General features: G+C 70.3%; 38 protein-coding genes (1 of these 38 running past the window's edge). 18 read left to right on the forward strand and 20 right to left on the reverse strand.

Annotation, left to right across the window (positions count from 1 at the left end; translation table 11 throughout):
* From QZ749_RS09500 to QZ749_RS09555, 12 genes are all read right to left on the reverse strand, one after another.
* Nucleotides 1–675, reverse strand: partial view of a serine/threonine-protein kinase gene (locus QZ749_RS09500; RefSeq protein WP_296945823.1) — the beginning only. It extends 1,512 nt beyond the left edge of the window; the window shows 675 of its 2,187 coding nt (coding positions 1–675); the start codon lies at nucleotides 673–675; the stop codon falls past the left edge of the window.
* 127 nt (nucleotides 676–802) lie between these two features.
* Complete coding sequence (locus tag QZ749_RS09505; RefSeq protein WP_296945825.1) at nucleotides 803–1,006, reverse strand: hypothetical protein; 204 nt, start codon at nucleotides 1,004–1,006, stop codon at nucleotides 803–805.
* 56 nt (nucleotides 1,007–1,062) lie between these two features.
* Entirely contained in the window at nucleotides 1,063–2,928 is a 1,866-nt protein-coding gene (locus tag QZ749_RS09510) for an AI-2E family transporter (protein ID WP_296945828.1), read from the reverse strand.
* Between the two features lie 250 nt (nucleotides 2,929–3,178).
* On the reverse strand, nucleotides 3,179–3,916 hold the full coding sequence (locus tag QZ749_RS09515; RefSeq protein WP_296945831.1) for an ABC transporter ATP-binding protein: 738 nt from the start codon (nucleotides 3,914–3,916) through the stop codon (nucleotides 3,179–3,181).
* Nucleotides 3,913–4,755: an ABC transporter permease gene (locus QZ749_RS09520; protein WP_296945832.1), complete on the reverse strand. Its 843-nt coding sequence runs from the start codon at nucleotides 4,753–4,755 to the stop codon at nucleotides 3,913–3,915. Before QZ749_RS09520 ends, QZ749_RS09515 begins: the two co-directional genes overlap by 4 nt.
* A gap of 1 nt (nucleotide 4,756) precedes the next feature.
* Nucleotides 4,757–5,737 (reverse strand): aliphatic sulfonate ABC transporter substrate-binding protein, encoded by a 981-nt coding sequence (locus QZ749_RS09525; protein ID WP_296945834.1) that lies wholly within the window; start codon nucleotides 5,735–5,737, stop codon nucleotides 4,757–4,759.
* Between the two features lie 27 nt (nucleotides 5,738–5,764).
* A complete protein-coding gene (locus tag QZ749_RS09530; protein WP_296945835.1) occupies nucleotides 5,765–7,147 on the reverse strand; it encodes an LLM class flavin-dependent oxidoreductase in 1,383 nt (460 codons plus the stop codon).
* A gap of 9 nt (nucleotides 7,148–7,156) precedes the next feature.
* Nucleotides 7,157–7,996, reverse strand: a complete 840-nt coding sequence (locus tag QZ749_RS09535) for a MetQ/NlpA family ABC transporter substrate-binding protein (RefSeq protein WP_296945838.1) — start codon at nucleotides 7,994–7,996, stop codon at nucleotides 7,157–7,159.
* A 26-nt stretch (nucleotides 7,997–8,022) separates the two neighbouring features.
* Nucleotides 8,023–8,685, reverse strand: a complete 663-nt coding sequence (locus tag QZ749_RS09540) for a methionine ABC transporter permease (RefSeq protein WP_296945841.1) — start codon at nucleotides 8,683–8,685, stop codon at nucleotides 8,023–8,025.
* Nucleotides 8,678–9,490: a methionine ABC transporter ATP-binding protein gene (locus QZ749_RS09545; protein ID WP_296945845.1), complete on the reverse strand. Its 813-nt coding sequence runs from the start codon at nucleotides 9,488–9,490 to the stop codon at nucleotides 8,678–8,680. Before QZ749_RS09545 ends, QZ749_RS09540 begins: the two co-directional genes overlap by 8 nt.
* Nucleotides 9,491–9,498: 8 nt before the next feature.
* Nucleotides 9,499–10,728 carry an acyl-CoA dehydrogenase family protein gene (locus tag QZ749_RS09550; RefSeq protein WP_296945849.1) on the reverse strand — a complete coding sequence of 410 codons (1,230 nt, stop codon included), beginning with the start codon at nucleotides 10,726–10,728 and terminating at the stop codon, nucleotides 9,499–9,501.
* A 276-nt stretch (nucleotides 10,729–11,004) separates the two neighbouring features.
* Entirely contained in the window at nucleotides 11,005–11,631 is a 627-nt protein-coding gene (locus tag QZ749_RS09555; protein ID WP_296945852.1) for a LysE family translocator, read from the reverse strand.
* 129 nt (nucleotides 11,632–11,760) lie between these two features.
* On the opposite strand from QZ749_RS09555, the gene QZ749_RS09560 reads away from it, so the two are divergent.
* The 4 genes from QZ749_RS09560 to cphA (QZ749_RS09575) all read left to right on the forward strand — a co-directional run bounded on the left by QZ749_RS09560 (nucleotide 11,761) and on the right by cphA (QZ749_RS09575) (nucleotide 18,717).
* On the forward strand, nucleotides 11,761–12,606 hold the full coding sequence (locus QZ749_RS09560) for a metallophosphoesterase (RefSeq protein ID WP_296945854.1): 846 nt from the start codon (nucleotides 11,761–11,763) through the stop codon (nucleotides 12,604–12,606).
* 288 nt (nucleotides 12,607–12,894) lie between these two features.
* Complete coding sequence (locus tag QZ749_RS09565) at nucleotides 12,895–14,292, forward strand: amino acid permease (protein WP_296945857.1); 1,398 nt, start codon at nucleotides 12,895–12,897, stop codon at nucleotides 14,290–14,292.
* Between the two features lie 222 nt (nucleotides 14,293–14,514).
* The gene (locus tag QZ749_RS09570; RefSeq protein ID WP_296945859.1) at nucleotides 14,515–15,978 is read left to right on the forward strand and encodes an iron-containing redox enzyme family protein; all 1,464 of its coding nucleotides are present in this window, start codon (nucleotides 14,515–14,517) and stop codon (nucleotides 15,976–15,978) included.
* 105 nt (nucleotides 15,979–16,083) lie between these two features.
* Nucleotides 16,084–18,717: a cyanophycin synthetase gene (gene cphA / locus QZ749_RS09575; RefSeq protein ID WP_296945861.1), complete on the forward strand. Its 2,634-nt coding sequence runs from the start codon at nucleotides 16,084–16,086 to the stop codon at nucleotides 18,715–18,717.
* On the opposite strand, the gene QZ749_RS09580 is transcribed toward cphA (QZ749_RS09575), so the two are convergent.
* A complete protein-coding gene (locus tag QZ749_RS09580) occupies nucleotides 18,718–19,344 on the reverse strand; it encodes a hypothetical protein (protein ID WP_296945862.1) in 627 nt (208 codons plus the stop codon).
* 28 nt (nucleotides 19,345–19,372) lie between these two features.
* Nucleotides 19,373–20,008, reverse strand: a complete 636-nt coding sequence (locus QZ749_RS09585) for a TetR family transcriptional regulator (RefSeq protein WP_296945863.1) — start codon at nucleotides 20,006–20,008, stop codon at nucleotides 19,373–19,375.
* A 111-nt stretch (nucleotides 20,009–20,119) separates the two neighbouring features.
* Here QZ749_RS09585 and QZ749_RS09590 point away from each other — a divergent pair, with 111 nt between their 5' ends.
* Entirely contained in the window at nucleotides 20,120–20,620 is a 501-nt protein-coding gene (locus QZ749_RS09590) for a hypothetical protein (RefSeq protein WP_296945865.1), read from the forward strand.
* 77 nt (nucleotides 20,621–20,697) lie between these two features.
* Here the strand turns inward: QZ749_RS09590 and cphA (QZ749_RS09595) are convergent, their stop codons facing one another.
* From cphA (QZ749_RS09595) to QZ749_RS09610, 4 genes are all read right to left on the reverse strand, one after another.
* Nucleotides 20,698–23,295 carry a cyanophycin synthetase gene (gene cphA, locus QZ749_RS09595; RefSeq protein ID WP_296945867.1) on the reverse strand — a complete coding sequence of 866 codons (2,598 nt, stop codon included), beginning with the start codon at nucleotides 23,293–23,295 and terminating at the stop codon, nucleotides 20,698–20,700.
* Nucleotides 23,292–24,206, reverse strand: a complete 915-nt coding sequence (locus QZ749_RS09600; RefSeq protein WP_296945869.1) for a cyanophycinase — start codon at nucleotides 24,204–24,206, stop codon at nucleotides 23,292–23,294. Before QZ749_RS09600 ends, cphA (QZ749_RS09595) begins: the two co-directional genes overlap by 4 nt.
* On the reverse strand, nucleotides 24,203–25,120 hold the full coding sequence (locus tag QZ749_RS09605; protein ID WP_296945871.1) for an isoaspartyl peptidase/L-asparaginase: 918 nt from the start codon (nucleotides 25,118–25,120) through the stop codon (nucleotides 24,203–24,205). The genes QZ749_RS09600 and QZ749_RS09605 overlap by 4 nt, the downstream gene beginning before the upstream one ends.
* A 156-nt stretch (nucleotides 25,121–25,276) precedes the next feature.
* Nucleotides 25,277–25,726 (reverse strand): DUF2244 domain-containing protein, encoded by a 450-nt coding sequence (locus QZ749_RS09610; RefSeq protein WP_296945874.1) that lies wholly within the window; start codon nucleotides 25,724–25,726, stop codon nucleotides 25,277–25,279.
* A 162-nt stretch (nucleotides 25,727–25,888) separates the two neighbouring features.
* Here QZ749_RS09610 and QZ749_RS09615 point away from each other — a divergent pair, with 162 nt between their 5' ends.
* The 6 genes from QZ749_RS09615 (at nucleotide 25,889) to QZ749_RS09640 (ending at nucleotide 33,430) form a co-directional block, all read left to right on the forward strand.
* Nucleotides 25,889–27,139: an Hsp70 family protein gene (locus QZ749_RS09615; protein WP_296945877.1), complete on the forward strand. Its 1,251-nt coding sequence runs from the start codon at nucleotides 25,889–25,891 to the stop codon at nucleotides 27,137–27,139.
* Between the two features lie 59 nt (nucleotides 27,140–27,198).
* A complete protein-coding gene (locus QZ749_RS09620; RefSeq protein ID WP_296945881.1) occupies nucleotides 27,199–27,828 on the forward strand; it encodes a PolC-type DNA polymerase III in 630 nt (209 codons plus the stop codon).
* Nucleotides 27,829–28,069: 241 nt separating this feature from the next.
* On the forward strand, nucleotides 28,070–29,503 hold the full coding sequence (locus QZ749_RS09625; RefSeq protein ID WP_296945883.1) for a tetratricopeptide repeat protein: 1,434 nt from the start codon (nucleotides 28,070–28,072) through the stop codon (nucleotides 29,501–29,503).
* A 112-nt stretch (nucleotides 29,504–29,615) separates the two neighbouring features.
* The gene (locus tag QZ749_RS09630; RefSeq protein WP_296945885.1) at nucleotides 29,616–31,811 is read left to right on the forward strand and encodes a prolyl oligopeptidase family protein; all 2,196 of its coding nucleotides are present in this window, start codon (nucleotides 29,616–29,618) and stop codon (nucleotides 31,809–31,811) included.
* A gap of 13 nt (nucleotides 31,812–31,824) precedes the next feature.
* Nucleotides 31,825–32,361, forward strand: coding sequence for a S9 family peptidase (locus QZ749_RS09635; protein WP_296945888.1), 537 nt, complete (start codon nucleotides 31,825–31,827; stop codon nucleotides 32,359–32,361).
* Between the two features lie 115 nt (nucleotides 32,362–32,476).
* Nucleotides 32,477–33,430: a GlxA family transcriptional regulator gene (locus QZ749_RS09640; RefSeq protein WP_296945890.1), complete on the forward strand. Its 954-nt coding sequence runs from the start codon at nucleotides 32,477–32,479 to the stop codon at nucleotides 33,428–33,430.
* A 38-nt stretch (nucleotides 33,431–33,468) separates the two neighbouring features.
* On the opposite strand, the gene QZ749_RS09645 is transcribed toward QZ749_RS09640, so the two are convergent.
* Complete coding sequence (locus QZ749_RS09645; protein ID WP_296945892.1) at nucleotides 33,469–34,044, reverse strand: helix-turn-helix domain-containing protein; 576 nt, start codon at nucleotides 34,042–34,044, stop codon at nucleotides 33,469–33,471.
* Between the two features lie 153 nt (nucleotides 34,045–34,197).
* Between QZ749_RS09645 and kbl the strand changes: the two genes are divergently transcribed.
* The 6 genes from kbl (at nucleotide 34,198) to moaD (ending at nucleotide 41,148) form a co-directional block, all read left to right on the forward strand.
* Nucleotides 34,198–35,403 carry a glycine C-acetyltransferase gene (gene kbl / locus QZ749_RS09650; protein ID WP_296945893.1) on the forward strand — a complete coding sequence of 402 codons (1,206 nt, stop codon included), beginning with the start codon at nucleotides 34,198–34,200 and terminating at the stop codon, nucleotides 35,401–35,403.
* An 86-nt stretch (nucleotides 35,404–35,489) separates the two neighbouring features.
* Nucleotides 35,490–36,449 carry an NAD-dependent epimerase/dehydratase family protein gene (locus QZ749_RS09655; RefSeq protein WP_296945896.1) on the forward strand — a complete coding sequence of 320 codons (960 nt, stop codon included), beginning with the start codon at nucleotides 35,490–35,492 and terminating at the stop codon, nucleotides 36,447–36,449.
* A 132-nt stretch (nucleotides 36,450–36,581) separates the two neighbouring features.
* Entirely contained in the window at nucleotides 36,582–37,979 is a 1,398-nt protein-coding gene (locus QZ749_RS09660; protein WP_296945899.1) for an L-serine ammonia-lyase, read from the forward strand.
* A 144-nt stretch (nucleotides 37,980–38,123) separates the two neighbouring features.
* Nucleotides 38,124–39,605 (forward strand): threonine synthase, encoded by a 1,482-nt coding sequence (gene thrC / locus QZ749_RS09665; RefSeq protein WP_296945901.1) that lies wholly within the window; start codon nucleotides 38,124–38,126, stop codon nucleotides 39,603–39,605.
* A gap of 29 nt (nucleotides 39,606–39,634) precedes the next feature.
* Complete coding sequence (gene glp, locus QZ749_RS09670; protein ID WP_373896810.1) at nucleotides 39,635–40,864, forward strand: gephyrin-like molybdotransferase Glp; 1,230 nt, start codon at nucleotides 39,635–39,637, stop codon at nucleotides 40,862–40,864.
* Nucleotides 40,865–40,890: 26 nt separating this feature from the next.
* Nucleotides 40,891–41,148, forward strand: coding sequence for a molybdopterin converting factor subunit 1 (gene moaD, locus QZ749_RS09675; RefSeq protein WP_296945905.1), 258 nt, complete (start codon nucleotides 40,891–40,893; stop codon nucleotides 41,146–41,148).
* Nucleotides 41,149–41,299: 151 nt separating this feature from the next.
* Here the strand turns inward: moaD and dctP are convergent, their stop codons facing one another.
* Nucleotides 41,300–42,319: a TRAP transporter substrate-binding protein DctP gene (dctP, locus tag QZ749_RS09680; protein WP_296945908.1), complete on the reverse strand. Its 1,020-nt coding sequence runs from the start codon at nucleotides 42,317–42,319 to the stop codon at nucleotides 41,300–41,302.
* A gap of 370 nt (nucleotides 42,320–42,689) precedes the next feature.
* Between dctP and QZ749_RS09685 the strand changes: the two genes are divergently transcribed.
* On the forward strand, nucleotides 42,690–43,551 hold an 862-nt coding region (locus tag QZ749_RS09685), incomplete at its 3' end, for an IS1595 family transposase (protein ID WP_296945909.1).

Raw genomic sequence — 43,551 nt, forward strand, 5'->3', positions numbered from 1 at the left:
CAGGGTGGAAAAAGGCCGGCGGCCGACGAGGACTTCATACAGCATGACGCCGAGCGCATACACGTCGCCACGCTCGTCCGGCAAACCGCCCAGCAGGCGTTCCGGCGCCATGTAGGCGATCGTCCCGCAGGGCTCCGACTGGGTGACCGTCGTCGTCGCCAGCGCATCCTGGCGCAGCGCCAGGCCGAAATCCAGGATACGCACCTTGCCGTCCGGCTCGATCATCACGTTGGACGGCTTCAGGTCGCCATGCACCAGACCGGACGCGTGCGCATCGCGCATGGCAAGCGCGACCTGGCGCACCCAGTCGAGTGCGGCGTCCACGTCCGGCTTGCCATCGGCCAGCACCTGCTTGAGCGTCCGCCCCGGCACCAGTTCCATGACGATGAACTGGCTGCTGCCGACGTCCTCGACCGCATGGACCTTGACGAACGCCGGGTGCCGCAGCGACGCCGCCATCCGCGCCTCGCGCACGAGGTCTTCGGCAGTCGCCGTGCCGTCGTGGCGGATGCGCTTGATGGCGACGCTGCGCTGCAGCTTGCTGTCCCACGCCTCGTAGACCTCGCCCTGGCCGCCTTCGCCGAGGCGGGCGCGGAATGCGTAATGGCCGAACGACGCGGGCAAGGCTGCGGCGGAGGGTGCGCGGGGAGGGAGAACGTCGTCGGGAACGGCCATGCCAAGGGATAGGGAACGCTGATGTGTTCCTGATTATAGCAATGGGGAAACTAAAAATGGATGCCTAAATGCAATTTTTAGTTGCGTGAAGCAGACGGACCGCGACCGCCGGCCGCCCGCCTCCCGGCTATGCCGGCCGGTCCGCTCGCGCCTGGGCCTGCTGCACCATGTCGCGCTGGTATTCCTCCAGTACGTCGATCGCTCCCCGGATCCGCGATATCGTGTGCTCGAGCTCGCTCTTTTCCCTGGCGATCCTGAGCAGCCGGTCGTCGCACCTGACCAGCTCTTCCTTGAGTTCCGCAAGGCGGCGGTTCAACGGGTCCTGTTCCATGGTGGCGGGTCTCCTCAATTGGAATGGTGGAATGGTGGTTCGGGCAATCCCAGGGATCACGTCCGTGCCGGCCGTTCCGGCGCCACGAACGCCAGCGCTTCCTCGAACGAGCGCAGCACGATGTCGACGTGGTTCTCGACCGCCGCCTGGGTCACGCTCGACTGGTCGAACGGCAGCTTGATGGTCGCCAGCAGCACGGTTGGCAGCGCGTCGCGCAGGGCCCGCGCGGCCGACAGCCAGGGGGCCAGGTTGTCCTCGAGTGGGTAGGGCAGGAACACGGTCGAGACCAGTTCGGCCTTGTCGGCGCCCGGCGTGTCCTCGTCGCCCAGCGTGATGCTGCGCGCGTCGATGTCGGCCTCGCGCAGCGCGCGCACCAGCAGCTCGCTCAGCACCTCGTCGCGCTCGGCCGGCAGGGCGGCGCACAGGACGATCGAGTGCGCCGGCACGTCCAGCGATCCCTGCCAGCGGCCGTGGCGGTTCTCGCGCATCTTGCGCAGGTGCGCGCCGAGGTTGGCGTCGAGCAGGGACACGTCGCGGCGGCGGCGGCTGCGCGTCGGCTTGGCCGCGTCCGGCGCCAGCATCGTCGCCACGCTGGCGATCGTCGTGCGCATGGTGTCGAGCTGGGACGACTCGATGCGGCCGGAGCGCAGGTCGCCGCCGGCCATCGCCAGGCCGGGCAGCAGGATCTGGTCGCAGTAGCGCGCGAAGCTGGCGCGGCGCAGGTAGGCGCGGGCGTCGCGCAGGATGGTGTACGTGTCGCCGGCCAGCACGCGCTGGTACAGGCGCTGGGCGCCGGTCACGCTGGGCGCGTCGCCAAGCAGGATCGTCACCGGCTCGAACCCGCGCACGTGGCGCCCGGCCACGACCAGGCACAGCGTCAGCGGCGTGGACAGCAGCAGCCCCACCGGTCCCCACAGCGCGCCCCAGAACACGGCCGAGACGATCACCGCCAGCGGCGACAGGCCCGAGCTGTGGCCGTACACCTTCGGCTCGACGACGTTGGCGACGAACATTTCCAGCGCCAGGAACAGGGCGATGCAGGAGATCGCCAGCTGCCAGCCCGGGTCGATGGCGGCCACGAAGATGGCGATGATGACGCCGGCCGCCATGATGCCCAGGTAGGGGACGAAGCGCAGCATCCCGGACAGCGCGCCCCACAGGCCCGCATGCGGCACGCCGGCCAGCCAGAGCAGCAGGCCGATCAGGGTGCCGAAGGTGATGTTGACGATGAACTGCGAGAAGAAGAAGCGCGACACGCCCTCGGCGGCATCGGACAGCGTGCGGATGGTGCGGCCGATGTCGTCCTTGCCGGCCAGGCGGATCAGGCGGTCGCGCAGCGATTCGTGTTCGAGCGAGATGAAGACCAGCAGCACCAGGACCAGGCCGGCTTCGCCGAGCGGCCCCCAGGCCATCGAGAACAGGCGCGCGATCTGGTCGCTGGTGGTCAGGCGCGGCTGGCGGATCTCGACCGGCAGCGGCTGCGTCGGGCTGACGGTCACGGTGGTGATGCCGCGCCGCGCGCTGACCGTATTGCCGCGTTCCTGCGGCGAGACGGCGCTCAGCTCGGCCTCGATGCGCGCGAACGGCCGCTCCGTCATCTCGCGCACGGCGGCGACCTTGGTGCGGATGGCGGCGCGGTAGCGCGGCAGGTCGCGCGACACGGCCACCAGCTGGAACGCGAGGATGGTGCTCAGGCCCACCACGCAGGTGCCGACGATCAGCACCGACAGCAGCGTGGCCGGCAGGTGCGCCAGGCCGAACCGGCGCATGCCCCGGATCAGCGGCGCGATGACGAGGCTGAGGATGGCGGCAAGCGCGAGCGGCTCGAGGACGTCGCGGCCGAAATAGAGGAGCCCGAGGACGCAGCAGGCCGTGACGATGGAGCCGGAGGTCAGGTGCTTGAGCAAGGAGGAATCGCGCATTCGCGTGGTGCGGGCAGGCGGCCTCGGCGGACCCAAGGCTAACCAGTAAACATAAAACCTCCAATGTAACTAAAAAGTGGCACTCAATCAAATTCCATCATGGAAATATCTGAAAAGGCGGAGTATTGCATGCGGAAAATGCAATGACCATGCATGCACGTCGTCCCGGCGCAGGCCGGGACCCAATTTTTCGGTGCAGCCGGGATGCATGCAACAATTGGACCCCGGCCTGCGCCGGGGAGACGGCCATTCATGCGCTTGCGTCGATGCCCGCATCGAGCAACCCCAGCAAGCGCTCCCGCAACGCCCCCGCCCGCGCATCCCCGCGCCGCCGCGGCCTCGGCAGCCCGACCTGCAGCTCGGCGCGCGGCGGCCCCGGCTGGCGCTCCAGCAGTACGATGCGGTCGCTCAGGTGCACTGCCTCGTCGATGTCGTGCGTCACCAGCAGCACCCCCAGGCCCCGTTCTGCGGCCACCCGCGCCAGCAGGTCCTGCAGCGCCGTGCGCGTGATCGCGTCGACGGCCGAGAAGGGTTCGTCCAGCAGCAGCACCCGCGGATGCGTGTACAGGCCGCGTGCCAGCGCCACGCGCTGGGCCTGGCCGCCGGACAGGTGCTTGGGCAGCGCCTCGCCGCGCCCGCCCAGGCCCACTTCGGCCAGCAGCGCCTCGATGGCGTCGGCGTCGGCATGCCGTCCGCTCGCGCCGAAGGCCACGTTCTGCGCCACCGTCAGCCAGGGAAACAGGCGCGGTTCCTGGAACACGAAGCCGATGCCGGCGTCCGGACCCGCGAGCGGCCGGCCGTCCAGGCGTACGGATGCCCTGGCGTCGCGGTCCAGGCCCGCGGCGATGGCCAGCAGCGTGCTCTTGCCGCAGCCGCTGGCGCCCAGCAGGCCGACGATCTCGCCGGCGGCGAGGCCGACGCGCAGGCCGCGCAGCACGGTGCGCGCGCCGAAGCGCTTGTCGTCGACGTCGATCTGCAGGAGGCTCATGTTTGCGCTCCGGCGTGGGTGTCGCGCCAGGCCAGCAGGCGCCGCTCGACCGCGACCATGGCCATGTCGCTGGCCTTGCCGAGGATGGCCAGCAGCACGATGGCGGCCAGCACGATGTCGGCGCGGCTGGTCTCGCGGCCGTCCGACAGCAGGTAGCCCAGGCCGCGCGAGGCGGCGATCAGCTCGGCGGCCACCATGAACATCCAGGCCAGCGCCAGCCCGTTGCGCAGGCCGGTGAGGATGGCCGGCAGCGCGGCCGGCAGCAGCACGCGCCGCACCAGCGCGGGCGGCGCCAGGCGGTACAGGCGCCCGACCTCGACCAGCTTGCGGTCCACGCCGCCAAAGCCGGACACCACGCCCGTATAGACCGGAAAGAAGGCGCCGATGCCGATCAGGACCAGCTTGGGCAGCTCGTCGATGCCGAACCAGAGCAGCAGCAACGGCACCCAGGCCAGCGACGGGATCGCGCGCAGCGCCTGCAGGCTCGGGTCGAGCAGGCGCGCGGCGCGGCGGTCGAGCGCGACCACGGCGCCGAACAGGGCGCCCGCCAGCGCGCCGGTGCCGAAGCCCGCCGCCACGCGCAGGATGCTGGCGGCCAGGTGGGCCGGCAGGCCGTGGCCGGCGAGCCAGGCCAGCGTCGCGGCGATCTCGGACGGCGGCGGCATCAGGTTGGCCGGTATCAGCCGCGCACGCACGGCGATCTCGGCGCCGCCGAGTGCCAGCGCCGGCAGCGCGAAGGGCAGCAGCAGCCAGGCGATGCGGCCGGCATGCGGCCGGCGGCGCGGGGGCGGCGCGGCCGCTCGGGCAACGGCACGGCGGGTCAGTGCGGGCGCCGCCATCTCAAGCCCTGGCCAGGTACGGTTGGGCGAAGCGCGTGTCGACCAGCTCGCCGACCACGCGGTCCAGGTCCGTGCCCGTCTTGACCAGGCCCTCGTCCAGCAGGATCGGCGCGGCCTGGCGCAGCGCCGCCAGGTGTTCGGCGCCCGGCTGCGGTTGCGAGAAGTCGCTGCGCAGCTTGATCTGCAGGAGGGCGACCGGCAGCGAGACCTTGGCTTCCTCGGCCAGGATCTTCGCGGCCTCGCCGGGGTTGGCGCGGATCCAGGCGCGCGCCCGTTCATAAGACTTGATGACGCGCGCGGCCTCCTTCGGGCGGCTGGCCAGGAACTGTTCGCGCACGTTGAGAAAGCCATAGGTATTGAATGTGACGTTCCGGTACAGCAGGCGCGAACCGCTTTCCAGTTCGCTGGCCGCCATGTGCGGATCGAGCCCGGCCCAGGCGTCTACCTTCCCCTGCTCGAGCGCGGCGCGGCCGTCGGCGTGCTGCAGGCTGACGTGCTCGATGTCGCCGCGCTTCAGGCCCGCCAGCGGCAGCGCGCGCAGCAGGAACAGGTAGGGGTCGGTACCCTTGGTGGCGGCGATCTTCTTGCCCTTCAGGTCGGCCAGCGTGCGGATCGGCGAGTCCTTGCGCACCACCAGCGCCGTCCATTCCGGACGCGAATAGATGTAGGGCGTGCGGATCGGATTGCCGTTGGCGCGCGCCAGCAGGGCGGCCAGGCCGGCCGAAGAGCCGATGTCGATGCTGCCCGCGTTCAGGTATTCGAGCGCGCGATTGCTGCCGGCGCTGAGCACCCACTTGACGCTGGTGCCGTCCGGCTTGAATTCCTGCTCGAGCCAGCCGAAGCGGCGCAGCACCAGGCTGGTGGGCGAGTAGTAGGCATAGTCGAGGCGCAGCTCGTCCAGGGGCGCGGCGGCGGCGCTGCGCGGCAGCGTGGCGGTGGCGGCGCCGGCGGCGGCCAATTGCAGGAGGGTGCGGCGTTTCATGGATTTCCTTTTCTCTTGTCGTGATGTTCAGGCCGCGCAACGCTTGCCGCCGATTTCAACGTGCCTGCCCGCGTGCCATGCGGGCAGGCGGTCGCCGCGTCCCAGCAACTGGTGGCGCAGCGTCGCTTCCTCGTAGTGTTTGCGGTAGCGCCCGCGGCGCTGCAGTTCCGGCACCACCAGCTCGACCACGTCGCGCATCGATTCGTGGGCCACGGCGACGGCGAGGTTGAAGCCGTCGGCGCCGGTGTCGTCGATCCAGCTTTCCAGCTGGTCGGCCACCTGTTTCGGGTCGCCGACCAGCACCGGTCCGCGTCCGCCCAGGCCGATGAATTGCGCCGCCTCGCGCACGGTCCAGCTGCGCGCCGGGTCGGCCACGCTGAGCGAGGCCAGCGCCGTGCGGCCGGCATCGGTGTCGACGTAGTGGATTGGAGCGTCCGGGTCGGCGCGCGAAAAGTCGACGCCGGTCCAGCCGGACAGCAGCGCCAGCGCCGCCTCGACGTCTACATGCGCCAGGTAGTCGCGGTATTTTTCTTCGGCTTGCGCGGCGGTCGGCGCGACCACGATCAGCGCCTGGGCATACACCAGCAGGCCGGCCGGATCGCGCCCGGCGGCGCGCGCCGCGACGCGGATGGCGTCCACGTAGCGCCGCACCACCGCCTTGCTCGGCCCCGACACGAACGTTGCCTCAGCGTGGCGGGCCGCGAAGGCGACGCCGCGCGCCGAGGTGCCGGCCTGGTACAGGAAGGGCGTGCGCTGCGGCGAAGGCTCGCTCAGGTGGATGCCGGGCACCGAATACCAGCGCCCTTCGTGGGCAATGGGACGGACCTTGCCCGGGTCGGCGTAGATGCCGCGCGCCTTGTCGGCCACGACGGCGTCGTCGGCCCAGCTGTGTTCCCACAGCTTGTAGACCACGTCCAGGTATTCGTCGGCCAGGTCGTAGCGCTCGTCGTGGCCCGGCAGGCGCGCCGCGCCCAGGTTGCGCGCCGCGCTGTCGAGGTAGCCGGTGACGATGTTCCAGCCGACCCGGCCCTCGCTCAGGTGGTCGAGCGTCGACATGCGCCGGGCGAAGGTGTACGGGTGTTCGCCGGTGACGGCCGCGGTGACGCCGAAGCCCAGGTGGCGGGTGGCGTGGGCCATCAGCGGCACCAGCGCCAGCGGATCGTTCAGCGGCGCCTGCACGCCGTGGCGCAGGGCGGCGTCGGCGCTGCCCCGGTAGACGTCGTAGACGCCCAGCACGTCGGCCAGGAACAGGGCGTCGAAGCGGCCGTCTTCCAGCAGGCGCGCCAGTTCGACCCAGTGGCGCGCATGCTTGTAGCGCCAGCTGGTGTCGCGTGGATGCGTCCACAGGCCGGGCGACTGGTGGCCAACGGTATTCATCTGGAAGGCGTTGAAGCGGATGGTCTTGGGCATGGCGCGAGATCAGCGGCGTGGTTCGGCCAGCAGGGCGAGCTGGTAATCGGTCCTGGCGTAGCCGGGATTGTGCTTCTCGGTCCAGGCCAGGAAGGCGCGCGAGCGGTAGGCGGCGGCGATGGCCCTGGCGAACGGTTTGTTTTCGTCGCCGCGCCGCACCGCCACCAGGTTGGCGTAGTTGCGCGAGACGGTCTCGGTGCGCAGCGCTTCCGTCAGCTTCAGGCCCGAGGCTAGCGCGTAGTTGCCGTTGACGAAGGCGTAATCGGCGTCCTGCAGCGCGCGCGGCAGTTGCGCAGCCTCCAGCGGCAGCAGCTTGATGCCTCTGAGGTTGGCGGCGACGTCGCGTTCGGACGCCTTGAGCGGATCGGTCGCCGGCTTCAGGCGGATCCATCCGAGCTGCTCCAGCATGACCAGCGCGCGCGCCTGGTTGGTCGGGTCGTTGGGCAGGGCCACCGTCGCGCCGCTTTTCGCCGCGTCCAGCGACTTGTGGCGGCGGCTGTAGATGGCGATGGGCGCGGTGGGCACGGTAATGAGTTCCGCCAGCGCCAGCTTGTGGTCGGCGGCGAACTTGCGCAGGTAAATCATGTGCTGGAACACGTTGGCGTCGAGCGAACCGTCGGCCAGCGCGAAGTTGGGCTGGACGTAGTCGTTGAACTCGACGATCCTGACCTTCCAGCCCTGGCCTTCCAGGATCGGCTTGATGCCCAGCCGGACCTGGTCGGCGTAGGGGCCGGCGCTGGTGCCGATGACGATTTCCCTGGCGTCCCCGGCATGGGCCGGAAGGTGGCCGAGGGAGAGAGCGGCGAGTGCGGCGAGTGCGGCCAGCGCCGCTCGGCGTAAGTGTTGCATGTTCGTCCTTGTGGATGGATGAAGAATCAGCGCTTGTCGAGCCGGCGCGCGAGACCGCCGCCGCACAGCTGGATCACTTGCACCACCGCCACCAGCACGGCGACGGTGAAGATCATGATGTCGGTCTCGAAACGGTAGTAGCCGTAGCGGATGGCCAGGTCGCCGATGCCGCCGCCGCCCACCACGCCGGCCACCGCCGAGTAGGACAGGAAGCTGATGGCCAGCACCGTCAGCGCCAGCACGATGCCGGAGCGGGCCTCGACCAGCAGCACGCGGGTGACCACCTGCAGCTCCGAGGCACCCATCGAGCGCGCCGCCTCGATCACGCCGCGCGGCACGTCGCGCAGCGTCTGCTCGACCAGGCGGGCGAAATACGGGATCGCCGCCACCGACAGCGGCACCGAAGCCGCCAGCGGGCCGATCGAGGTGCCGACCACCAGGCGCGTGACCGGCACCAGCGCCACCAGCAGGATGATGAAGGGGAAGGAGCGGATCGTGTTCACGGTCCAGCCCAGCAGCAGCGCCAGCGGACGGTGGCGCAATGACTGGCCGTCGCCCACCAGGAACAGCAGGATGCCCAGCGGGCCGCCGAACAGCAGGGCGCAAGCCAGGCCGATGCCGAGCATGGTCAGGGTCTGGCCCAGGGCCACGGCGAGCTCGGGCAGGATGTCGGTCAGGTGGTCAAGCATGCTGGGCTCCCCGGCCGAACAGGGCGACCGCTTCGCTGCGGTAGAAGGCGAGTTCGCGGCCCAGCGCCGTGCGCGGCGGCGCGATGGTGGCGCCCAGGTCGATGTCCTCGGCGACGACGCCGTCCTCGATGACGGCGATGCGCCGGCACAGCGCGGCCAGCGCCTGCAGTTCGTGGCTGACGATGACGATGGTGACGCCCAGCCGGGCGTTGACGTCGCGCAGCGTGAGCAGCAGGGCGCGCGTGGTCTCGGCGTCGAGCGCGGACGTCGGTTCGTCGCACAACAGGATGCGCGGCTGGCTCGCGAGGGCGCGGGCGATCGCTACGCGCTGCTTCTGCCCGCCCGACAGCTGCGCCGGCCAGGCATTGGCCTTGTCGGCGATGCCCACCAGTTCCAGGCATTCGCGCACCCGTTGTTCCCGGCGCGGCGCGTTCAGCAGGCCGTGCAGGCGCAGCGGGAAGGCGACGTTGGCGGCCACCGTCAGGTTCTGCAGCAGGTTGTACTGCTGGAAGATCATGCCGATGTCGCGCCGCGCCGCGCGCAGCTCGGCGCGCCCCAGCCGCGCCAGGTCGCGCCCGCCGACGAGGATGCGGCCGCGGTCCGGCCTCTCCAGCAGGTTGATCATGCGCAGCAGCGTCGACTTACCTGCGCCGCTGCGGCCGGCGATGCCGACGATCTCGCCGGCGCCCACGTCGAGGGTCGCGCCGCGCAGCGCCGCGCTGCGGTCGACCCCGGCGCCGAAGGCTTTCGCCACGCCGTCGATGCGGATCAGCGGGGCGGCCGGGTTGGCGTCGATCCCGTTCATCGCCGCGCTCACGAGTAGGCGCTCGGTTCCGGCAGGCGGCCGTCGAGCGCGTGGCGGCCCAGGTCGCGCAGCTTGTAGTCGACCGGGTCGTGCAGCGTGTGCACGCGGGCGTTGCGCCAGAAGCGGTCGAAGCCGTAGCGGGCCGAGGTCGAGCGCGCGCCGGTCAGCTCGAACAACTGGCCGCCGATGCCGATGGCGGCGCGGTGCGCCAGCACCTTGGCCTCGGCCACGGCGATGGCCACCTCGCCGCGCTCGCGCGCCGACAGGGCGGCGCCGCGCTCGAAGGCGGCATCGAGCAGGCGGCCCGCGTCGTCGGCCAGCGCCTGCGCCGGGCGCGCCAGCAGGTGGAATTCGCCGAAGCGGTGCTGCACGTAAGGGTCGTCGGTGGCCGCCGCCACTTCGGGGCCGGACGCGAACCAGGGCCGCGCTTCCTCCTGCAGGTAGCGCCGCGCCGCACCCAGGGCGCCCTCGGCAATGCCGAGGTAGAGGTTGGCCATGACCAGCTGGGCCACCTGCGAGCGCAGCGTCGACTGCGGCGTCGGCGCGCGGTGGGCCGGCTGCAGCACCAGGTCCTCGGGCAGCACGACGCGCTCGAAATGCACGGCGCCGCTGTCGGTCTGGCGCTGGCCGAAGGCATCCCAGTCGGCCTCCACGGCGATGCCAGGCTGCGTGGCCGGCAGCACGGCGACCAGCGCGGCCTGCGCCAGCGGGTCCCAGGCCGACACGGTCAGCCAGTCGGCACCGACGGAGCCGGAGGCGAAGCTCTTGGTCCCGTCCAGCACGTAGCCGCCGGCCGTGGGCGTGGCGACCAGGCGCCGGTCGAGCGGATTCAGGGCATTGCCCCAGAAGATGTCGCGCTCGATGGTGTCGGTCAGCAGGCGGCGCTGCTGGCGCGCGTCGCCGTACAGGCGGATGCCGGCCAACTGCAGGTGGTGGAAGCCGAGCAGGTGGGCGAGGGCGCTGTCGGCGCGCGCCACGATGCGCACGGCGCGCAGCACGGTGGACCAGTCGGCGCCGTCGCCGCCGAATTCCCGCGGCACCGACAGCGCCAGCAGGCCGGAGCCGCGCACCAGTTCGCGTTCGCGCGCCGGATGGCCGCCGGCGCGGTCGCGCTCGACGGCGGTCTGTTCGAGCTGCGCGGCCAGGGTGGCGGCGGCGGCGAGCGGGTCGTAGCCGGCGGGCGCGATCGGCGCGGCGGCGGGGGCGTCCGTGTCGGACGCGTGGAGGGCCAGGGTCATGGGCGGTATCCTGTTCGGCAATGAGGCCCAGTATTGCAAAGGCCGTACACCGCGTGAACGAAGATATTTCGCCTTGTATATGTGCGGAATGTTAAAACGAAAAACGTTCTAGCATGTGCGCAATGCTGCGAGATCGGGCAGGAATAGCCTCCCGGTAGCATCACAGCGTCGTCCCCGCGCAGGCGGGACCCCGGGTTGCATGCGTACCGGCTGCGAATGCAGAACTTGGATCCCCGCCTTCGCGGGGATGACGATGGGCCGGGAATGACCGTGGACTTATCGCGCCACGATCAGGCGCAGCCCCAGGCCGATGAAGATCGCGCCCGCGATCCGGTCCAGCCACATGCCCGCCGTCGGCCGCCGCCCCAGCCAGGCGCCCACCGCGCCGGAAAAGGCGCCGAGCAGGCCGAACAGCACGGCCGCCTGCAGCGTGAACGTGATGCCCAAAAGGGCCGTCTGCAGGTTGGCGTCGCCGCGGCCGGGCGCCACGAATTGCGGCAGGAAGGACAGGAAGAACAGCGCCACCTTCGGATTGATCGCATTGGCCAGCATGCCCTTGAAGAACAGGACGCGCGCCGGCTCGGTCGCACCCTCGGCGGCGCCGACGCGGGCCACGCCGCGGCTGCGGATCGCGTGCAAGCCCATCCAGGCCAGGTACAGGCCGCCGCAGACCTTGAGCGTGGCGAAGGCCAGCGGCGAGGCGGCGATCAGCGCGCTGACGCCGAGCACGGCCAGCAGCGTGTGGCTCAGGCAGCCGAAGGCGCAGCCCAGGCCGAAGGCGACGCCGCGCGCGCGTCCCCGGGCGACGCCGATGCTCAGCACCATCATGTTGTCGGGGCCGGGCGACAGCGTCAGCAGGATGGCGGCGGCGAGGAAGGCCAGGAACTGGTCGGGAGTCAGCATGGGCGGGCAGGCGGGCAAAAAGTGGCCATCTTACATTTCATTTGCCGCAAGCACTACCACGCGCGCGACAGCACCGCGCCATCGCGTCGACGCTTCGTGTAAAGTGCCAGTTTTGCAACCTGCGCCCGCATGACCAAGAACAAGCATCAACGTCCGATCCGCCACGCGACCGAACGCGTCCTGAATGCCCTGCTGCTGGGCGGCGCGGTGGCGGGCCTCAGCTACCGGCTCGGCGGGCAGGGGCGGGTGCGCGTGGCGCGCCACGCGGTCGCGCTGGCGCCGGACAAGCGCCTGGCGCGGCCCCTGCGCATCGGCTTCGCGTCCGACTTCCATGCCGGCCCCACGACGGACGGCCGCCTGTTCGACGACCTGCTCGCGCGGCTGGCGCAGGAGCGGCCCGACGTCCTGCTGCTGGGCGGCGACTACGTTTCCTTCGACGCCGGCAACATCGCCGCGCTGGGCGACTTCCTGCGCCGGGCGCGGGCGCCGCTCGGCACCTATGCGGTGCTCGGCAACCACGACGTCTGGAACGGCCGCGTACCCATCGAGGCGGCGCTGCGCGACGCCGGCGTGACCGTGCTGGTGAACCGCAGCGTGGCGCTGCCGGCGCCGTTCGGCCAGGTCAGCGTGTGCGGCATCGACGACCCGTGGACCGGCGAACCCTCGGCGAGGGCCACGTTCGAGGGCGCCGGCGACGTGCGCATCTATCTCATGCATTCCCCCGACGGCCTGTGGCGCCTCGATCGCCAGCACTTCGACGTCGGCCTGGCCGGGCATACCCATGGTGGGCAGATCGCGCTCCAGAATGGTGCACCGCTGTTCCGTCCCAGCGGTCCGGTATCGCGCGATTACTGCTATGGCCGCTTCGACATCCCCGGCAACGGCCCCCTCCTGGTGAGCCGCGGGGTCGGCTGCGCCGGGATTCCGCTGCGCCTGAATGCCGACCCGGAATTGCTGGTGTGCACGCTGTCCTAGGCGGCGATGCCGGAGTAAATGGTATCCGTGCAGTGGATTCGCAGCATTTTCATGCTCCCGATCACAAAAAATAAGTATTTCCTTTGATTCTGGATAACAGAATGGTGATAATGGCACGCCGCTAATGCTGCTGCCCGGCATTGTTTTTGCATGCCGGAAAGCTGCGCAGGCCCGTACCCAAGAGGAGACAAGTGCGCGTGCATCCCGTCGGGATCGACACGATCGCTCTGCGGCGGTGCACACAACAACGAGGGCGCGGGATCACTCTACAAACGATTGGAGAAAGCAGTGAGTCTTTTCAGAACCAAGAATCTCGACGACATGGTCGCAGCCGCCGGCAAACCCAGCGGCCTGCGCAAGGTATTGGGTCCGACCGACCTGATCCTGATGGGCATCGGGGCCATCATCGGCACCGGCATCTTCGTGCTCACCGGCGCCGGCGCACTGACCGCCGGTCCGGCGCTGACGGTGTCCTTCATCGTCGCCGCCATCGCCTGCGGCTTCGCGGCGATGTGCTACGCGGAGTTCGCGTCCACCGTGCCGGTCGCCGGCTCGATCTATACCTACAGCTATGCGACGCTGGGCGAAATCGTCGCGTGGATGATCGGCTGGGACCTGCTGCTCGAGTATGGCTTGGCGACCTCGACCGTGGCGAGCGGCTGGTCCGGCTATTTCCAGTCGCTGCTGAAAGGCTTCGGCATCGCGATCCCGCAGGCGCTGTCGGCCGCGCCGGGCGCGCTGCCGAACGTGCAGACCGTGATGAACCTGCCGGCCCTCGTCATCATGCTGCTGCTGACCTGGATGCTGTCGCTGGGCGTGCGCGAGTCGGCGCGCGTGAACAACGTGATGGTGATCATCAAGACGGTCGTCGTGCTGCTGTTCATCGCCGTCGGCGTCAAGCACGTGGCGCCGGCGAACTGGACGCCGTTCGCCCCGTTCGGCGTGAACGGCATCATGAGCGCCGCCGCCGTCGTGTTCTTCGCCTTCATCGGCTTCGACGCCGTGACCTCGGCCGCCGAGGAAGTCAAGCGTCCGGAGCGCGACCTGCCGATCGGCATCATCGGCTCGCTGCTGATCTGCACCGTGCTGTACGTCATCGTGGCCGCCATCATGACCGGCATCGTCCCGTTCAAGCTGTTCGAAGGCGTCGACCACCCCGTTTCGCTGGCCCTGCAGCACGCGGGCGAGAACTGGTTCGCCGGTTGGATCGACCTGGGTGCCATCCTCGGCATGACCACCGTGATCCTGGTGATGGCCTACGGCCAGACCCGCATCCTGTTCGCCATGTCGCGCGACGGCCTGCTGCCGGAGAAACTCTCGCGCGTGCATCCGAAATACGGCACCCCGTTCTTCGCGACCTGGATGGTCGGCATCGTGTTTGGCCTGATGGCCGCCTTCATCCCGCTGAACGTGCTGGCCGAACTGGTCAACATCGGCACCCTGGCTGCGTTCTGCCTGGTGTCGGTCGCCGTGATCGTGCTGCGCAAGAAGCGTCCGGACCTCAAGCGCGCGTTCCGCTGCCCGGGCGTGCCCGTCGTGCCGGCCATCGCCGTGGTGTTCTGCCTGGCGCTGATGTCGTTCCTGTCGGCCATCACCTGGATCGCCTTCGGCGTCTGGCTGCTGATCGGCCTGCTGGTCTATTTCGGCTACGCCCGTTCGCGTTCCAAGCTGCGCGACGTGCAATAAAAAAATAAAGTGTGTGCGGCGAGGTGCGCCGCCACGCGCCAACGGGGCGGCCATGTGCCGCCCTTTTTACATATTGCTATCAGGCATTAATACGGGATTAACTCATTTGAAATTCATGTAATTTTTGTAAGTTCTGTCCGACAAGCACGAGGGTGGCGCACCGATGTCGTGCGCAAGGCAGGGTCCGCATAATCGGGGTAGCACATCTACCAGACCATTGCCATGACCTCACTGTTTGCCGTCGATAATGCCGACACCCGCAGCGCGCAGGAAGCGCGCCCGGTGCAGGGCACCCCCGACTCGAAAGCACTTTATTTTGCGCTGCTGGATACCCCGGCGGAAGCCGCCGCGGCGTCGCGTGCTTATTTGCAAGCCCAGATCGCCGCGGCGCGCACCATCGGCGCCGACGACCTGCCGGAAGCGCCCTGGCAACTGCAGGGCTGGATCCAGGGCCGCGCCGAGACCGTCGGCCTGGCCTACCGCGAATACCTGGCGGCCCGCAAGAACGGCGCGCCGCGCCGCTATTTCTCGAACAAGTCGCACGCGCTGTACTTCCTGAAGGGCGCCGCGCCGACCAAGCTGGTCGACGGCGCCTGGCTGTACGGCGTGCTGCCGCGCTGGGAAAACCCGGACTTCCACCCGCTCATCAAGACCTACCTCGAAGAGCTGGGCGACGGCGTGCCGGACAAGAACCACGTCACGCTGTACCGCCGCCTGCTGGCCGCGCACGGCTGCGAACACTGGGAAGACCTGTCGGACGAGCATTTCGTGCAGGGAGCGATCCAGCTGGCGCTGGCCTACCACGCGGACGCTTTCCTGCCCGAGGTCGTGGGCTACAACCTCGGCTACGAGCAGCTGCCGCTGCACCTGCTGATCACCTCCTACGAGCTGAACGAACTGGGCATCGATCCCTACTACTTCACGCTGCACGTCACCGTCGACAACGCCGGCAGTGGCCATGCGCACAAGGCCGTGCAGGCCGTGCGCACGCTGGCCGCGCAGTCGGGCGACCCGGCCGCGTTCTGGCGCCGCGTGCTGGACGGCTACCGCCTGAACGACCTGGGCGCCTGCACCACGTCGATCATCGGCGCGTTCGACCTGGAGGCCGAACTGGTCGAGATCTTCACGGCCAAGGCGGCGATCGGCAAGAACATGCACTCGGATTACTGCCGCGTGGCCGGCCGCTCGGTCAACGACTGGCTGGGCGAGCCGAAGGACATCCCGGACTTCCTCAAGGCGATGGAGGATTCCGGCTGGATCCAGCGCGGCGAGGCGGTCGAGAACAGCCGCTTCTGGCGCCTGATCCAGGGCGAGCGGGCCGAGATGTTCGGCGTGTTCTCGTCCTACGAGCAGCAGGTGCTGCGCGACTGGATCACCAGCACCCGCGACGACGCCCGCAGCAGCCGCACCGGCCGCGTGCTCAGCCACCGCGCGCGCCAGCGCACGCTGGACAAGCTGAACCAGCAGGGCGAGCGCAGCGGCTACCCGGAGCGCGGCCTGATCCGCCGCCGCTCGGCCGGCGCCGGCGGCGACAGCGAACTGGTGCAGCTGGAAGAGCGCGTCGCCAGCGCCGCCGGCAAGCAGGAAGCCATGGCCATGCTGGCGCGGCTGATGTCGCCCTCGGTGCACCACACGGCGATCGGGCTGATGGCGACGCGGATGTACTCGCGCCTGCTGGACGCCTGACCGGGATTCCACCGACGTTTCATCGACAACGCATTTCACCGAGCTTCATTGCGAGGGCGCGGCCCGGATCTTCCGGGACCGCGCCCCGTGTCCAAAGGATATCCTGTGCACATACTCGAACAACGCTTCCTGCGTGGTCCTAACATCCACGCGGAAACCCCCTGCCTGCTCTCCGTCCTCGACCTGGGCGACCTGTACGGCGTCTCCACCCGCGACCTGCCGACCTTCACGCATGCGCTGCTGGACCTGCTGCCCTCGCTGGCCGACTACCTGGTGCCCACCGGCCAGCCGGGCGGCTTCGCCCAGCGCCTGCGCGAAGGCACCTACCTGGCGCGCGTGGTCGAACACGTGACGCTGGGCCTGCAATGCCTGGCCGGCGCGCCCGCCGCGTTCGGCCGTACCCGTCCCGTGACCGGCAAGCCGGGCCTGTACCGCATCGTCTGCGCCTACCAGCTGGAAAAGGTGGCGCAGCCGGCCTTCGCGCTGGCCGTCGACGTCGTCGATGCGCTGGCCCATGGCCAGTCCTTCGACCTCGCGCCGCGGCTCGAGGAACTGCGCGAACTGGCGCGCCACTACGCGATCGGCACCAGCACGGCGGCCGTGCTGGCGGCGGCCCAGGAACGCGGGATCCCGGTGCAGCGCATCACCGAGGACGCCAACCTGTTCCAGCTGGGCTGGGGCGCGCAGCAGAAGCGCATCCAGGCCACCGTGACGGGCGAGACCAGCACCATCGCCGTGCGCATCGCCAGCGACAAGCAGCTGACCAAGCAGTTGCTGCAGGAAGCCGGCGTGCCGGTGCCGCAGGGCGAGACCGTGTCCTCGATCGACGACGCGCTGCGCGTGGCGCGCCGCCTGGCGGCGCCGGTCACGCTCAAGCCGCTGGACGGCAACCAGGGCCGCGGCGTGACCGTGAACTGCCGGACCGACGCCGAGATCGAGCAGGCCTACGCGTTCGCGCGCCGCCACGGCAAGCGCATCGTCGTCGAGCGCTTCGTCGAGGGCGCCGACTACCGCGTGCTGGTGGCGGGCGGGCGCGTGGCGGCGGCGTCGTGCCGGCGCCCGGCCCACGTGACCGGCGACGGCGAGCGCACGATCCGCGCGCTGGTGGAGATCGAGAACGCCAACCCGGCGCGCGGCGCCGGCCACACCAACATCCTGACGAAGATCGCGCTCGACGCCCATGCCGAGGACCTGCTGCGCAAGCAGGGCTGGACGCCCGACGCCGTGCCGCCGGCCGGCGCCACCGTCTGGCTGCGCGGGAACGCCAACCTGTCCACCGGCGGTACCGCCGAGGACGTGACCGACCTGCTGCCGGAATCGACGCGCCGCCTGTGCGTGCGCGCCGCCGCCAAGATCGGCCTGGACGTGGCCGGCATCGACATCGTCTGCCGCGACATCGCGCTGCCGCTGGACGCGCAGGGCGGCGCCGTCATCGAGGTCAACGCGGCGCCGGGCATCCGCATGCACGAGCACCCGAGCAGCGGCCAGGCGCGCGGCGCCGGCGAGGCCATCGTCGACGGCCTGTTCGGCAGCGGCGACGGCCGCATCCCGATCATCGCCCTGACGGGCACCAACGGCAAGACCACGACCACGCTGCTGGTGGCGCACACGGTGCGCCTGGCCGGGCCCGTGACCGGCGTCACCACCACGCACGGCGTCTACATCGACGGCAAGCAGGTCGTGAAGGGCGACTGCACCGGCTACTGGTCGGCGCGCACCGTGCTGGCCTCGCCCGACGTGGAATTCGCCGTGATGGAGACCGCGCGCGGCGGCATCCTCAAGCGCGGACTGGCGTTCGACCGCTGCGACGTCGGCATCGTGCTGAACGTGGCGCCCGACCACCTGGGGCTGGACGGCGTCGACACCATCGAGGACCTGGCCCAGGTCAAGGCCGTGGTACCGATGTCGGCCTCGCGCGCCGTGGTGCTCAACGCCGAGGATCCGTTGTGCGTGGCGATGGCGCGGCGCATCCGCCCGGACGTCGAGATCCTGTATTTCTCGATGGAGGCCGACAACCCGGTGCTGCTGCGCCACCTGGAAGAGGGCGGCCGCGCCGCCTACCTGCAGGACAACGCCATCGTCATCGCCGATGCCGCCTACCACCAGGAACTGGTGCGGGTGGAGAGCATGCCGATCGCCTTCGGCGGGCGGGCGCGCTACAACATCGCCAACGCGCTGGCCGCCGCGGCCGGGCTGCTGGCGGCCGGCTTTTCCAACCTGCAGATCGCGACCGGCCTGTCCACGTTCGTGAGCGACGGCAAGACCAATCCGCTGCGCACCAATGTGTTTGACATCCGCGGCGTGACCGTGATCGTCGACTACGCCCACAACACGGCCGCCTACGCGGCGCTGGGCGAGATGGCGCGGGCGCTGCTGCCGCGCCAGCTGGTGGGCATCGTGACGGCGCCGGGCGACCGCCGCGACACCGACCTGCTCGACATCGGCCGCACCTGCGCGGCGCGCTTCGACGAGCTGGTGGTGTACGAATCGGCCTCGCGCGGCCGGCCGGTGGGCGACGCCGTCGACCTGATCCTGCGCGGCGCGCAGGACGTGGTGGGCGTGTCCGACACGCTGCACCGCGAGCTGGACGTGGGCGAGGCGATCCGCCTGGGATTGTCGTTGTGCGAGCGCGGCGACGTGCTGGTGTTCGCCTGCGGATCGTCGCTGGACGTGTTCGTCGAGGCGGTCGCGCAGATGGATCCGGAAAGCGCCCGGCGGATCGCGGCGCAGGTCGGCTGATCAGCGGCCCAGGTTCGCGCGCGCGCTCGCCTCGTACGCCGCGAAGAACCACGCCGTATGGTAGATGCGCGGCCGCGCCAGGAAGCCGTCCAGCACGCGCCGCCGCGCCGCGCGGTAGTCCGCCTCGGCGACGTGGGCGTACTCCGCGCGCACCTGGCGCTCGTACTGCGCGAAGCGCGCCGGCGGCGCGGCCAGGATGGCCAGGTCGACGTCGAGCAGGACGGCGCGGTCCGGGTCGCCGTCCGGCGCATGCGATTGCGTCGCCATCACCAGCGCATGCACCCGCCGCACCACCTCGTCGGCGGCGCCGGCCGTCCGCAGGCAGCCGCTCGCCAGCGCGGCGCTGCGCGCCTCGTTGTCGTGCCGGTGCACGTCGTAGACGGCGTCGTGGAACCATAGCGCCAGCGCGATCTCGCCGGGATGGGCGGCCACGCCGGCCAGCCGGTCGAGGGCGGCGAAGCACTCGTCCAGGTGCTGCAGCGTGTGGTAGTGCCGGTGCGGCGCGCGGTAGCGCTGCAGCAGGTCGCGCAACACCGCGGCCGGTGGCGCGGGCAGGCCGAGCTGGCGCCAGGCCTGCCGCCAGCGGCGGCGCCAGGTGCGCATGGTGGCGCACATCGGGGCGCTCATCGGACGATCTCGCGCGCGCAGGGCATGTTCATACGGCATCCTCCCGCGCTGGCCGGCCGGCCGGCGGCTCGGCGTCGATGCAGCGCAGCGCGAACTGCATGGCCATGCCGGCCGCAAAGCCCTCCGGCACCAGCTCGCGCGCCGCGCTGGACAGCTGGAACGCGCCTTCCATGAACGCCAGCAGGCCCGCCGCCAGGCGCGGCGCCTGCGCCGTGGCTTTCGCGCGCGCCGCCAGGCACGCCTGCAGGCACCCGGTGAGGGCCGCCAGTTCCTCGTTCAGCACGGCGCGATAGGCGCGGCCGACCTCTGGCTGGCGGACCGCTTCGGCGCCGATCATGACCCACGCCGCCACCGCATCCGGCGCCGCGCCCGGCCCGCTGGCCAGGCGCGCATCCAGCCATGCCTGCAGCCGTTCCTGCGGCGTCGTGGCCGCGGCGGCGAGGGCGGCCTCGCGTGCGCGGGCGACACGGGCCAGCGAAGCGATCAGCTCAAGCAGGATTTCCTCCTTGTCGCGGAAGTGGTAGTGCACGAGTCCGGGCGCCAGGCCGGCCCGCCGGGCGATCGCCTGGACCGAGGCGCGCGCGTAGCCCTGGACGGCGATCTCGGCCAGCAGGGCGGCGACGATCTGGCTGCGGCGTTCGGCGGTATTGGGCTTGCGCGGCATGGTGGATCCTGTTTCTTGGTTGATCGACCAAATTATACTTGCATTCGCCCTCGCGCCTGGCTAGATTGCAGATATTTGGTCGGACGATCAATCTTCGATGGGAACGGGAGGATGGACATGGACGAGGGATGGATGGCGATGCCGGCGCCTGTCGTCGCGCTGCTTGCGGCGTTGGCGATAGTCCTCGCGGCCCTGGCGGTGGCATGGCGCAGGCGCGGGCGCGGAGGCGGCCTCGGAGGCGCACGCACCGGCGCCGGCGCGCAGGCATGCGGGAGCGACGCGGCGCCGCGCGCATCGGTCGCCGCGACGGACGCGGGGATCGTCGCGACGGCGCCGGATGGCGCGACGCAATCGGTCCGCTGGGATGCGCTGGCCCGCGTGACGATCCGCACGACCGATGCGGGCCCCTGGGCCGAGGACGTGTTCTGGCTGCTGGAAGACGGGGCGGGGCAGGTGCGCGTGCGGTACGCCGGTGGCGCGGACGGCACGCAGGAAGCGCTGGCGGCCATGCAGGCGCGGCTGGCGGGGTTCGACGACGCGCAGGTCGTGGCGGCCATGGGCAGTACCGGGAACGCGGCGTTCCCGGTGTGGGAGCGCCGCGCGACGAATTGAGCTCGAACCGAGGTCGAACCGGAGTGGCCAGGAAGCGGCCGCCCGGGCGCGGCCCGGGACGGCGGGCTGGCGCCGCCTCAGACGGCTTCGGCCTCGATCCTGCTGGCGGTGGCCGGCGACGTGGGCCGGATCGCCTCGGTCAGCTCGGTGATCGACGAGCCGCAGCCGAAGACTAGCACGTCGCCCGGCGCGCAGCGCGCCAGGCCGGCGCGGATCGCCTGGTGCACGTCCAGCTGCACCTGCAGGTGGTCGGTCTCGAACCGGCCCAGTTGGGCGCCGCGCACCAGCAGCGCGGCCACGGCGCCGGGACCGCGGCCGCGGTTCTCGGACTCGTACACCACCAGCTCGTCGAAGCCCGCGGCGCAGGTCTCGCCGATCTCCACCAGGTCGTCGTCGCGGCGGTCGCCGGGGGCGGCCACCACGCCGACCAGGCGGCCCGGCGTCATCGCGCGCGCCGTCTCGGCCAGCGCGGCGTAGGCGGCGGCGTTGTGGGCGTAGTCGACGATGACGGTGACGCCGTCGACGTCGAACACGTTCGAGCGCAGCGGATTGTGCTTCCAGTCGGAGACGAAGGTGCGCAGGCCGTCGATGATCTCCAGGTTGCCGAAGCCGCTCGCCGACAGCGCGGCCGCCGCCGCCAGGCTGTTGGCGATGTTGTAGCGCGCCGCGCCCTTGAGGGTGACCGGCATGCTGCGCACGTCCAGCAGCGCCTCGTGGCGCGCGCCGTTGGCCAGCACGATCGTGTTGTCCTGCAGGTAGACCGCGCGGCCGCCCCGTTCCAGGTGGCGCAGCAGCACCGGATTGTCGGCGTCGAGCGCGAAATACAGCACTTCCACGCCCTCGTCCAGCTTGGCGGCCATCGCCACGCAATGGTCGTCCTCGGCGTTGAGCACCACGGCGCGGCGCGCGGCGCGGGCCACGACCAGCTTGACCGCGGCCAGTTCCTCGACGCTGTGCACGCCGTCCAGGCCCAGGTGGTCGGCCGACACGTTCAGCACCACGGCGACGTCGCAGCGGTCGTAGGCCAGGCCGCGCTTGAGCAGGCCGCCGCGCGCCGTCTCCAGCACGGCGAAGTCGACGTCGGGGCTGGCCAGCACGGTGCGCGCCGAGCGGTAGCCGGTGCAGTCGCCCTTGACGATGCGCTCGCCGTCGATGTAGACGCCCTCGGTGGTCGTCACCCCGGTGCGCAGGCCCGCCATGCGGGTGGTATGCGCGACCAGCAGCGACGTGGTGGTCTTGCCGTTGGTGCCCGTCACGGCGACCACCGGGATGCGGCCGTCGTCCTCGCCGAACAGCGCGTCGACGATGGCGGCGCCGGCGTCGCGCGGGGTGCCGCGGCTCGGGTACTGGTGCATGCGGATGCCCGGCGCCGCGTTCACTTCGATGATGCCGCCGTCCTGCTCGCGCAGCGGCAGCGCGATGTCGCGGCAGACGATGTCGATGCCCGCCACGTCCAGGCCGATGGTGCGCGCGGCGCGGATGCAGATGTCGCGCGTTTCTTCCGGCAGCAGGTCGGTCACGTCCTCGGCGGTGCCGCCGGTCGACAGGTTGGCGCTGCCGCGCAGGTCCACCTGCGCGCCCTCGGGCGGGACCGCGTCCAGGTCGTAGCCCTGCTTGGCCAGCACCTGCAGCGCGAGTTCGTCGAGCGGGATCCTGGTGAGGATGTTGGCGTGGCCCTCGCCGCGCGCCGGATTGCGGTTTTCCAGCTCGACCAGCGCGCGCACCGTCGACACGCCGTCGCCGGTGACGTGCGGCGGACGGCGCCACGACGCGGCCGCCACCGTCCTGCCGGTGACCAGCACGCGGTAGTCGCGGCCCTGCAGGAATTCCTCGACGATGACGTGGCGGCCGTACTCGCGCGCGAACGCGAACGCCCGTTCCACCTCCTGCGGCGTGGCGCAGGCGACGGTCACGCCCTTGCCCTGGTTGGCGTCCAGCGGCTTGATGGTGACCGGGCGGCCCAGGCGCCGCGCCACGCGCTGCGCCTGTTCCAGCGTGGTGACGGTGGCGCCCGAGGGCACCGGCACGCCGGCCTGGTCGAGCAGGGTCTTGGTCAGCTGCTTGTCGCTGGCGATGCCCACGGCGATGTGGCTGGAAGCGCCGGTGATGGTCGCCTGCAGGCGCTTCTGGCGGCTGCCCCAGCCCAGCTGGAACAGGTTGGCGTCGTCGGTCAGGCGCAGGCTCGGGATGCCGCGCCGCTGCGCCGCGGCCAGCACGGCGGCCGTGCTGGTGCCGATCGCGTGGCGCCGCGCGCAGGCGCGCAGCGCGTCCAGCATGGCCTCGAGGTCGGGCGTCTCGTGGTGCGTGCAGGCCTGGACCAGCGTGCGCGCCGCGTCTAGGGCGGCGCGCGCCACCTGTTCGACGGCGTAGCCGCAGACGATGCGCACGCTGTCCGGCCGGGCCGGATCGGCCACGACGCGGCTGAACGCGCCCGGGGCGCCGGCCAGGCGCTGCAGTTCCATCAGCACGGGTTCGAGGGCGTCGTGGGCGGCCTGGCAGTCGGACAGGCGCGCCGAGGCTTCCGGCGCGATGCCCGGGAGCAGGGCCAGCAGGCGGGCACCGAGGCCGGCCAGGCCGGGTTCGGGCGCGGCGGTGGTGTCGACCACGACCAGCAGGCAGGGTGTCGCGGCGTACAGGTTGGGGCCGCGCAGGAAGCGTTGTTCGGTGATTCTCATGAGATCGGGTTCCGTTTGGTGACGTTTTCCAGGAACTCGAGCAGCGGCGCCGGGATACGGCGCGCGTTCGTGTCCCCATTGCCGGCGCGCGGCAGCAGGTACTTGCTGCCCGAGGGCAACAGGTGCAGGCGCACGTCGATCATTTCCGGGGTTTCGTTGTTGGCGATGTCGGCGATATTGGTTTCCATCGTGCGGCCGTCGACGATGGTGACGGCGCCCTGGCCGAGCACCTCGATGCCGACGCCGCGCTCGACCACGAGGGCGGTGTCCTCGTCGATGCCGATGCCTTGCAGGTACGGGTTCTGGGCCACGACCGACAGCAGCCGCGACAGGCGCTGGCGCTCCGAGAAATGCTGGTCGACGACGACCTTGTGCAGGAAGCCCAGGCCGGCGCCCAGGCTCACCGAACCCTTCTCGGGATGCAGTTCGACGCGCCCGGTGGCCAGCATGTGGCCCGACATCGCCGAGGCGCCGGCGCTGGTGCCGCCGATGCAGGCGCCGCGCAGCTTGAGGGCGGCGTGCATCTCGGCGTCCAGCGCGGTGCCGCCGATGATGGCGAGCAGGCGTTTCTGGTCGCCGCCGGTCATGAAGATGCCGTCGGCGTCGAGCACGTCGCGGATGTGCGCTTCGTCGTTGGCGTCCTGGCGGCTGGCCAGGTGCAGGTGCACGTGGCGGGTCACGCCGAGGTCGGCGAACGCCTTGTCGTAGGTTTCCCACATGTGCTCGGCGACGGCGCTGGCCGCCGAGATCACGACGATCTTGGCACTGGTGCCGCCGGACAGCTCGACGAAGCGCTTGAGGATCGCCATGTCGTGCTGCTTGTCCTCGTGGCCGCCGATGATCACCAGGTTGCCGAAGCCCCTGGCCAGTTGCGCGGCCTTGTCCTGGATGGCCTGGTCCTGGGTCGTCATTGCGCGCTCCTTTGCGCCCGCGGCATGTCGCGGTTGCTGAGCGCGCCGGCCTCGGTGCCGCTGACGGCGATCAGGCCCACCGGCACCGCCGGGTCGAACAGCGCGATGCCGCGTTCCAGGGCGCGGTCGAGCGGCATGCCGTCCTCGATCCAGCCGTACACGGTGCGCGCCAGCAGGTGGCGCACGATCTGTTCGCCGATGCCGGTGGCGGCGACGGCGCCCGCCGGTCCGGCATAGAAGCCGCTGCCGATGATCGGCGTGTCGCCGACGCGGCCCAGCAGCGACGGCGCCGAGCCGCCGGTGGACAGGGCCACGGCGAAGTGCCCGTCCGGTCCGCGCACGACGGCGCCGACCGTGTCGCAGGCGGCGTTCTCGGGCAGTTCGAGCGGGGTCTGGTAGTTCCAGAAGCGCAGGAAGGCCTTGGCCTGCGGGTCGATGCCGGGCATCGCCGGCAGCGACCCGGACAGCGACTTGACGACCTTCTCGTGGGCGTCGCGCTGGCGCTGGCTGATCGCGGTGTGGACCGGATGGCCGATGGCGGCGGCGAAGCGGTTGGCGCCGTCGCCGGCCAGCAGCCAGTGCGGCGTCTCGGCCACGGCGCGCGCCAGCAGCACGGGGTTGCGCACGCCCTGCACGCAGGCCACGGCGCCCAGGCGCCCCCTGGTGTCCATGATCGACGCGTCCATCTCGACGGTGGCGCCGTCCAGGCACAGCACCGAGCCGGTGCCGGCGTTGAAGCGGCCGTCGTCCTCCATCGCCGCGACGGCGGCGATGGCCGCCTCCAGGGCGTCGCCGCTGATGCCGAGTTCTTCCACCGCCAGCCGGGCGGCGCGTTCGCAGCCGTCGTCGTACTCGCGCGGGCTGCCGGCGCCGCCGTGCACGACGATCGCATATCCTTGTTGGGTCAAGCTCATTCTTGTTCGTTCTCCGATGCGTTTGCCATTGCCAGGAATTCGTGTGAACGTGGCATGACGAATCTCCGCATTATGCAAACGATGGGAAATTTGTAACATCGGTACCCTGGCCGTGTGATTGTAAGAGAGGGCTTACACGGACGAGCCGGCCTGGCGTCACCCCATCGCGGACATCCCGCGCAGCGCCTGGCGCAGTTCGCGCGCGACCTGGCGCCGCCGCGCCTCGCCCACGAAGCGGCCGATCGCCACCCGCGTGCCGCGCGACTCGAGCCACAGCAGCGCCGGCGCGCCGTCGGCCAGCCCGACCCGCGTCCACAGCGGGTCCAGGCGTACCGTGCTGCGCCGGTCGGCGCGCACGCACTCGACCAGCAGGCCGTCGTCCGACAGGGCGATGCGCTCGTGGTCGGTGGCGTGGCGGGCGTACAGTAGCAGGGCGGTGCCGACCAGCGCCAGCTCCACCAGGGTGAAGGCGAGCACCTGCCACACGCCGCGCGCCAGGAAGGCGATGCCGACGGCGAGCGCGGCCGCGCACAGGCCGGCGTAGGCGAGGGCGACCTGGCGCGGCGCCAGGGAACAGTTGCGCTGCAGGGTCCATTCGCGGTGCATGGCGCGCTCCGGGCCGGGTTCGGTGGCGGACAGGGTGGCCGAGCGATGATACGCCGATCGCGTGCGCCGGCGTCGCCCTGGTGGGACATCGCCCCATGCCAGGAGGTGCCGGGGCCGCCGGAATCTGCTACACTCTCGCCCCTTTTGCATCGAGAGGCTTTCATGGCGAACGCTTGCGGCGTCGATTTCGGCACGTCCAACTCCACCGTCGGCTGGGCGCGGCCCGGCCAACCGGCCCTGCTGGCCCTCGAGGACGGCAAGGCGACGCTGCCCTCCGTGGTGTTCTTCAATGCCGACGAGGAGGAGGTGCGCTACGGCCGCGCGGCGCTGGCCGACTACCTCGAAGGCTACGAGGGCCGCCTGATGCGTTCGCTGAAGTCGCTGCTGGGCACGAGCCTCATGGACGGCCAGACCGAGGTCGCCGGCCGCGCGCTGCCGTTCCGCCAGCTGCTGGGCCATTTCATCGGCGAGGTCAAGCGCCGCGCCGAGCGCCAGGCCGGGCGCGAATTCGGCAGCGCCGTGTTCGGGCGTCCCGTGTTCTTCGTCGACGACGACCCCGCGGCCGACCGCCTGGCGGAGGACACGCTGGCCGAGATCGCCCGTTCGGTGGGCTTTCGCGAGATCGGCTTCCAGTACGAGCCGATCGCCGCGGCGTTCGACTACGAGTCGCGCATCGACGTCGAGGAACTGGTCCTGATCGCCGACATCGGCGGCGGCACCTCGGACTTCTCGCTGGTGCGCCTGGGACCGCAGCGCATGGCGCGTCCCGAGCGCCGCGACGACCTGTTGGCCAACGGCGGCGTGCACATCGGCGGCACCGACTTCGACAAGTACCTGAGCCTGGCCAGCGTGATGCCGCTGCTGGGCTACGGCAGCACGCTGGTGTCGGGCGCGGCGATCCCGTCCAGCTATTATTTCAACCTGGCCACCTGGCACACGATCAACCAGGCCTATACGCGCAAGAGCATCGCCCAGCTGGCCGAACTGGCGCGCGACGCCGCCGAGCCGGACAAGATCAAGCGCCTGCGCCGCCTGATCGACGAGCGCGCCGGCCACTGGCTGGCGATGCGCGTCGAAGAGGCCAAGATCGCGCTGTCGGACACGCCCGAGGTGGCGCTGGCGCTGGACCGGCTCGATCCGCCGGAACTGCTGCGCGTCACCCGCGCCGGCTTCGCCGATGCGATCGGGGGGCTGGTCGACCAGGTCGGGGCCACCGTGCGGCGCCTGCTGGCCGATGCCGGCGTGGCGCCGGAGCGGGTCGACACGGTATTCTTCACGGGCGGCTCCAGCGGCGTGGCGGCCCTGCGCGAGCGCATCGCCGCCAGCGTGCCGCAGGCGCGCCGCGTGGAGGGCGACCTGTTCGGCAGCATCGGCGCCGGACTGGCGCTCGACGCCGCGCGCCGCTTCGGCTGAACCGGCCGGCCGCGCCGGATGAGATCGCAGTACATCGCAGCACCACTGAAAGGATAGCCGTGTTCGAACGCCCCATCGTCATGCTCGACTTCGAGACCACCGGCCTGTCGCCGGAGAATGGCGACCGCATCACCGAAGTGGCCGCGCTGCGCATCGCCGGCGGCGAGATCGTGGAACGCTACGTCTCGCTCGTCAATTGCGGCGTGCGCATTCCCGCCTTCATCACCCACCTGACCGGCATCACCCAGGCGATGGTCGACGGCGCGCCGCCGGCCGCGCACGTGGTGCCGGAACTGCTGGACTTCATCGGCGGCGACGTGCTGGCCGCGCACAACGCCAGCTTCGACGAGAAATTCCTCAAGGCCGAAGGCGCGCTGCTGGGCCGGTCGTGCCGCCATGCCGGCCTGCTGTGTTCGCTGAAGCTGTCGCGCCGCGTCTTTCCCGGCATGGCCAGCTACAAGCTGGGCCAGCTGTCGGCCGCGCTGGGCATCGTGTTCGGCGGCCGCGCCCACCGCGCCGAGGCCGACGCGGAGGCGGCCGCCCAGGTGCTGCTGCACATCGGGCGCCACCTCGGCACCTCGTACGGCCTGCAGCGCGTGGCGCCCGAGCTGCTGGTGTCGCTGAACGGCGTGGCCGCCGCCAAGGTGCCGCGCTTCATGGACGCCTACGTGGCGGGGCGCCTGCGCTGACCCTTGCCGGCCCGGCCCGCGCCGCCGTCGCCGGCCGGCGCGCAGCCAGCGGGCCACGGCGTGGCGACGGCGCCGTTTTCGTCTTGTCCATCCCTTCCGGCTTGTTGCAGGTCAAATTCGCCACCGCTGTCAAATTTACACTTTTGGCAAGTTTCGAGGCGTTGCCGATGCGTTGCCGCAAGCGCGGCGTGATACCGCGCCGCGCCTCCTGTCTACCAATCCCATTCTGCGGAGAAACAACATGCCAGGCGAGCAGTCGTCGGACGGGGGCGCGCTCCTGTGCTGGTTCGCGCGCGCGGCCGAGCGGGGCGACCCCTACGCGCAATTCAACCTGGGCCTGATGTACAAGGACGGCAAGGGCGTGGCGCGCGACGACGTCGCCGCCTGCCGCTGGCTGCGCCGCGCCGCGCTGCAGCGCCTGGCCTTCGCCCAGAACCACCTCGGCAGCATGTTCTACCAGGGGCGCGGCGTGCGCCAGTCCGACGACGACGCGCTGCACTGGTTCGGCCTGGCCGCGGCCCAGGGCGACGCCTCGGCCCAGCTGAACCTGGGCGAGATGGCACGCCACGGCCGCGGCATGGCGCGCGACCCGGAGCTGGCCGTGTACTGGTACGGCAGGGCGGCCGAGCAGGAACTGGCCGGCGCCCAGCACCTGCTGGCCGAATGCTACCTGCGCGGCGAGGGCGTGGCCACCAGCCACGCGCTGGCGATGGCCTGGTTCCGCAAGGCCGCCGTGCAGGAGCATGCGCCGGCCGAGGTGTGCCTGGGCCTGATGTACCGCCAGGGCCAGGGCGTGGCGCCGAACGAGGCGGTGGCCATGCACTGGTTCCGGCGCGCCGCCGCGCGCGGCGACGCCTGCGCGCAGCGGCTGGTCGGGCTGGCCGGGCTGGAGCGCGCGCGCACGCCGGCCGCGCGCGCCGGCGCGCTGGCCTGGCTGCGCCGCGCCGCCGGCCAGGGCGATGCCGAGGCCTGCTTCGGCCTGGGGCGCTGGCTGGCCGGCGCCCGCGATGGCGCGGGGGGCACGGTCGGCACGGATGGCACGGTCGGCACGGATGGCGCGGGCGCGATCGACGCCGCCGGGGACGGCCGCGACGATGCCGCCGCGGCCGCCTGGTTCGCGCTGGCGGCCGGCCAGGGCCACGCGCTGGCGCAGTACCACCTGGGCGCCATGTACGCGCGCGGACGCGGCGTGCGGCGCGATCCGGCGCGCGCCCTGCACTGGTACCTGCGGGCGGCCGAACAGGGCGCCGCCAACGCCCAGTTCACGCTCGGCGTGCTGTATGCCAACGGCGAGGGCGTGCGCCGCGACGCCGCGCTGGCCGCCCACTGGTACCGGCGCGCCGCCGAGCAGGGCGACGCCAGCGCCCAGAACAACCTGGGCGTGCTGTACGCGACCGGCCAGGGCGTGCGCCAGGACGACGTCCTGGCGGTGCAGTGGTACGGCCTGGCGGCCGCGCAGGGCCATGCGCTGGCGCGGTACAACCTCGGCGGCATGTACGGCAGCGGCCGCGGCGTGGCGCGCGACCGCCTGCGCTCCACGATGTGGATGCTGCTCGCGGCCGACGCCGGCGATCCGTCCGCCGCGGCCGGCGCGGCGGACGAGGGCGGCGCCGGCCTGCGCCGGGCGTGGCGCGGCGCGCGCGCGGCCGCGCGTTCGCTGCGGCGCGCCGCCTGACGGTGGCGTCGGCGGTCATTCCTTGCTGCCGACAAAGATTTGTCTGCTGGGCAATTCGCGCTATCATGCCTTGCGGCAGATGCCGTCCATTCCACAGACTAACGACTACACCATGCTCATGAGACACGCCACCCTTGTCGCCGCCCTGGTCGCGGCATTCGGCGCCGGTCCGGCGATCGGCCAGACCTGCGCCGCCGACGGGACGCCGCTGGCCTACCCGGTCGCGAAGAAGGTCGACCAGACCGACGATTACCACGGCACCAAGGTCGCCGACCCATACCGCTGGCTCGAGGACGCGAACAGCCAGGAAACCAAGGCCTGGGTCGATGCCGAGAACAAGGTGACCCAGGACTACCTGGCAGGGATCCCGCAGCGCGAGGCGATCCGCCAGCGCCTGACCGAGTTGTGGAACTACGAGCGCTACAGCACGCCGTACAAGGAAGGCGGCCGCTACTTCTACAGCCGCAACGACGGCCTGCAGAACCAGGCCGTGCTGTACACCATGAAGTCGCTGTCCGACACGCCGCGCGTGCTGCTCGACCCGAACACGCTGGCCGCCGACGGCACCGTCGCGCTGGCCGGCACCGCCGTCAGCCCGGACGGCAGGCTGCTGGCCTACTCGACGGCGGCGTCCGGCTCCGACTGGAACGAGATCCGCGTGCGCGACATCGACACCGGCAAGGACCTCGTCGACCACGTGCGCTGGGTGAAATTCTCCAGCACCGCCTGGACCCACGACGGCAAGGGCTTCTTCTACAGTCGCTACGACGCGCCGCAGGAAGCGACCAAGCTGGCCGACGTCAATTATTTCCAGAAGTTGTACTACCACCGGATCGGCACGCCGCAGGACGCCGACGTGCTCGTCTACGACCGTCCGGACGAGAAGGAATGGGGCTTCCAGGCCATGACCACCGACGACGGCCGCTACCTGCTGATCCAGGCCACCAAGGGCACCGCGCACAAGTACCGCATCTTCTACAAGGACTTGAGCAAGCCGGACGGCAAGGTCCTGCCGCTGATCGACAACTTCGAGGCCGCCTACGACTTCATCGACAACGTCGGCCCGGTGTTCTACTTCGCCACCGACCGCAACGCGCCGCGCAAGCGCATCGTCGCGATCGACACGCGCAGGCCGGACGAGGCCGCCTGGCAGACGGTGGTGCCGGAGGGCCAGCAGACGCTGGTGTCCAGCCACATGCTGAACAACCAGCTCGTCAACGAATACCTGGCCGATGCCAAGAGCGTCGTCAGGATCGTCGACCTGAAGGGCAAGCCGGTGCGCGACGTCGCGCTGCCGGGCATCGGCAGCGTGTCCGGCTTCGGCGGCAAGCGCGGCGACGGCGAGACGTTCTTCTCGTTCGCCAGCTACACGGTGCCCACGACCATCTACCGCCTCGACCTCAAGACCGGCAAGCGCAGCGTGTTCCGCCAGCCCAAGGTCCGGTTCGACCCGGACGACTACGAGACGCGCCAGCAGTTCTACACCAGCAAGGACGGCACCCGGGTGCCGATGTTCATCGTCGCGAAGAAGGGCCTCAAGCTCGACGGCAACAACCCCACCTACCTGTACGGCTACGGCGGCTTCAACATCTCGCTGACGCCGGGCTTCTCCCCGGCCAACCTGGCGTGGATGGAAATGGGCGGCGTGTACGTCGTCGCCAACCTGCGCGGCGGCGGCGAGTACGGCGAATCCTGGCACGCGTCGGGCACCAGGCTCAACAAGCAGAACGTGTTCGACGACTTCATCGGCGCGGCCGAATGGCTGGTCGCCAACAAGGTGACGTCGCCGGCGAAGCTGGCGATCGGCGGCGGCAGCAATGGCGGCCTGCTGGTCGGCGCGGCGATGACCCAGCGTCCGGACCTGTTCGGCGCCGCGATCCCGCAGGTGGGCGTGATGGACATGCTGCGCTTCCACAAGTTCACCATCGGCTGGGCCTGGACTTCGGACTACGGCTCGTCGGAAAACGCCGATGAGTTCAAGGCGCTGGTGAAATACTCGCCGCTGCACAACCTGAAACCGGGCACCTGCTATCCGGCCACGATGATCACGACGGCCGACCACGACGACCGCGTGGTGCCGGCGCACAGCTTCAAGTTCGCCGCCACCGCCCAGGCCGCGCAGGCCGGCACCAATCCGGTGCTGATCCGCATCGACACCAAGGCCGGCCATGGCGCGGGCAAGCCGACCAGCAAGCAGATCGAGGAGGTCGCCGACCGCTGGGGCTTCCTGACCCGGGCGCTGAAGATGGCGCCGGTGGCCACCGCCGCCACCAACGCCACCGCCACGGTGGCCAGCGGCGGGCAGTAAGCGCCGCACGGCGATGAAGACCGCCTGGCTGGGCGCGGCCTGCGCCTGCATGTCGCTACTGGGTGCGGCGCTGTGGCTGGCGCATGGCCACGGCGCGGCGCGACGCCCGCAGGAGCCGTCCGGCGCGCTGCCGTACGCGCTGCGGGAGGTCGTGTTCCAGGCGCCCGGCCCGAGCGGGCCGCGCCTGGCGGGCACCCTCGCGCTGCCGCCAGGCGCCGGGCCGCACCCGGCCATCGTGCTGGTGCCCGGTTCCGGCGAGGTCGACCGGGACGGCACGCTGTCCGGCCACCGTGTCTACCTGGTGCTGGCGGATGCGCTGGCGCGTCGCGGTTTCGCCGTGTTGCGCAGCGACAAGCGTGGCCTCGGGGCGTCCGGGGGCGATTTCGCCACGGCGACCACCTACGATTTCGCCGCCGACATCCGCGCCGCGGTCGCGTTCCTGCGCACGCGCGCCGACGAGTTCGCCGAGATCGGCGCCATCGACGAGACCATGGCGCCGGCCGTGCTCGAACTTGTTGCCACCTGGGCCGGCGCGCAGGCGCGGGACTGAGCGGCGGCTTGTCGCCGGCACCCGGGGCGCCCGCTGGCCGGATTCGTGGGAAAGAGGTCCGATCCCCGCATCGGCGATTTGGCAACATGCTCCTGTGACATCAACAGGAGATCCCATGATCCGCGACATCGCCTTCGTCGTTTTTCCCGGCTTCCAGCTGGCCGACCTGGCCGCCCTGAACGTGTTCGCGCTGGCCAACGAGCGTGACGACGCACCGCACTACCGCCTGCGCATGCTGTCGCGGCAGGGCGGGCCAGTGCCGGGCTCGGCCGGGGTGACGATCCTCACCGACCCCTTCGCGGCGCTGGCGACGGCGCCGGACACGCTGCTCGTGCCGGGCGGCGACGTGCTCGGGCGCCAGCCGCCGGCCCTGCTCGATTTCCTCGCGGCCACGTCGCACGCGGCGCGCCGCACCGCCAGCATCTGCAGCGGCGCGTTCCTGCTGGCCGCCGCCGGCCTGGCCGACGGCCGCGGCGTCACCACCCACTGGCGGCTCGCCCCGGAACTGCAGCGCCGCCATCCGGCCTTGCGGGTGCTGCCGGACCGTATCTTCGTGCGCGACGGCACGCTCTGGACCTCGGCCGGGATGACGGCCGGCGTCGACCTGGCGCTGGCGCTGGTCGAGGACGACCTGGGCGGGGAAGCGGCGCGCGCGCTGGCGCGGCAGATGGTGGCGGTCTACCGGCGCAGTGGCGGCCAGTCGCAGTTTTCGACGGCGGACCTGGCGCCCGCGTCGGGACGGATCCAGGATGCGCTCGCGTATGCGCGCCGCAACCTGTGCCGGCCGCTGGCGCTGGACGAGCTGGCCGACGCGGCGCGCCTGAGCCGGCGCCAGTTCAGCCGCAGCTTCCGCGCCGAGACCGGCCAGACGCCGGCGCGCGCGGTCGAGCAGCTGCGCGTGCAGGCGGCGCGCGAACTGATCGAGGGCACCTGCCGGCCGATCGACGAGATCGCCCACGCCAGCGGCTTCGGCGACCCGGAACGCATGCGCCGCGCCTTCCTGCGCGCCTTCGGCCACCCGCCCCAGGCTATCCGGCGCCAGGCGCGCGCCGGACAGGCGTCGACCTGATCCGGATCGGCGGCGCCCGCGCGGGCGCCGCCGCGCGCTCAGCGGTGCACGACCACCAGCACGGCCTTGGCCTCGGTCTTGCCGGCGTTGCGGATCGCGTGGTCCTGGTCGGCCGGATAGCGCGCGGTGGCGCCGTGCTTGATTTTCTTCTTGTTCGCCCCGACTTCCAGTTCCACCGTCCCCGTGATGACGGTCAGGTGCTCGCTGGTGCCCGGATCGTGGGCCTGCGAGGCCAGTTCGCCGCCCGGCTGCAGCGTCAGTTCGTACCACTCGTACTTGCCCGCCAGTTCCATCGGGCCGAGGATGCGCAGCGAATAGCCGGCGTGGGCGCCGGGCAGGGTGGGAATCTCGTGGGATTCGACCACGCGGATGGTGTCGGCGGTGCGCACTTCGGACGACAGCAGCTCGCCGATCTGCACCCCGAGGGCATTCGCCAGGCGCCAGGTGATGGCGATGGTGGGATTGGCCTTTTCGCGCTCGATCTGCGACAGCATCGATTTCGACACGCCGGCGATGCGCGACAGGTCTTCCAGCGTCAGGCCGCGCGCCAGGCGCAGGCGCTGCAGGGTAGCGCCGACTTCCGGTGGCGCATTATTGGTCACTGCATTATTCATCTATGCTTGCTTGCAAAGTTCATTAGTCGAAGGTAGTATTCAATATATCGAACTTATGTTCGACATAGAGAACAAGTTCAAGACATCGAACGACCCACGGTACAACATTCGCCAATCCCCGGTCAAGCCGGACAGCAGAAGAGGATGAATTCCATGAGCGACCAGGCCTTCTACGGCGCCCTCCAGCAAAAACTCGACACGCTCCAGAGCGAGGGCTTGTTCAAGCCCGAGCGCGTGCTCGCCTCGCGCCAGGGCGCGGAAGTGGTCGCCCAGGACGGCCGCACGCTGATCAATATGTGCGCCAACAATTACCTGGGCCTGTCCGGCGACCCGGAAACGCAGAAGGCGGCCGAGGCGGCGCTGCAGCGCTACGGCTACGGCCTGTCGTCGGTGCGCTTCATCTGCGGCACCCAGACTGTGCACAAGGAACTGGAACAGGCGCTGTCGCGCTTCCTGGGCACCGAGGACACGATCCTGTACGCGGCCGCCTTCGACGCCAACGGCGGCGTGTTCGAGCCGCTGTTCGACGAGAACGACGCCATCATCTCGGACGCGCTGAACCACGCCTCGATCATCGACGGCGTGCGCCTGTGCAAGGCGGCCCGCTACCGCTACGCCAACAACGACATGGCCGACCTGGAAAAGCAGCTGCAGGCGGCGACGGACGCGGGCAAGCGCCACAAGATCATCGTCACCGACGGCGTGTTCTCGATGGACGGCACCATCGCCAGGCTGGACGAGATCGTGCTGCTGGCCGAGAAATACGGCGCGCTGACCATGATCGACGAATCGCACGCCTCCGGCTTCATGGGCAAGACCGGCCGCGGCACGCACGAGCACCATGGCGTGATCGGCAAGATCGACATCATCACCGGCACGCTGGGCAAGGCGCTGGGCGGCGCGATGGGCGGCTTCACCTCGGGCCGCAAGGAAGTCATCGAGATGCTGCGCCAGAAGTCGCGTCCCTACCTGTTCTCGAATACGCTGGCGCCGATGATCGCCGGCGCCTCGCTGGCCGTGCTGGAGCGCATCGGCAAGTCAACCGAACTGCGCGACCGCCTGATGGAGAATACCGCCTACTTCCGCCAGGAGATCGAGCGCATCGGCTTCACCATCAAGCCGGGCACGCACCCGGTGGTGCCGGTGATGCTGTTCGACGCCCCGGTGGCGCAGAAGTTCGCCGCGCGCATGTTCGAACTGGGCGTGCTGCTGTCGGGCTTCTTCTACCCGGTGGTGCCGATGGGCCAGGCGCGCGTGCGCGTCCAGCTGTCGGCGGCGCACACCCGCGAGCAGCTCGACAAGGTGCTGGCCGCCTTCGCGCAGGCCGGCCGCGAGCTGGGCATCCTCCAGGCCCAATGACGGACTACGGTATCCGCAGGGTGGGCACGCCGTGCCCACCTGCGAACACGTTTGAGACAACAAGACATACAGACAGGTTGAACAGCATGGAACGCATCCTCATCATCGGCGCCAACGGCCAGATCGGCAGTGAACTCGTGAGCGCCCTGGCCGACAAGCACGGCGCCGCCAACGTCGTCGCCTCGGACATCGGCGCCGATAACGTCTACGGCGCGGCCAACTACGTCCGCCTCGACGTGCTCGACCGCGAGGCCGTCGCCCGCCTCGTCGCCGCCGAAGGCATCACCCAGGTGTACCAGCTGGCGGCGCTGCTGTCGGCCACCGGCGAGAAGGCGCCGCTCAAGGCCTGGACGCTGAACATGGACGGCCTGCTGAACATCCTCGAAATCGCCCGCGAGCGCGGCGAAGCCGGCAAGCCCCTGAAGATCTTCTGGCCGTCGTCGATCGCCGCCTTCGGCCCGAACACCCCGTCCGACGCGCCGCAGTACGCCGTGATGGACCCGACCTCGATCTACGGCATCAGCAAGCTGGCCGGCGAGCGCCTGTGCGAGTACTACCACGCCAAGTACGGCGTGGACGTGCGCAGCATCCGCTACCCGGGCATCATCAGCTTCAAGTCGCCCCCGGGCGGCGGCACCACCGACTACGCGATCGCGATCTTCCACGCGGCCCTGCGCGGCGAGACCTACGAATGCTTCCTGGGTCCGGAAACCACGCTGCCGATGATCTACATGCCGGACGCGATCCGCGCCACCATCGAGCTGATGGAAGCCCCGGCCGACAAGGTCGCGATCCGTTCCTCGTACAACGTGGCCGGCGTCTCGTTCAACCCGCGCGAACTGGCCGCCGCCATCCAGGCCAAACGCCCCTCGTTCCGCATCGACTACAAGCCGGACAGCCGCCAGCAGATCGCCGACAGCTGGCCCAAGCGCCTGGACGACGCCCGCGCCACCGCCGACTGGGGCTGGCAGGCGCGCATCGGCATCGACGAGATGGTGGCCGACATGCTGGCCAATATCGACGTCGGCCTCGGCAAGGCCGCCTGATCCGCGACGATACCCCGCCGTTCCCGCGCACGCGGGAACCCGTGCGCCACCGGCCACCCGGTTTGGCCCGGGTTCTCCGCCTGCGCGGGAACGGCGTTTTGACACCAATAAAAGCATCACGGGAGACAGCGCATGGACATGAGCGTATTTGACCTTTTCAAGATCGGCATCGGCCCTTCGAGTTCGCACACCGTCGGCCCGATGGTCGCCGCGCGCCGCTTCCTCAACGACTACCGCCAGGAAGCCGGTTCGCTCGACGCCGTGAGCGCCGTCGAAGCCCACCTGTACGGTTCGCTGGCGCTGACCGGCGTCGGCCACGCCACCGACAAGGCCGTCATCCTGGGCCTGATGGGCGAGACCCCGCAGGGCGTCGATCCGGACGGCGTCGAGGACAAGCTGGCCGAGGCCGAGCTGGACGGCCAGCTGGCGCTGCTGGGCGAAAAGACCGTGCCGTTCGCGCAGCGCACGCACCTGGTCTGGCACAAGCAGTCGACGCTGCCCGAGCACCCCAACGGCATGCGCTTCGTGCTGCACCTGGCGGACGGCAGCCTGGTCGAACGCATCTATTACTCGGTCGGCGGCGGCTTCATCACCGCGGCCGGCGAGACCCAGGCGCCGAAGGACACCGCCGGCGGCGCCAGTGTGCCGTTCCCGTTCGACACGATGGGCGAGCTGCTGGAACAGGGCCGCCGCCATGGCCTGACGATTCCCGCCATGTTGCGCGCCAACGAGTGCGCGCGCATGACGAACGAGGAACTGGACGCCGGCCTGGACCGCATCTGGAACGTGATGCGCGACTGCATCGCCCACGGCCTGGTCACCGAGGGGCAGCTGCCCGGCGGGCTGAACGTCAAGCGCCGCGCAGCCAAGCTGTGGCGCCAGGAACAGCAGACCAAGCACCTGGCCAACCACCTGCCGCACGACGCCGTCAACCAGGTCAGCCTGTACGCGATGGCCGTCAACGAGGAAAACGCGGCGGGCGGGCGCGTGGTGACGGCGCCGACCAACGGCGCGGCCGGCATCATCCCCGCCGTGCTGCGCTACTACGCAGAGGATTGCCGCCCGAGCGATCCGCAGCGCGGCATCCGCGACTTCCTGCTGACGTCCGCCGCGATCGGCATGCTGTGCAAGAAGAACGCCTCGATTTCCGGCGCCGAGATCGGCTGCCAGGGCGAGGTCGGCGTCGCCTGCGCGATGGCGGCGGCGGGCCTGGTGGCGGCGCTGGGCGGCAGCAACGGCCAGATCGAGAACGCGGCCGAGATCGGCATCGAGCACCACCTCGGCATGACCTGCGACCCGATCGGCGGCCTGGTGCAGATCCCCTGCATCGAGCGCAACGGCATGGGCGCGATCAAGGCGATCACCGCGGCCTCGCTGGCGCTCAAGGGCGACGGCACCCACTTCGTCAGCCTGGACGACGTGATCGAGACGATGCGCCAGACCGGGGCCGACATGCAGGCCAAGTACAAGGAGACGTCGCTGGGCGGGCTGGCCATCCACGTGGTCACGGTGAACCACGCGGCGTGCTGACCCCGGTGTGGAACGGAGCCGTAGGGTGCGCACCCCGTGCGCACCGCCCCCGCGAACAGAACAAAATTCGGTATAAAAGACAACTTTCCGTCGGCCGGACTATAATGATTCTCCCACGCCAGCCAACCCGATCTTTTCTACCGTATGCACTATGTGTCCACCCGCGCGACGAGCGCGTCCGCAGCACGTAATCCCCAAGCCTTTTCCGATATCCTGCTGGGCGGCCTGGCGCCGGACGGCGGCCTGTACCTGCCCCAGGACTACCCGCAGGTGACGGGCGCCGAGCTCGACGCCTGGCGCGCGCTGTCGTATGCCGACCTCGCCTTCGAGATCCTGCGCAAGTTCGCGACCGATATTCCGGAACAGGACCTGAAGGCCCTCACCGCGAAGACCTACACCCCCGAGGTCTACCGCAACGCGCGCGCCGACGAGAGCGCCGCCGCGATCACGCCGCTGCGCACGCTCGAGCGCGGCGACAAGGGCACGCTGATCCTGCAGGGCCTGTCGAACGGCCCGACGCTGGCGTTCAAGGACATGGCGATGCAATTGCTGGGCAACCTGTTCGAATACGCGCTGGCGAAGAACGGCGACGAGCTGAACATCTTCGGCGCCACCTCGGGCGACACCGGCAGCGCCGCCGAATACGCGATGCGCGGCAAGCGCGGCATCCGCGTGTTCATGCTGTCTCCGCACCAGAAGATGAGCGCCTTCCAGACCGCCCAGATGTTCAGCCTGCAGGACCCGAACATCTACAACATCGCCGTCGAAGGCGTGTTCGACGATTGCCAGGACATGGTCAAGGCCGTCTCGAACGACCTCGAATTCAAGGCGCGCCACAAGATCGGCACCGTCAACTCGATCAACTGGGCGCGCGTGGTGGCCCAGGTGGTCTATTACTTCCGCGGCTACCTGGCGGCGACGACGTCGAACGCGCAGAAGGTCTCGTTCACGGTCCCCTCGGGGAACTTCGGCAACATCTGCGCCGGCCACATCGCGCGCATGATGGGCCTGCCGATCGACAAGCTGGTCGTGGCCACCAACGAGAACAACGTGCTCGACGAATTCTTCCGCACCGGCGTCTACCGGGTGCGCAAGAGCAGCGAGACCTACCACACCAGCAGCCCGTCGATGGACATCTCGAAGGCCTCGAACTTCGAGCGCTTCGTGTACGAGCTGGTCGGCCGCGACGCCGACCGCACCCATGCGCTGTTCCGCAAGGTCGACACGCACGGCGGCTTCGACCTGTCCGGCGCGCCGGGCAGCGACGGCGACGAGTTCCGCCGGGTCGCCGACTACGGTTTCCAGTCCGGCTGCTCGACCCATGCCGACCGCCTGGCGACGATCCGCAGCGTGTTCGACGACTACGGCATCACCGTCGACACCCACACGGCCGACGGCATCAAGGTCGCGCGCGAGCACCTCGATCCGGCCGTGCCGATGATCGTGCTGGAGACCGCGCTGGCCGCCAAGTTCAACGAGACGATCCTGGAAGCGCTGGGCACGGACGCCGCCCGTCCGGCCGGTTTCGAGGACATCGAGACGCTGCCGCAGCGCTTCGTCGTCATGCACCCGAACGTGGCGCAGATGAAGGAATTCATCGCCGCGCACACGGGGCTGGGCCAATGAGCGGCGCGACGCCCGGCGCACGCAAGCCGATGCTGACGGTGGGCGAGGCGCTCGACCGGCTGCTGGGCGCCGCCCGCCCGGTGGACGGCATCGAGGACGTCGACACGCTCGAGGCCAACGGCCGCGTGCTGGCCGTCGACCAGGTCGCGCCGATGAACGTGCCGGCCGCCGACAATACCCAGATGGACGGCTATGCGGTGCGCGCCGCCGACTGCGTCGGCGGCGCGGCGACGCTGCCGGTCGCGCAGCGCATCCCGGCCGGCACGGTCGGCGCGCCGCTGCAGCCGGGAACCGCGGCGCGCATCTTCACCGGCGCGCTGATCCCGGCCGGGGCGGACGCCGTCGTGATGCAGGAGCAGTGCGAGTCCGATGGGGAGCGGGTCACGGTGCGCCACGCGCCGCGCGCCGGCGAATGGATCCGCCGCGCGGGCGAGGACGTGCGCGCCGGCGCCGTGGTGCTGCCCGCCGGCACGCGCCTGCGCGCCCAGGAGCTGGGCCTGGCCGCCTCGATCGGCCTGGCGCGCCTGCCGGTGCGCCGGCGCCTGCGCGTGGCCGTGTTCTTCACCGGCGACGAGCTGGCGATGCCGGGCGAGCCCCTGAAGCCCGGGGCGATCTACAACTCGAACCGCTTCACGCTGCGCGGGATGCTGGAAAACCTCGGCTGCGCGTTCACCGACTTCGGCATCGTGCCCGACTCGCTGCAGGCCACGCGCGACACCCTGCGCACGGCGGCGCGCGAGCACGACCTGATCATCACCTCGGGCGGCGTGTCGGTCGGCGAGGAAGACCACGTCAAGCCGGCCGTGGAGGCGGAAGGGCGCCTGGACATGTGGCAGATCGCCGTCAAGCCGGGCAAGCCGCTGGCGTTCGGCGCGGTGCGCAAGGACGGTGGCGAGGGCGTGGATGGGCAGGACGGCGCCTTCTTCGTGGGCCTGCCGGGCAATCCGGTATCGAGCTTCATCACCTTCCTGCTGTTCGTGCGCCCGTTCATCCTGCGCCTGCAGGGCGTGACGGGCGCCGTCGCGCCGCGCGCGCTCCCGCTGCGCGCCGACTTCGACTGGCCGAAGGCCGACCGCCGCAACGAGTTCCTGCGCGTGCGCATCAACGACGAGGGCGGGCTGGACCTGTTCGCCAACCAGGGTTCGGGCGTGCTGACGTCGACCGTGTGGGCCGACGGCCTGGTGGACAATCCGCCCGGCCAGGCCATCGCGCGCGGCGACACGGTGCGCTTCATCCCGTTCGCGGCGCTGCTGCATTGACCCGACTGACTTTGGAAATCACCACGATGAACATCAAGCTGCGTTTCTTCGCCAGCGTGCGCGAAGCGCTGGGCACCTCGGGCGAGGCGGTGGCCTTGCCGCCGGGCGTGACGACCGTCGGCGCGGTGCGCGACTTCCTGGTCGCGCGCGGCGGCGCCTGGGCCGCGGCCCTGCACCACGAGCGCGCGCTGCGCATGGCCTTCAACCAGGTCATGTGCGCGCCCGAGACGCCGATCGCCGAAGGGGGTGAGGTGGCGTTCTTTCCGCCGGTGACGGGCGGATGAGGACCTGGTAACGGGTGAAGTTCAAGCAGGATCGCCGGCCGCAAGACCGTCGCCCCGGCGCAGGCCGGGGCCCCATTCATGAGCGTTGTCGAGGTGCGTGCAAATTCGGCCCCGGCCTGCACCGGGGCGACGTGCTGGCGCAAGCCAGGCGTCAGGCGACCGTCTTTTCCGCCAGCGCCAGCAGCTTCGCGCAATTGGCGTTGCGGTCCGCGTAGTCCTTCCAGGCCGTGTTGCGCGCCAGTTCCTGCCACTTGCGCAGCGAGGTGTCGGTGAGGTCCACCGTGCGCCCGCCGGCGCCCTGGAACAGCATCGCCACCGACGCGTCGTCCATCATTGCCGACTTGCGCGCGAAGCCTTCCATCTCGGCGCCGACGGCCATCAGGATGGCCTGCTGGTCGGCGCCCAGCCGGTCGAAGGCGGCCTTCGAGATCAGCAGCGGCTCCAGCATGAACCAGTAGGCGCCGCCGCGCGCGGTGGTCACCGACTTGCTGACTTCGTCGAGGCGGAACGAGATGAGCGAGGACGACGAGGTCATCGCCGCGTCCAGCTGGCCGCGTTCGAGCGCACCGCGGATTTCGTTGGACGGCATCGAGGCGACGCTGGCGCCGGCTTCGCGCAGGATGAGGTCCATCTCGTGCGAGCCGCCGCGCACCTTCAGGCCGGCCGCGTCCTCGGGGTCGACGATCGGCTTGTCGCGCGAAGCCATGCCGCCGGCCTGCCAGATCCAGCTGAGGATCACGATGCCCTTGTCGGCCAGCATGCGGCTGAATTCCTTGCCGATCTCGGCATGCTTCCAGGCGTAGCCCTGTTCGTAGGACGTCACCAGCCCCGGCATCAGGCCGATGTTCACTTCCGGCAGCTCGGCGCCGGCATAGGACAGCGGCACCAGCGACATGTCCAGCTTGCCCCGGGCCAGGGCCGGGATCTGGGCATCGCTTTTCACCAGCGTGCCGCGCGGGTAGATCGAGAACTTGACCTTGCCCTTGGTGCGGCGCTCCGTCTCGGCGGCGAACATGCGGCACAGCCGGTCGCGGAAATCGCCTTCGGCGACGCTGCCGCCGGGGAACTGGTGGGAGATCTTGAGGTTCGTGGGTTGTGCCCACGCCGTTTGCAGCCAGAGCGGACTGGTCGCGATCGCGCCCAGTAATGTCCTACGGGTCATTACCGACATATTCATCCTCCAAGATGATCAGATCGACGTCTTTTTCACGGATCGTGCAGCCGGGCGGCGTGCAGCGTCCGTATTGTTGTGCGTATAAGAATAGACTCGGCAGTCGGCAAGTCAAGAAAAAACATTGAATTTATGCCAAAGCTTTTGCGGGGTGCCGTGCGGCGCCGCAGCGCAAGTATGGCGGGCGGCGACGGGCCGGATCTTGCGCTGGCTCTGGCGTTGCGTGGAACCCGGGCTTGGTGCGGCGCGTCGTGGGCGGCGCAAGAAGGTGTTGCGTAAATGTAAAACGCGCTGTTCGCGTTAATTACGCGAACTATCCGCTGCGCTGGCAGTCTCACCCATTGTCGAGGTAACTCATGGGGAGGCAGCAATGCAGGCTCTGGCGTTCGACGACGTGCTTGCCGCACTCGAAGCGTTGCCGCTGTGTATTCAGGATCTCGCACGCCTGCGCAGTTTGCTCGCCTCCATCGCGGATCCCGGCGAATGCATCGCCCTCATCGAACAGGCCGCCGGCCGGCCACCCTGTCCCCGTTGCCGTGCCACGCGCGTCCACCGCTGCGGCAGCGCCAGCGGCTTGCAGCGCTATCGTTGCTGCCGCTGCGGGCGCAGCTACAACGCCTTGAGCGGCACGCCGCTGGCGCGCCTGCGCCTCAAGGAAAAATGGCTGGCGTACCTGCAGTGCGTCCTGGAATCGCGTACCATGCGCGATGCCGCGGCGGTCACCGGCGTGCACCGCACCACCAGTTTTCGCTGGCGCCACCGCTTCATTCCGGGCGCCATGCACGAACGCGCCTCGACGCTGTCGGCCATCGTCGAGGCGGACGAGACCTACCTGCTCGAATCGCAGAAGGGATCGCGCACGCTGGACCGCCCACCGCGCCAGCGTGGCGGCGTCGCCAGGCGCCGCGGCGTCAACCGCGACCATGCGTGCCTGCTGGTAGCGCGCGATCGCAGCGGACAAACGCTCGATTTCCATACCGGCCGCGGACCGGTGACGGCGGCGCAGCTGGAGCGCTGCCTGCGGCCCGTGATGGCGCCGGATGTGCTGCTGGTCAGCGATGCGGCGCGTGCCTACAGGACCTTTGCCGCCAGGGCGGGCATCACCCACGAGGCGGTCAACCTGCGGGCGGGCATCCGCACGCGCGGCGCGATCCACCTGCAGAACGTGAACGGCTGGCACAGCCGTTTCAAGACCTGGCTGCTGCGCTTTCGCGGCGTGGCCAGCCGTTACC

The organism is uncultured Massilia sp., assembly GCF_913773735.1.
In the GTDB taxonomy this organism is placed as follows: Bacteria; Pseudomonadota; Gammaproteobacteria; order Burkholderiales; family Burkholderiaceae_D; genus Telluria.

What these genes read in the sequence shown, in the direction of transcription:
- QZ749_RS09505 (WP_296945825.1), bottom strand. Translation starts at nt 1,006, where the DNA reads ATGGAACAGGACCCGTTGAACCGCCGCCTTGCGGAACTCAAGGAAGAG.
- QZ749_RS09510 (WP_296945828.1), bottom strand. Translation starts at nt 2,928, where the DNA reads ATGCGCGATTCCTCCTTGCTCAAGCACCTGACCTCCGGCTCCATCGTC.
- QZ749_RS09515 (WP_296945831.1), bottom strand. Translation starts at nt 3,916, where the DNA reads ATGAGCCTCCTGCAGATCGACGTCGACGACAAGCGCTTCGGCGCGCGC.
- QZ749_RS09520 (WP_296945832.1), bottom strand. Translation starts at nt 4,755, where the DNA reads ATGGCGGCGCCCGCACTGACCCGCCGTGCCGTTGCCCGAGCGGCCGCG.
- QZ749_RS09525 (WP_296945834.1), bottom strand. Translation starts at nt 5,737, where the DNA reads ATGAAACGCCGCACCCTCCTGCAATTGGCCGCCGCCGGCGCCGCCACC.
- QZ749_RS09530 (WP_296945835.1), bottom strand. Translation starts at nt 7,147, where the DNA reads ATGCCCAAGACCATCCGCTTCAACGCCTTCCAGATGAATACCGTTGGC.
- QZ749_RS09535 (WP_296945838.1), bottom strand. Translation starts at nt 7,996, where the DNA reads ATGCAACACTTACGCCGAGCGGCGCTGGCCGCACTCGCCGCACTCGCC.
- QZ749_RS09540 (WP_296945841.1), bottom strand. Translation starts at nt 8,685, where the DNA reads ATGCTTGACCACCTGACCGACATCCTGCCCGAGCTCGCCGTGGCCCTG.
- QZ749_RS09545 (WP_296945845.1), bottom strand. Translation starts at nt 9,490, where the DNA reads ATGAACGGGATCGACGCCAACCCGGCCGCCCCGCTGATCCGCATCGAC.
- QZ749_RS09550 (WP_296945849.1), bottom strand. Translation starts at nt 10,728, where the DNA reads ATGACCCTGGCCCTCCACGCGTCCGACACGGACGCCCCCGCCGCCGCG.
- QZ749_RS09555 (WP_296945852.1), bottom strand. Translation starts at nt 11,631, where the DNA reads ATGCTGACTCCCGACCAGTTCCTGGCCTTCCTCGCCGCCGCCATCCTG.
- QZ749_RS09560 (WP_296945854.1), top strand. Translation starts at nt 11,761, where the DNA reads ATGACCAAGAACAAGCATCAACGTCCGATCCGCCACGCGACCGAACGC.
- QZ749_RS09570 (WP_296945859.1), top strand. Translation starts at nt 14,515, where the DNA reads ATGACCTCACTGTTTGCCGTCGATAATGCCGACACCCGCAGCGCGCAG.
- QZ749_RS09580 (WP_296945862.1), bottom strand. Translation starts at nt 19,344, where the DNA reads ATGAGCGCCCCGATGTGCGCCACCATGCGCACCTGGCGCCGCCGCTGG.
- QZ749_RS09585 (WP_296945863.1), bottom strand. Translation starts at nt 20,008, where the DNA reads ATGCCGCGCAAGCCCAATACCGCCGAACGCCGCAGCCAGATCGTCGCC.
- QZ749_RS09590 (WP_296945865.1), top strand. Translation starts at nt 20,120, where the DNA reads ATGGACATGGACGAGGGATGGATGGCGATGCCGGCGCCTGTCGTCGCG.
- cphA (WP_296945867.1), bottom strand. Translation starts at nt 23,295, where the DNA reads ATGAGAATCACCGAACAACGCTTCCTGCGCGGCCCCAACCTGTACGCC.
- QZ749_RS09600 (WP_296945869.1), bottom strand. Translation starts at nt 24,206, where the DNA reads ATGACGACCCAGGACCAGGCCATCCAGGACAAGGCCGCGCAACTGGCC.
- QZ749_RS09605 (WP_296945871.1), bottom strand. Translation starts at nt 25,120, where the DNA reads ATGAGCTTGACCCAACAAGGATATGCGATCGTCGTGCACGGCGGCGCC.
- QZ749_RS09610 (WP_296945874.1), bottom strand. Translation starts at nt 25,726, where the DNA reads ATGCACCGCGAATGGACCCTGCAGCGCAACTGTTCCCTGGCGCCGCGC.
- QZ749_RS09615 (WP_296945877.1), top strand. Translation starts at nt 25,889, where the DNA reads ATGGCGAACGCTTGCGGCGTCGATTTCGGCACGTCCAACTCCACCGTC.
- QZ749_RS09625 (WP_296945883.1), top strand. Translation starts at nt 28,070, where the DNA reads ATGCCAGGCGAGCAGTCGTCGGACGGGGGCGCGCTCCTGTGCTGGTTC.
- QZ749_RS09630 (WP_296945885.1), top strand. Translation starts at nt 29,616, where the DNA reads ATGCTCATGAGACACGCCACCCTTGTCGCCGCCCTGGTCGCGGCATTC.
- QZ749_RS09635 (WP_296945888.1), top strand. Translation starts at nt 31,825, where the DNA reads ATGAAGACCGCCTGGCTGGGCGCGGCCTGCGCCTGCATGTCGCTACTG.
- QZ749_RS09640 (WP_296945890.1), top strand. Translation starts at nt 32,477, where the DNA reads ATGATCCGCGACATCGCCTTCGTCGTTTTTCCCGGCTTCCAGCTGGCC.
- QZ749_RS09645 (WP_296945892.1), bottom strand. Translation starts at nt 34,044, where the DNA reads ATGAATAATGCAGTGACCAATAATGCGCCACCGGAAGTCGGCGCTACC.
- kbl (WP_296945893.1), top strand. Translation starts at nt 34,198, where the DNA reads ATGAGCGACCAGGCCTTCTACGGCGCCCTCCAGCAAAAACTCGACACG.
- QZ749_RS09655 (WP_296945896.1), top strand. Translation starts at nt 35,490, where the DNA reads ATGGAACGCATCCTCATCATCGGCGCCAACGGCCAGATCGGCAGTGAA.
- QZ749_RS09660 (WP_296945899.1), top strand. Translation starts at nt 36,582, where the DNA reads ATGGACATGAGCGTATTTGACCTTTTCAAGATCGGCATCGGCCCTTCG.
- thrC (WP_296945901.1), top strand. Translation starts at nt 38,124, where the DNA reads ATGCACTATGTGTCCACCCGCGCGACGAGCGCGTCCGCAGCACGTAAT.
- glp (WP_373896810.1), top strand. Translation starts at nt 39,635, where the DNA reads ATGCTGACGGTGGGCGAGGCGCTCGACCGGCTGCTGGGCGCCGCCCGC.
- moaD (WP_296945905.1), top strand. Translation starts at nt 40,891, where the DNA reads ATGAACATCAAGCTGCGTTTCTTCGCCAGCGTGCGCGAAGCGCTGGGC.
- dctP (WP_296945908.1), bottom strand. Translation starts at nt 42,319, where the DNA reads ATGTCGGTAATGACCCGTAGGACATTACTGGGCGCGATCGCGACCAGT.